The sequence below is a fragment of the Bacteroides sp. 1_1_30 genome (assembly GCF_020982715.1).
In the GTDB taxonomy this organism is placed as follows: Bacteria; Bacteroidota; Bacteroidia; order Bacteroidales; family Bacteroidaceae; genus Bacteroides; species Bacteroides xylanisolvens.
The window spans coordinates 1-42364 of record NZ_JAJKHN010000058.1 but is presented as its reverse complement, the minus strand read 5'-3'; the positions used below and the strand labels follow the sequence as shown (position 1 = coordinate 42364).

Sequence of the window (42364 nt, the reverse complement as noted above, 5' to 3'; positions counted from 1 at the left end):
ACAAGCCCTGAAAGGGCGGAACTGTATACAATTATGCCCTTTCAGGGCGCAAATTCAGATTGTCGTTTTTACGTAGGACGTTGCCCTACGCTATATAATTAAGCCCTTTCAGGGCACTCTGCAAAATTATCATTTAGTGATTATGTACTATTTAAATATTAAACGATTAGAAAAAGTATCATGAAGAAGTTATTGCTGGCAGTTTTTAGTATAACCGCCACTTTCTCTCTGTATGCGCAACGGGAAGTTCCGCAGGAACGAATGGAGCAGATTTACGAGGAAGTAAAGACACCATACAAGTACGGGCTCGCAGTTGCCCCGGCAGACAATTATCATAAGATTGATTGTCCTACCGTTTTTCGCCAGGGAGACAAGTGGCTGATGACTTATGTGGTTTACAACGGCAAAGGTGGAACCGATGGTCGTGGTTACGAAACGTGGATAGCAGAAAGTGATAATTTGCTCGAATGGCGCACTTTGGGACGGGTTCTTTCTTATCGGGATGGAAAATGGGACTGCAATCAGCGTGGCGGATTTCCTGCATTGCCGGATATGGAATGGGGTGGAAGCTATGAGCTTCAGACTTATAAAGGTCGTCATTGGATGACTTATATCGGTGGTGAAGGAACGGGCTACGAAGCTGTAAAAGCCCCGCTTTATGTCGGACTGGCATGGACGAAAGGAGATATTTCCACGTCACATGAATGGGAATCTCTGAACAAACCGATTTTGAGCATCCATGATAAAGATGCCCAATGGTGGGAGAAACTGACTCAATATAAGAGTACCGTTTATTGGGATAAAGATAAAACACTGGGAGCTCCGTTTGTGATGTATTACAACGCGGGCGGGCGTCATCCGGAAACGGATTTAAAAGGCGAACGTGTCGGCATTGCGCTTTCTAAAGATATGAAGACATGGAAACGCTACTCCGGAAATCCGGTCTTCGCGCACGAAGCAGATGGAACCATTACAGGAGATGCGCATATCCAAAAGATGGGAGATGTGTATGTGATGTTTTATTTCTCTGCTTTTGAACCTTCGCGTAAATATAAAGCATTCAATACATTTGCCGCAAGTTATGATTTGGTGAACTGGACCGACTGGAAAGGGGCCGACCTGATTATCCCCTCCAAGAACTACGATGAACTGTTTGCTCATAAGAGCTATGTGGTGAAACATGACGGAGTGGTTTATCATTTCTATTGTGCGGTAAACAACGCAGAGCAACGTGGCATTGCCATTGCTACCAGTAAGCCGATGGGACGTTCAGCTGTCCGTTTCCCGAAACCGGAAATCAAGAACCGCCGGCAAATTATTGAATTAAATGAAGGCTGGAAAACTTGGAGAGTTGAGAATGGAAAGTTGAGAGTTGAGAGTGAAAAGACTGTGAATATACCTCATAACTGGGATGATTATTATGGGTATCGTCAATTGACTCATGGCAATCTTCACGGAACCGTTCTTTACAAAAAGGACTTCACCCTCAACAACTCTCAATTCTCAACTCTCAACTCTCAACTTAAAAAATATTTCCTTCGTTTTGAAGGAGTGGGTACATACGCCACCATTACAGTGAACGGAAAGGACTTCGGACGTCACCCCATAGGACGCACTACGTTGACTTTGGATGTCACAGATGAATTGAAACAGGGAGTAAATAGCCTGGAAGTGAAAGCCGAGCATCCTGAAATGATTGCCGATATGCCTTGGGTATGTGGGGGATGTTCGTCGGAATGGGGATTCAGTGAGGGTTCCCAGCCGTTAGGTATCTTCCGTCCTGTGGTATTGGAAGTAACGGATGAGATTCGCATAGAACCTTTCGGTGTACATATTTGGAATGACGAAAAGGCTGCTAACGTATCTGTAGAAACAGAGGTTAAGAATTATAGTAAAACAACAGAAACGGTAGAGTTAGTCAATAAACTAAGCAATGCCGATGGAAAACAAGTTTTCCGTTTGGTTGAGAAAGTTACTTTAGCTCCGGGAGAAATGAAAGTGATCCGCCAGCAGGCTCCTGTTGAGAATCCTGTCTTGTGGAATACGGAAAATCCATATCTCTATAAATTGGCTAGCATGATTAAGCGTGATACGAAAACAACGGATGAAATTTCGACACCCTTCGGTATTCGTACCATTAGCTGGCCGGTAAAACGAAACGATGGAGACGGACGTTTTTACCTGAATGGGAAGCCCGTGTTTATCAATGGAGTATGCGAGTATGAGCATCAGTTCGGACAAAGTCATGCGTTCAGCAATGAACAGGTCGCTGCAAGGGTAAAACAGATACGTGCAGCCGGTTTCAATGCGTTCCGCGATGCTCATCAGCCCCATCATCTCGATTATCAAAAATACTGGGATGAAGAGGGAATCTTGTTTTGGACACAATTTTCCGCCCATGTGTGGTATGACACTCCGGAGTTTCGTGAGAACTTTAAAAAGTTGCTTCGTCAATGGGTGAAAGAACGTCGTAATTCTCCGTCAGTGGTGATGTGGGGATTGCAGAATGAAAGCACTTTGCCTCGTGAGTTTGCACAGGAGTGTAGTGACCTTATCCGGGAGATGGACCCGACTGCCAAGACGATGCGTGTCATAACAACCTGCAATGGCGGTGAGGGTACAGACTGGAATGTGATTCAAAATTGGAGTGGGACGTATGGAGGAGATGTGACGAAATACGGTCGTGAGCTTTCTCAAGCGAACCAATTATTGAACGGGGAATATGGAGCGTGGAGAAGCATCGACCTGCATACGGAACCGGGAGATTTCCAGGTGAACGGAGTGTGGAGTGAAGACCGTATGTGTCAGCTGATGGAAACTAAAATCCGTTTGGCAGAACAGGCTAAAGATAGTGTTTGCGGACAATTCCAGTGGATATATAGCAGTCATGACAATCCCGGACGTCGCCAGCCGGATGAAGCGTATCGCAAGATAGATAAAGTAGGTCCGTTCAATTATAAAGGATTGGTTACTCCGTGGGAAGAACCGTTGGACGTATATTATATGTATCGCGCTAACTATGTTCCGGCTGCAAAAGACCCGATGGTTTACCTGGTATCACATACATGGGCCAACCGCTTTGAAAAAGGACGTCGCCGTGCCACTATCGAGGCTTATAGCAATTGTGATTCTGTATTGCTATACAACGATCTGACAAATGAAAAGGCAACCTTCCTCGGACGTAAAAAGAACAACGGAACAGGCACTCATTTTATGTGGGAAAACCGGGATATTCGTTATAACGTGCTTCGTGCAGTAGGCTATTACAAAGGTAAACCGGTGGCAGAAGACCTGATCCTATTGAATGGCTTGGAGCAAGCCCCTAACTTCGAACTTCTTTATCAGGATGATAAAAAGATATTGAAAGGAGAGGCAGGATATAATTATCTGTATCGTCTCAACTGTGGAGGGGATGATTATACAGATAGCTTCGGACAGTTATGGTTGCAGGACAATACGAATTATTCCCGTTCATGGGCGGAGAATTTCAAGGATCTGAATCCTTATCTTGCCAGTCAACGTACCACCAATGATCCGATTCGTGGCACCCGCGACTGGACGTTATTCCAACATTTCCGCTTCGGACGTCATCAGCTGGAATATCGTTTCCCTGTGGCAGACGGAACATATCGTATTGAACTGTATTTCACAGAGCCGTGGCATGGTACGGGCGGAAGCGCTTCTACCGACTGTGAAGGACTGCGTATATTCGATGTTGCCGTAAATGATTCTGTTGTATTAGACGACTTGGATATTTGGGCTGAAAGCGGTCACGACGGAGTTTGTAGGAAGATAGTATATGCCACAGTGAAAGGTGGAATGTTGAAAATTCATTTCCCGGAAGTGAAAGCAGGACAAGCCTTGATTTCGGGCATTGCTATTGCCAGCACAGATCAGGAACTGAAACCGACGGTATTCCCTGCGTCCGGCTGGAGTTGGGAAAAGGCGGATAAAGAAGTGATGGAAAAGACTCCGAAAGAGCTACTTCCAGAAGACAAGAATGCTCGTGTCAGTATATCATACGAAGCGGAAACCGCTGTACTGAAAGGCAAATTCCAAAAGAAAGAACATCGCAAACAGATGGGAGTGTTTTTTGGTAAAGGAAAAGGCAACAGCATTGAATGGAATGTTTCTACCGGATTGGCGCAAGTGTACGCCCTTCGCTTTAAATATATGAACACTACCGGAAAGCCAATACCTGTCTTGATGAAATTCATTGATTCAAAAGGAGTAGTATTGAAAGAGGACGTATTGAACTTCCCGGAGACACCGGATAAATGGAAGATGATGAGCACTACTACGGGAACCTTTATCAATGCCGGACATTACAAAGTATTACTTTCGGCAGAAAATATGGACGGAATTGCTTTTGACGCATTGGATATTCAATAAATCTTTCTATCAATTGATTTCAATAGAAACGGGATACGGAGAAGGTAAACTTTCCGCATCCCGTTTCTTTATATTCGGATCATTTTCTTAGAAATAGAATAAAGATGTTATTTTTTTATGATTCAATGTTCCGATTTTAATTATTTAAAAGATAGGAATTAAATAATCTCTATCTTTGAGGATAAACAAAAAGAACACTAATGGAAAGTGATATATCAAAGTATGATTTGCCGGTTGATTATATTGTAGGAGAGGGGTTCGCAAAAGATTTACTGAAGAGCTATAAGAATTTTCCATGTAAGATTGAATCCGGCTTATTTATTCTTTGTATAAAAGGCACTATGCAGGTAACGATCAATAGCAATGCCCATCATATCAGTGAAAATGATTTAATTACTTTGCCGCCTAATTGCATATTAGAGGTGCACACATTCTCATCCGATATCCAGATTTATTATGCCGGCTTTTCATCTCATTTTATAGAAAGTATAAATCTGATGAAAGCTACCCAGCACCTTCTTCCGGTAATTATGGAGAATCCGATAGTTGCTTTATCTCCACTTCAGGCATGTAGTTATAAGATGTTTTATGAATCATCTATTCTCTCATACGCTTCGTTTAGGACACGGGAAAATAAAGAGATAGTGAAAGCAGTTCTTACCATGTTCATTCAAGGAGCAACCGAAATTTATAAGTTACAGAATAATTGGTATTTATCTTCTCAATCAAGAAAGTATGAGATTTATCAGGAGTTTTTGCAATTGGCCATGAAGCATTATACAGTTCATCATGGCGCCTCTTTCTATGCCAATGAGTTGGGACTAAGTTTACCCCATTTTTGTTCAACGATTAAAAAGGCGGCAGGAAATACTCCGTTAGAGGTGATTGCTTCCATTATTTTGATGGAAGCTAAATCCCGTTTAAAATCGGCCGATGAGCCTGTGAAAAATATTGCTTTATCTTTAGGATTTAATAATATCTCGTTCTTCAATAAGTTTTTCAAGCAACACACTGGTATTACTCCTCAAGAATACAGAGGGCGTTAGACCTCTGCTTTTCTTTCGAATGGTAATGTAACCGTAAAACGACTGCCTTTTCCGATTTTAGACTCAACGAAAATTTCTCCTTGCAGATGTTCTACGATCGTTTTACAAATAGACAGTCCCAAGCCGGTTCCCTGTTTGAAAGTATCTACTTTATAAAAGCGGTCAAATATTTCATTCAAGCATTCTTGTGGAATTCCGGAACCTGTATCTTCTACATATATTTGTACTGAATCAGTATTTGTTTGATCTATCGCATAACCAAAGTGAATATGTCCTTTCTCTGTAAATTTCCGGGCATTATTAATGAAATTACATATTACTTGTTTCAGACGCGTAATATCTGTGTTAATATAAACATCTTCATTCGGTAATGATGCTTTTATTTCGATTTCGGATATAGGTTTCATCGTTTGTTCTTTCTCAATATCCATCAACAGAGCTTTAAGAGAACAATTAGAAAAAGTAAATTGAATAGTATTTGATTCAATCTTGGACAAATCAAGTATGTCGTCAATCAGCCTTACTAAGTGTTCACTGTTGATGCTGATTAATCGCACGAAATCTGCACGCTCTTCTTCACTTAATTCGTCATAAGTAGTACTTATAACATCGGAGAAACCGACTATTGCATTCAGCGGTGTACGGATTTCATGGCTCATATTGGCTAGAAATGCCATTTTAAGTCGGTCGCTTTCTTCTGCTTTCTTACGCGCTTCGATTAACGTATTTTCTATGTCTTTATATTCTTGAATACTCAAACAGATGCCCACTAATCGATAGGGATGTCCGGATATATTTGCGATATAAGTTGATTGCCCTTCAAACCATTCCCAAGTACCATCCCCACGGTGCAAACGAAATGATACTGCTTTGTCAAAGGTTGTATTACCACTAAGCTGCACAACAAAGGCGTCGGCCATAGCTTGTCGGTCATCCGGATGAATCATGTTCACATATTCCTCCATTGTCAAAGTGTTATCTTCTCCAGCCGGAATACCTAAATGTTCAAAATAACGATCATCAAGAGTGAATTCACTCCGGCTTATATCATAATACCATGGATAGATTCTGGTTCTTTGCAAAGCAGTATTCAAAATATATTCTTGTGTAAGTTCTACCGTTATATTACGGAAAAAGAATAAGACTTTGTATAAGTTATTTTCATCTCTGATTGTCGCAAATTCCCCTCTTATAGGAAATTGTGTATAATCAACCTGTTCTTGTATGAAGGTATGTTCAGGTAATGAATACGTATTTTCTCCCTGATGAATTTTCTCCAAAATAATCGGGAGTATATCTTCCCCTTTGTTTATTAGTTTAAATAAATGATCTGTAGGAAAGGGAAGCATCTCATTGACTGACGGATGAACATGAAGTTCTGCAAGAGCCTGCTGATTGAGTTGTATAACCTCTCCATTTGTATCAAATATAATCACTCCGTCAGGTAAAATGTTTAATAATTCATCATTATAGAGTGTCTGTTTGTAATCTTCCATTTCTTTTATTTTTATGCGGAATATAAGATAGATGAGACATATCTATAACAAAGAAAGCTATTTCTATGAAGATTACACCATATTTCTAGCTCTTTTTGAGCGACTTATACGGTTATTTTAAATTGCAACACATTTAATGTTAATACAATATTCTTATTTTAATATTCAGTATTCAAATATTAATAGAGCGAAACTCCCATATCAAACAATATGAAAGTTTCGCTTTTTCTATTTAGTAAGTTTTATCCCATTTATTTGCCAATCGTTTTTGGCTGTTCCTTCTGTGAAATTGAATGATTTAGTTTTGAGAGGTAATGGTTTGAAAGTTAGGGAAAATTCGGCTTCTCCGCTTTCAGGCAGAAAGAAATGCTTACCGGGAGTAATGCCGTCAGCTTTTTGTAATGTGTATGATGTACCTTGCTCGTCTACTAGTTTGGCATTTACACTTACTTGTATCCAGTATTTGGGTATGTAATATGCATAAAAATGAACGATAGTGGCTGTATCAGTCAATTCTACCTGCTTTACTTCAAGAATATCAGTATTGGTTGATTCAAAACTTGGATAGTTAACTACTTTTCTATTGGTGTCCCCGGTGATACTCATCTCACGCTTTGGCGCATCCAAATATCTACGCATCTTTAATTTCAAGCTGCCTTTACCATAGCCCGACCACATTTTCACGATTTTGCCTTTGGGAGAGATAAGAACATAATTCGGAATACCGTTGACGTCATACACAGCATATAGTCCTGCAGTTTGTTTCAAATCACTTAAGTTTTGCCAAGTCATTTCATGTTGCGTAGAAGCAGCTTTCCATCTAGTTTGCGTATCCGAACTCAAACTGATGATGGTGAGTCGGTCTTTATATTGCTCTTGAATCTCTTTCATTTCGGGCAAAGCCATGATGCAAGGACCACAACCACTGCTCCAGAAATCAAGTAACATATATTTTCCTTTGAAGTCAGCCAAATGATGAACTTTTCCATCTAAATCAAAAAGATCGGCGTCTGCCATGTCATCTCCTTCTTTCACTGTTTTAGGAGGGAAGAGATTAACCCTAATTTCTTGTCCTTCAATGGAAGCTTTCTGCTCTTCGTTTAATCTGTCATACAAAGCCAGTATTTCTTCCTTATTGGTAAACCTTGAATTGTATTTCAAAGACATACTCAAACGGAGTAATTTTTCCATCCAGACATTGGAAATAGGGAGCTCCTTCATCAACTTTAATTCCCGTTGATTAATAATAGAAGATATACTATCACTCTTTGTTCGAAGTGCTTTTCGTTCGGCTTCTGAAGCTGAACGCATACTTCTTTCTTTGATAGCCAAACGTTGAAATTCGTCCCATAAATCACGGGAATCCTCAATGAATCTATTATGTTCTTGTTGTTCTTTTACCGGACTGTCTACCCTCCATGTATAAATCAGAGGGTTTGTGCCCGTTACTTTTATTTTTGCGCCTGGAGTTGCATAAATATCTAACGACATTGGAGGGAAATCTGTATCGCGACACATGAGAGACAGTTGATCCATACCGCTTTCTCCTACATTTCGCTTGAAAAAGAAAGTTCCATTACGTATCGTATCCGTACCAACTATGCTTCCTACGCGTCCATCCGTCAAAAATAAGGAAACATGAGTTCCGTCTTTCACTCCTTTTACCTCACCTTTAATTGTGTACTCGTGTTGTGCTTGTGAAACGAGACTGCCTAATAAAAAGAGGCTGCTAAATAGTAGTTTTTTCATCATCATAATATTAGAAGTAATTATACGCCACAAGGTAAAGCTTTTCTTTATAGAGTGTTACTCCTTTTATTGTTCTTTAATATTTCTGTAAAAGAAAGGGGTACAAAATGCCCTTTCGTTCGTCTACTTGATATGAAGAAAAAAGAACGAATGAAAATATATACTTTACTGCTTGGCGCATTGTTTGTAAGTCCTACACAGGCACAAACAATGCATGATTGGGAGAATCATCATGTTCTCCAGATCAATCGTGAACCGGCAAGAGCCGCTTTTACCCCTTTCTCTGTACAGAAAGGAGACGGTTCAATCTCTTTAGACGGAACCTGGAAATTCCGTTGGACTCCCGTTCCCAATGAAAGAGTCGTGAATTTCTATCAAACAAATTTTAATGATAAAGATTGGACGGATTTTCCTGTTCCCGCCAATTGGGAAGTGAACGGATATGGCACGCCTATCTATGTTTCAGCAGGCTATCCGTTTAAAATAGATCCTCCACGGGTGATGGGAGAACCGAAAACTGACTATACCACGTATAAAGAACGAAACCCGGTAGGGCAATATCGGCGTACCTTTGTCTTGCCGGCCGGATGGGAAGCGAATGGACAGACTTTTCTACGGTTTGAGGGCGTAATGAGCGCCTTTTATGTTTGGATCAATGGCGAACGGGTAGGGTATAGCCAAGGCAGTATGGAACCAAGTGAATTTAATGTCACGAAGTATCTGAAATCCGGAGAAAATCAGATTTCACTGGAAGTCTACCGATATAGTGACGGTTCTTATCTGGAAGATCAGGATTTCTGGCGTTTTGGTGGTATTCATCGTAGTATTCATCTGATACATACGCCGGATATTCATGTCCGTGATTATGCGGTACGCACTCTTCCCGCATCTGTTGGTGATTATGAAGATTTTATTTTGCAGATTGATCCGCAATTCAGTGTATATCGAGGGATGACTGGAAAAGGGTATGTCTTACAGGGAGTATTAAAGGATGCTTCAGGCAAAGAAGTTGCCACATTGAAAGGCGATGTGGAAAATATGCTTGATTTGGAGCATAAAGCAAGCCGGATGAATGAATGGTATCCGCAGCGTGGCCCGCGTAAGATGGGACGTTTGTCAGCCATTATAAAATCGCCGGAAAGATGGACGGCAGAAACACCCTATCTTTATAAATTACACTTAACTCTCCAAAATGGAGAAGGAAAAGTCGTAGAACAGATAGAACAGGCCGTAGGTTTCCGCTCTGTAGAAATCAAAAAAGGACAACTGTTAGTGAACGGTAATCCGGTTCGTTTTCGTGGAGTGAACCGCCACGAACATGATCCACGGACGGCACGTGTCATGAGCGAAGAACGGATGCTTCAGGATATTCTTTTAATGAAGCAGGCAAATATAAATGCTGTGCGCACCAGTCATTACCCGAATGTAAGCCGTTGGTACGAGCTATGCGACAGCTTGGGATTGTACGTGATGGACGAAGCGGATATAGAAGAACACGGATTGCGTGGAACACTCGCAAGTACCCCTGACTGGCATGCAGCATTTATGGACCGTGCGGTCCGTATGGCGGAACGTGATAAGAATTATCCATGTATTGTAATGTGGAGCATGGGAAACGAAAGCGGTTACGGACCGAACTTCGCTGCTATTTCGGCATGGCTGCATGATTTCGATCCCACTCGTCCTGTACATTATGAGGGGGCGCAGGGAGTGGACGGAAATCCTGACCCGAAGACGGTCGATGTTATCAGTCGCTTTTATACCCGGGTGAAACAAGAATACTTAAATCCCGGCATTGCAGAGGGAGAAGATAAGGAACGCGCTGAAAATGCACGTTGGGAGCGGTTGCTGGAGATTGCGGAGCGTACCAATGACGACCGTCCGGTGATGACGAGTGAATATGCACATTCCATGGGGAATGCATTAGGAAATTTCAAAGAATATTGGGATGAGATATATAGTAATCCCCGTATGCTGGGTGGTTTTATATGGGATTGGGTAGATCAGGGAATCTACAAGACATTACCCGATGGCCGTACCATGGTGGCTTACGGCGGTGACTTTGGCGATAAGCCGAATTTAAAAGCTTTCTGCTTTAATGGATTACTGATGAGTGACCGTGAAACTACGCCTAAATATTGGGAGGTAAAAAAAGTATATGCACCGGTTGAGTTGAGAGTTGAGAATGGAGAGTTGAGAGTAACCAACCGGAATCATCATATTGATTTATCACTTTATCGTTGTCTGTGGACATTATCAGTGGATGGTAAGGAGAAAGAACGGGGAGAAATAACATTGCCGGAAATAGCTCCAGGGGAAAGTAAAACAATTGATTTGCCGGCTTTCCGATCATTAAAAGATATTTATTCTTTGAGTAATAAAAATGAGAAAGTTAGTAAGACCAATAAAAAAACGGAGAAAACTCTTTCCGATTACCAGCTGAAAGTAAGCATTGTTTTGAAATCGGATGCTCTTTGGGCAAAGGCAGGACATGAAGTGGCCTGGGAACAATTCTGCTTGCAGAAAGGAGATTTAGCCTCTGCCGATCTGATAAATAAAGGAGCGCTTCAGGTGAAAGAGGATGATAAATCTTTATTGATTAGTGGGCGCAGTTTTTCTGTTCAGTGGGAAAAGAAAGTGAACGGAAGTATGACCTCCCTTATATATAAGAACAAAGAAATGCTGGCTCACTCCGATGATTTTCCGGTTCAGCCTGTCACTCAAGTTTTCCGTGCTCCGACAGATAATGACAAGAGCTTCGGAAACTGGTTGGCTAAAGACTGGAAATTGCATGGAATGGATCATCCGCAGATAAATCTGGAATCTTTCCGCCATGAAAAACGTGCAGACGGGGCGGTCATTGTCCGGATTCAAACAAGTAATTTATATAAAGAGGGAAAAGTGGTGACGACTTCTGTCTATACGGTCTTTTCAGACGGAACGATTGATCTGAAAACTACTTTCTTGCCACAAGAAGCTCTTCCTGAAATTCCCCGTTTAGGAATCGCATTCTGTCTGGCGCCTGCTTATGATACATTTACCTGGTATGGCAGAGGACCACAGGATAACTATCCTGACCGCAAAACATCTGCTATGATAGGGCTTTGGAAAGGAAGCGTTGCAGACCAATACGTACATTATCCACGTCCGCAGGACAGTGGAAACAAAGAGGAAGTGCATTATCTTACCTTGACCGACAAACAGAATAAAGGCATTCGTGTTGACGCGGTAGAAAACGCATTTTCTGCATCTGCCCTGCATTACACCGTACAAGACATCTATGAAGAAACTCACGATTGCGATTTAAAACCACGTGCAGAAGTTATTCTTAGTATGGATGCTGCCGTACTTGGATTAGGAAACAGTAGTTGCGGACCGGGTGTATTGAAGAAATATGCCATAGAGAAAAAAGAACATACGTTGCATCTCCGTATCAGTAGTAAACAATAATAGCAATAAATAACTAACACAATAATAAAAGTAACAATGAAAAAAGTAACCACTTTATTATCGACCTTAGCGTTGGCAACTACCCTGGCTGCTCAAAACCTTCCACAAACGGAAAGGCAATATCTCTCCGGTCACGGATGCGACGATATGGTTGAATGGGACTTCTTTTGTACCAACGGACGCAATTCCGGCAAATGGACGAAAATCGGCGTACCTTCCTGTTGGGAATTGCAAGGCTTCGGCACTTATCAGTATGGGATCACTTTCTATGGAAAGCCATTTCCTGAAGGCGTTGCCGATGAAAAAGGTATGTATAAGTACGAGTTTGAAGTTCCGGAAAAGTTTCGCGGTAAACAGGTCAATCTTGTATTCGAAGCTTCAATGACAGATACGGAAGTAAAAGTGAACGGACGCAAAGTGGGTTCCAAACATCAGGGAGCCTTCTATCGTTTTTCATACAACGTCACGGATTTCCTGAAATATGGCAAAAAGAATTTATTGGAAGTCACTGTTGCCAAAGAGAGTGAAAATGCCAGTGTGAACCTTGCCGAACGTCGTGCTGATTATTGGAATTTCGGCGGTATCTTCCGTCCGGTATTCCTGGAGGTGAAACCAGCCGTAAACCTGCGGCACATTGCCATTGACGCAAAGATGGATGGAACTTTCCGAGCCAACTGTTACACAAATATCTCTAATGACGGAATGAGCATCCGTACACAGATTTTAGATAAAAAAGGGAAAAAGATAACGGAAACCACCGTACCCGTAAAAGCAGGAGGCGACTGGACTTCCCTGCAACTGAATGTATCTAACCCCGCATTATGGACAGCGGAAACTCCGAATCTTTATAAAGCGCAATTCTCTCTATTGGATAAGACCGGTAAGGTTTTGCATAGTGAAACAGAAAATTTTGGTTTCCGCACAATTGAAGTACGCGAAAGCGACGGACTTTATATAAACGGAGTACGTATCAATGTACGTGGTGTCAATCGCCATAGTTTCCGTCCTGAAAGTGGCCGTACGTTGAGTAAAGAGAAGAATATCGAAGATGTTCTTTTGATGAAAGGCATGAATATGAATTCTGTCCGTTTGAGCCACTATCCGGCTGACCCGGAATTTTTGGAAGCCTGTGATTCTCTCGGACTTTATGTGATGGATGAATTGGGAGGCTGGCATGGCAAGTATGATACCCCCACCGGAGTACGTCTGATTGAAGGCATGATAGAACGTGACGTGAATCATCCGTCTATTATTTGGTGGAGTAATGGTAATGAAAAAGGATGGAATACCGAACTGGATGGAGAGTTTCATAAATACGATCCCCAGAAACGTCCGGTTATTCACCCGCAAGGTAATTTCTCCGGTTTTGAAACTATGCATTACCGTTCTTACGGAGAAAGCCAGAACTACATGCGCTTACCGGAAATCTTTATGCCTACGGAATTCTTGCATGGTTTGTACGATGGCGGCCATGGTGCCGGATTATACGATTATTGGGAAATGATGCGCAAGCATCCCCGTTGTATCGGTGGCTTCCTTTGGGTATTGGCAGACGAAGGTGTGAAGCGTGTAGATATGGACGGATTCATTGATAACCAGGGAAACTTTGGAGCAGACGGTATTGTAGGGCCACATCACGAAAAGGAGGGTAGCTACTACACTATCAAGCAGTTATGGAGTCCGGTACAAATCATGAATACTTCTATCGACAAGCAATTTGATGGCAAATTCTCCGTAGAAAACCGTTACGATTATCTGAATCTGAATACTTGCCGTTTCCTTTGGAAGCAAGTAAAATTCCCGCTGGCAACAGATGCGTCCAATGCTACTATTCAAGTGTTGAAAGAAGGTGAAGTGCAAGGCAGTGACGTGGTTGCTCACTCGGCAGGCATTTTGGATATAAAAACAAATATCCTCCCCAATGCAGACGCCCTCTTCCTGACAGCAATCGATCCATACGGCCATGAACTTTGGCGCTGGACTTTCCCGGTCAACAAACTGAATCAGCAGACAGAACAGCTTTCTCCCTTGTCCAGTCGTCCTATTTATACAGAGACAGAAAATGATCTTACTGTGAAAGCGAATAAGCGTACATTCATCTTCTCAAAGAAAGACGGACAACTGAAAGGGGTATCTGTAGATAACCGTAAGATTAGTTTCGCCAATGGCCCCCGTTTCATTGGAGCCCGTCGTGCAGACCGCTCATTGGATCAGTTCTATAACCATGATGATGAGAAAGCAAAAGAAAAAGACCGCACATACAGCGAATTCCCTGATGCTGCCGTATTTACGAAACTGGATGTGAAAGAAGACGGAGGTAATCTGGTTGTTACCGCCAATTATAAACTAGGCAATCTGGATAAAGCCCAATGGACAATTAACCCGAGTGGAGAACTGGCTTTGGATTATACCTACAATTTCTCCGGTGTCGTAGACTTGATGGGTATTCGTTTCGACTATCCTGAAGATCAGGTAATCAGCAAACGCTGGCTGGGTGCCGGACCTTACCGTGTATGGCAAAACCGTATTCACGGAACACAATACGATGTTTGGGAAAACGACTATAACGATCCTATTCCGGGTGAGACCTTCACATATCCCGAATTCAAAGGATACTTTGGTGATGTTTCCTGGATGAATATCCAAACGAAAGAAGGCACTATCAGTCTGACAAACGAAGCTCCCGACGCGTATATCGGAGTATATCAGCCTCGTGATGGCCGCGACCGTTTACTTTATACTCTTCCCGAAAGCGGAATCTCTGTCCTGAACGTGATTCCTCCGGTACGTAATAAAGTAAACTCCACCGATTTGTGTGGTCCCTCTTCACAACCGAAATGGGTAAATGGTCCACAAACCGGACGAGTCATTTTCCGGTTTATGTAAATGAATCATATAAAGGTATCCACATTGCGTTGGGTACCTTTTTTATTTAATCTTCTGAAGTTCGAGAATGGCATTCAGTGCTTGTTCCGCCTTCTCTTTAGGCACAAAAATATGGTCGTGGTAATATGCTGCTATTACATTTGCGCTAATGTTTTTCTCTGTAAGTTTAGCCGAGAAAGCAGCTGTCAAGCCCACTGCATCTAAACTGGAATGTATATTGAGAGTAATAAGCCTGTAAACAGACTGGCAATCTATATCTTTGCCTATGGCATCTTTCAGGTCAAGAATGAAGGTCATACCTTCTTTCTCCTGAAAAAAACCGACCGGGTTTAATTCACGCATTTTATCCCAATCAAATGTCGGGAAAGAGCAAAAAACAAAGTCACGTTTATCCAATACAGGTTCCATATTGGATAATAATATATCTAAATCTTTAATACCTGACATGAGTTCAAATAGTGATGATTGCGCAAATATAACAAATATAAACAGTTACAAAACTCTTTCCCATGAAATTAATTTTCTATATTTGGAGGCAAGAATCTTATTTATTTAAGTTTATGAACTTTCTAATATTCAGGTACAATGAAACACGATAATTCTTTTCTGTTAATAATATTTTTGTTATTAGCCGGATGCGGGCAAAAAGACCGGGCAAAATCTCAATTCGAATCATCTGTACAGACAGAAGAAAGTTATCCGTTAGCAAAAGAATATATTAAAGAAGCTGTTATCACAGGAAAAGTGTTGAACCGGGACTTTTATCCTCAAGAAAGGGAATTAACTCTCATCATTCCATTTTTTTGGAAAATGGAAAATCAATATCGTACCCCATACAAGAAGATGGCTCATTTTCATTCCGCTTTCCGGTTTATGCAAAATTAAGAGAAGTTTCCATTCGCAATTATGCAGAACATTTGTATATCCACCCGGGAGATAGCATACATGTGGAAATAGACTTCAAAGATCTTTTTCATCCCAAAGTAACAGGTGATGCAGAAAAACTGAATCAAGAAATACTGGCATTTACAGAAAGCGCCTACTATTACATACAGAATTATAGTATAAACCCGAATTTGAATATTAAGGATTTTGAGGCTGAATTAAAGAAGGAATATGACTTTCGTTTGGAGCGAAGAAACGAGTATCTGACGAAGTATAAGCCAATGGAAGATGTTACGTTATTTACTGAAGAGTTACTGAAACAGGATTATTATTACGCTTTGTTATCCTATGGTAACCAATGCCAGTTTAAAACGAGAAAAGAAATGGATCGGTATCATAAACTTCTGCCTGCAATCAATAAACTTTATAATAAAGGGATTCTTTCGGCACGTTTATATGATATTGCCGATGAAGTAGAACGCTATATAGCTTATGGGATAACTTACAAAGATAAAAAAAATCCATCTGTAGAAGAGATTATGTCGGCAGTAGGAGAGAATGAACTGAACCAGTATATATATACCAAAATGGCAGTTGGCTCTTTGAATGCAAATGATACACTTGCTTTAACAACGAGGCATACACAGTTTGATTCGATTGTAAAAATGCCGCATTTGCGTGCACAAGTGATGCAGATATATAATCAGACTAAATCTTACCTGGAAAATCCGCAACCAGTTTCCAACAATTTATTATATGGTGAGTTTCACGAAAACTCAAAGCTAAAAACATCTATGCCTTACATGGAACCCATCTATAATATACTTGAGAAGAATCACGGAAAAGTAATCTATTTCGATTTTTGGGCTAGGTGGTGTCCACCATGCCTGGCAGAAATGGAACCTTTGAAACAATTGCGGAGTAAGTATTCCACCAAAGACCTGGTCATATATTCCATATGTGTAAGTGAACCCAAGGAAGAATGGGAAGAGTGCCTGAATGAGTATTCATTGAAAAACCGGGGAATTGAATGTATTTATGCATCTGATTATTTGGGAAAAGAGAACTTACAGAAAATTCGCAAACAATGGAAAATAGATAGAATGCCCTATTATTTGTTGATTAATAGAAAAGGGCAAATTGTAGATTTCGGAACTACAGCACGCCCCAGCAATCCGCAATTAGTATCTCGAATTGAAGAGGCTGTGAAGGACAGCAAGTAACAAAAAAGACAAGGCTAATATCAACCTTGTCTTTTTTGTAGCTCCCTCATCAATTCATCTACAATATATGCATCGCTCATGAGATATAGATCTCCAAGTCGGTGGACAATGCGCTGGTAGCTTTCGCTATTATAAAATATATCAAGTGCCTGTAGACTGGAAATATGCAGACGGGTAGCAAGAAGTTCTACAATGCTGTAATACTTGCCTTGCATTACAATATCAGCATTGGGGATTTCTTTTGAGAGAGATGGGATAGGCAAAAGTATAGCATCCACAAAATGTAAGTGTTCGTCAATTACTTTTTGGTTCGTAATACAAATTTGATTGTTAGGCTCTTGATGAATCAAACGTGACAATGCTTCTTCACGAGTGTAATCACCACGCATATAAAGGTCAATAGTACGTATCACACGGTCATCTGCTATACCGCCTTCTATTATGTCATAATCCTGCCATATAACATTCCCTTGTCGACATGCTACAACAAAATCCAGCCAATGTGCATCGTAAGTGGTAAAGTGCAAATAATGAAAAGAAGAGTTGCGGCAGGCATCTATATCCAATGAATAAATATTGAGCCACACACTTTTTTCATGGCGAATATCAGCTGTGCGAAGAGCCCAACGAATAGCCTGATCCTTTAAATCAGTAAGATAAAAGCCCACTCCGAAATCAAGATTTGGTCGGCATACTCCAGCTAATGGTTGTTCTACACGGTAAGTAGAACCATGATAAACAGTTAACATGACTTATCTCCTTTTTGCTGTGTCGAAATTTGAAAAGGACGATAATCTTTCGGTAACCATTGTGGATCACGATGATAGATATATTCTAATAAAGAATCTACTATGTAGGCTTTGCCTTGGGTATGCAAAGTATCATAAAAAGCATTTATATAGCCGTCTATAGCACCTAATTCTTTTAGTTTATTATATACATCCGCACTATAACGTCCTAACCGTTCGGCTGTATTCTCTATACAATAGATAATAAACTCTAATTGTTTTTCTTTAAGGGTCATATTATTTTCTCCTTTCTTATCTTAATCCATTAGCGAAAAAGATTAATATTAGCAAAGATAGAAAAGTTCCTTCTTTCTTCCAATTAATTAGTATAGTATATCACGTTTCCTTATGGAATATTAAAGTCGCATTCCACATTTTTATTTTTCTGTCTAACAGATTTTATAGAGCCACAAAGGTTTATATGTAAAATACTGATTTTAATTCGATAACAATGAAAAGTTTTATATTATAGGAACTTATTCAACTCTTTTACCAACAAATGAACAGTAGTAGAAGATTCTTGTTGTGCCGGATTATTCCCATTAAATTGTCTCATGATAGTTTTAGCGTGATTAATGGCTTGTTCTTGTTTAGAAAACAAAGTATTAAACATTTTAGAACTTACACCCGATTTCTTTGTATAAGCAAATCCGAGCAAAGCGCTCAACATTTTTTCATATCTGGAACGATGCAACGCCCCTTGGTATAGATTAAAATGCAGTAAAAACCAAAATTCAAAAGCTTGGTTACTATAAGCCACTTCAAAACCATTTTGTTGCGCCAATAGGATTGCAGAGTTAAAATCATTTTCAGGAAAATCATCTTTATCAAAGACCACCCAATTCTGATTATATGTTCGTCCCTTTAGCTTTTCCTGCTCTTTTATATGGATAGCCTTGTGTACTAATGCCAATGTTCCCATACCTTGACCAAGTGCCTTCACATTGGCAGAAGTCAAACGAAAAGCGTTGAAATAATCAGGTTCGGTATTAACTCCTTCGCAAATAATCAGAAATGTTTGTTTCACCTCACGTACACTACTGATACGGGTTATCTTTCTTTCGATACGCGGATTTATATTTTTCCTTTTTGTAGCCGTCATGGTTTAATTTTCTTGGGTATTAAACAAGCGGGTTAAATCTCCAACAATTGGAATTGCTCCATACTTTCCTGATAAATAATCTTTTTCAAACGAAGCATCATTACGTACTTTATACTCTGCCAATGAATAAAGTTCGGTTGCACCATAGCGGTCTTTTTGTGTAAACCAAACCTGATCCCGCCGGAATATATTAGCACTCAACAAATTTGTATCATGAGTAGTGAAAATTAATTGAGCATTTTGGGGATTTGTTTCTTTTGAATTAAACAAGGCAATAATTCTACATGTAAGAAGAGGATGCATTTTAGAGTCAAATTCATCTATTATAAGACGCTTTCCATTATCCAAAGCATCAATGATAGGGTATGCCAGAGAAAAATACTTTATTGTACCTTCCGATTCATTTTTCCTGAATGGGAAAGTAATAGTTTTGACTTCATGACCTTCCTCGTCATATTGCGTATGTGTACTCACAATAGCATTATCAATTTTTTCAATATTTTCAATACCTAAATCAGCATAACGGGAAAACTCTACAATTCTCTGTTTCATTTTGATATCATCCAGTTGGATAGTTGCTGTATTCCATATTTTTTCATCGTTAGAACCTGAAATAATAGTGGTATCATTCAACCATTTCATTATCTCTACTGCTGTCGGATCATTGAATTGTGCCGCAACAGAAAGCAATAATGCATTTGCCCTTACCATTCGTTTACCTGCAAGTTCTTTACCAACGACAAACTTAGTATGAATATCAAAATTATCTTTTTCCCGATAGAATAATTCAATTTCCTTAGCTCTCTTTTTATTGGCTTTTTGATAAAGCCATTCCGAATGTACCAATGAATTATCAGCTTCAAATCCATAACGATATTGGTTTTCTTCATCACAGAATATTGCTTCAAAATAACTTGGTTCACTCGCAGTAAGTGAGTTTAACCGGAAACTTTCTATATTAACACGTTCGCCTGCTTGAATATCCTTCGATGAATTTATAACATACCACTTAAAGAACTCCAGTGCCTTTATAAAATTGGATTTACCTGATGCATTAGCACCATAGACTACCGCGCTCTTCATTAATGATAATCCGGAAGTCCCTACATTAAAGATTATATCTTCAGCCGGAACCTGTATTTCTTTCAAAGCTGATGCTACTAATGACAATGTAGACTGTTCTTTGAAAGATAGAAAATTTCCTATTGTGAATTGAATAATCATATCTTAATTGCTTTATTCGAGATTTTATCACAAATATACTGTTTATTTTATGATATAAGCAGATGTATTAGGTGAATTATATTATTTTATGTCTAATAACATACATTCCCGCTTTTAAAGAAAAAAATATCCCATCCTATATCAGCACGATAGTAAGAGATGTAATTGGTATAGTATATCGCATTTCCTTATAGAATATTAAATCAAAATCAATATACTTTCATTATAGCTTTTTCTTCTTTCACCAACTTCCTCCATCTTTGAAATGCCCTCATCAGCGTTTCTTCCTGTACCAGTCCTACCATTTCGTAGTGCTCTACGAATTGTTCTATTGACTTTTTAAACATCACTCCTTTATTAAACTTATTATCCAATAGAAAAGAGTATAATTCCGCTTTCATCTCCGTTTCTATTTCCTTTTCTATAATCAATGCACTATCGTTTCCGATATAGTTATAGACTTCCGGATTCTTCCCATTACGCGGTTTGGGCAGTACAAAGCAAATATTTCCAATTTCTTTCCATGAAGTATTTTGCGGATGAGGGACAGATAGTTGATGAAGGAAGTGATAAACTGGAGTAATGTGGGAGAGATGGATAGGGATAAGTCGTTTGGAAGAAGAAGGAGAGGAGGAATGAGACTGGTTCTCTGGATCGGGTTCTAAACTTTGTCGATATCGGACATACATATATCCAGCCAAATATGGCTTGATATTAATTGTAACTGTAACCATGGGATTTTTTTTAAGTTTGTAATAAAAAAGTATGTATATACAGCCCCTTAGACTGTGAATTCCGTTTGGTTTATTGAGAATATTCCCATGGTTATCGGGACGGAATTCTTCTTTTTATAATAAATTGATATACAGTGTATTATAGATACTGTTTTTTGGTTTAAAACCAAGGAGCCGTTCCTTTTAAAGGAACGACCTGTTTCTCACCGAGGAACGCCTTGTTCCTTTTAAAGAAACGGATGGTTCCTTAAAATCCGGGAACAAAACTAGCTGTAATATTCTGATTTTTCAAAACGCATAATTGAAGTACCACAAGTAATATGTAAATATAAATAACCATCCTTACACATCGTTTGTTTTGCGCGTGTATAAACGTTTAGTATGTCACAAAAGATAATTGAATAAGTTGGATAATAATTTAACAATGTTTATCCGATAAGTCCTTTTTATAGTTATCTAACCCTCATTTTAGTGATTTATAGAACTATTTTGGACGAAACTTCGGAATCAATGTGCAATTTCAGAACGTTTTACTTTAATATATATTTATTTTGTAATTTCGCATCCGATAATCATTTATTAACGCAAGCAAAAGCAAAATATTCAATATACGCATCTGATGAAAATACAATATATAGCAATTCTACTTTTGATATGTTGGGGAAGCATTTTAAAATGTTCGGCCCAAAAGGTAGCAGTAAAAACAAACCTGTTCTACGGTGCATATTCAGGTACTCCTAACTTGGGAGTAGAGTGGGGACTTTCTCCACGCACTACAATAGAACTTGGCGCCGGACTTAACTGGTTTACACCCAATAAAGCATCTTCAAATAAAAAACTGGTGCACTGGCTCGGTACAATGGAATATCGTTATTGGACATGTGAAAGATTTAGCGGACATTTTTGGGGGATACACATAATAGGAACACAATATAACATAGCCGGTCATCACTTGCCACTTTTATTCGGGGATAATTCCAGCCATTACCGATATGAAGGATGGGGAGCAGGAGGAGGCATCTCGTATGGTTATCACTTCCTTCTTAGTAATCGTTGGAGCCTTGAAGCAAATATAGGTGCAGGATATGTGCGGCTACATTATGACAAGTTCCGGTGTAAGACTTGTGGTGAAAAGGTCGGAACAGAAAACCGCAATTATTTTGGACCAACTAAAGCTGCAATCTCACTTATATTTCTTATAAAATAATACAACCATGACAAAATTAAGATCATTCCTATACCTGTTAATCATATTCCTGACCATTTCTTCTTTATCATACGGAGAAGAAAATCCCAAGAAATGGTATACAGGAATTATACAGCCAACAGCTCTTGAACTACAGCAAGCGGGAGATTCATTACATATTCAAATACTTTACAACTTTGATAATATACAAGTCAGCTCCAATCATTCTATAGAACTGATACCAGTATTGATTGCTGCAAACCATCAGATGGAATTGCCGGAAATATCCATTAAAGGTCGTAAGAACTATCAGAATCTGAAACGTAAACTTGCTTTGATGAATACGCAGGAACGTGCTTTTTACCAGTCAGAAGCTCCATACTCCATATTAAAAGGGTATGGAATGACTGGAAAAGAACAGATTCGGTACTCGTTGATAATTCCATTCGAGCCATGGATGAAGGATGCATATTTGAATGTAAGGAAAGAAGTGATGGGCTGTTGCAGGCCAGGCAGGTTACTATCAGCTATTCCTCTTTTTGGTGCTGTTACTTTGGAGAAACTTCCCGTCCCTTATCAAATCACTCCACATATTAGTTACGTACAGCCAAAAGTTGAACCAGTCAAAAGTCGTGAGATGTCATGTGAAGCATTTCTGGACTTTGTCGTATCAAAAACCGATATTAAACCGGACTATATGAATAATCCGACTGAACTAAAAAAGATATCCTCCATGCTTGCCGAAGTGAAAAATGATACAGCCATTACCATTCGTGGAATATCAGTCATTGGTTATGCTTCACCGGAGGGTTCTGTCCTTTTTAACAAACAGCTTTCCGAAGGACGTGCAAAGGCACTTGTTAATTACCTTCTCCCTCGTTTCCCTTTCTCCAAAGAATTATACAAGGTGGAATATGGTGGCGAAAACTGGGAAGGACTACGTAAAATGGTTGCAGAGTCTGACATGGCAGAAAAGGATGGAATTCTTCATATTATAGATCACATACCAGTTGAAATAAACTACCGAACGAATACCAGTCGCAAGAAATCGTTGATGTTATATAAACAGGGCAATCCTTATCGGTTTATGTTGCGTGAGTATTACCCACATCTGCGTAAAGCGATCTGTAAAATAGAGTACGATGTTCAGAATTTTAATATAGAACAGGCAAAAGTGCTGATTCATAGTCGGCCACAAAATTTGAGCCTGAATGAAATTTATTTGGTCGCTCTAACTTACAAAAATGGTTCACCGGAGTTTATCGAATTATTTGAAACAGCCGTTAGCGTCTTTCCTGATGATAAGATTGCCAATCTGAATGCCGCTTCGGCTGCACTTTCACGTAAAGACACTCTTTTGGCAGAAAAATATTTAAAGAAAGCAGAGACTTCCACACCGGAATACGAAAATGCCGTGGGAGTATTACATCTGCTAAGAGGTGACTATGAACAAGCAAAGTTACATCTAAATAAGGCTGCTGAATCCGGATTGAGACAAGCAAATCTCAATCTGGAGGAATTAGCCAAAAAAGAAGAGAATATCGAATTGATGAGTAAACTAGATTATTGATTTTTTATATATTATAATTATCTTTTTATTTACAACATTTAAACATTTAACAATGATGAAAACAAGAAGTTTTCTATTATCTACATTGGCAGTTTTTATATTTGCCGGCTGTAGTAGTGAAGATGCCCGGGAAGGGAATATTCCGGGTGGTGAACTGGATGGCAAAGCGTATCTGTCGCTTTCGCTGCAAAGTCACACAGCTACTTCAAGAGCAGCGAATGTAGAAGAAAAACCGGGAAGTTCTGGGGAAAGTAAAGCAAAAGCCGTCAAAGTTTTATTATTTGACGAGGATGATGTGTGCCTTGATGTGGCTGATTTTGATGGTTTGACCGTTGGGAATAGCGGAGGAGAATCCGGTGGAACAGGGACCCCGGAAGCTGTAGCTAGCGATGCAAAATTAGTACCAGAGAAAACAAAAAAAGTATTTGTGGTTATCAATCCTTATACCGACGGGTGGGATTTAACTTCAGAAACTGTAAAAGGTAAACCTTGGTCTGCAATTAACACTGCTATTGAGGCAGCTATTGCCAACATCGCTGCCAATGAAAATTTCATGATGGCGAGTGCAGGCGAAGGAGCTGGCATAGAAGGGGCATTGACGGGAGTAAAGGTACATAAGCCGACTGCATATACCAGTGAGGCCATCAATCAGGCAAAAACGGACGCACAGAGCGATCCAGCTAAAATCTCTGTGGATCGATTGAGCGCAAAAGTAGAGCTTGCAGTTAAGGAGTCTTTTTCTACAAAACCTGACGGTGCTACATTTGCTTTCAGTGGTTGGGAATTAAGCGTTACCAATAAGAGTGTGAAACTGTATAGTGAACGTATCACTTACGATAATGCCACGATTGGAGCAGTTTATCGTCGGGATAAAAACTACTTGTCTGACGAGCAACCTGATGTATCAAATGAGAGTACTATGGAAGCGAATATGGATGCAGCTTTCAATTATCTAAAAAATATAGACAGCGAAAGTGAGGAGATGCCTGCTGTTGCACAGAGTAAGGGAACAAGTCTGTATTGTCTTGAAAATACAATGGAAGCTAAGGCACAGCAATTAGGATTCACCACCAAGGTGGTAGTAAAGGCTAAGTACACTCCCTATGGTTTGAACGAAAATAGTAGTTATTTCTCTTGGAAAGGAAACTATTATACATTAGACCAGCTTAAAACTGAATATTTAAAACATAGTGATGGTTCCGGGCTAAAAGTAGACCTACCCATATTCTTAAAGAAAGCGGGAATTATGACACAGGAGCAATTCGATGGTGATCAAGATACAAAAAATTCTGTAGTCGCTAGTCTTTCGGAAGGTGCTACAGCTACTCAATTAAATGCAAAAACTGGTATTATCGGACGCTTCTGTGCCGTACGTTATTATCATGAATCCGTATGTTACTATGACGTCCTGATCCGTCACGATCAGAATGTAACTGAAAAGATGGCTTTAGGCCGATACGGAGTAGTGCGTAACAACTGGTATCACCTTGAACTTCAAAGCGTGAGCGGCCCCGGAACACCGTGGATTCCCGATCCGTCTGATCCTGACAATCCTACACCTCCGGGTACCGATGATGATGAAGCAGATGCATATATTTCTGTAAAAATCACTATCAATCCATGGACTTATTGGACACAAGGTGTTGATTTGCATTGATAAATGGGAATTAAAAGACACATAAAGAAATACAAAATAATCCTTGCCGCTTTTATAGTGGCAGGGATTACCGGTTGCGATGTCCTTCATGACGACCTTGATCAATGTGACCTCTTTCTAAAATTCCGATATGACTATAATATGGCAAATGAAGATTGGTTCGCCGAACAGGTGGAAGAAGTAAAGGTTTTCGTGTTCGATACGCAAGGAAAATATATACAGACACTTACTGATAATGGCCATTCGCTAAAAAGTCCGGACTATCGTATGCTGATACCCTATCGTTTGAAAGGCTGTACAGCTGTTGTATGGGCTGGAAAAACGGATAAATTCTATCAGCTTCCGACAATGGATACAGGTGATCCAATAAATAAATTAACGCTGAAATATGAGCCGGAAAACAACATAAGTAACAACCATCTTGATGCATTATGGCATAGCGGTCCTCTATTAATGTTTTCTTCGGAAAATATCAGTAATACAGAAAATGTCAGCTTGGTGCGCAATACTAATGATATAACGATAGGCATTACGCGAGGAAATAATCCGGTGGATGCTTCAAAATATGACATACAACTAATAACTGCAAACAATTTTTATGACTATAAAAATAATGTAGGTGAGAGCAGCAAGAATATAATTTACCATCCTTGTTCAGTTGAAGAGGAAGACAGTAAGACCGCCCTACAAACCCGCCTCCATACTCTTAGATTTATTAAGGATGCTGATACGACTTTTTCTATCACCGAAAAAGCGTCAGGAAAAACAATAGACATCGGAGGAAAAACAACTATAAACCTTATTGACTACCTGTTGATGAGCAAACCGAAAATGATGGGCGATCAAGAATACCTCGACCGCAGATACGAATGGGATATCAACATTCGAATCGGAGATAAGGAAGAGAATGGCTACATTGCATTAAGTATAACCATCAATAATTGGACCTACTGGTTCCAACCAACAGATATGTAAATCGTTTTTTGAAACGGAATTATGGCACGATTAAGGATGAATATAACTATCAACATAAAATTTTCGGCAAATATCCTGCTTTTGACAATGTTTGCCCTGTTTACTTACTCTTGTACAAAAGAGAACGAAGTAACAGGCGCACGTATTTACGAAGGAGAAAAGATACCGATGAGTATTAAAATGGGAACGCGCAATGCTACCACCGACAAAGATGAAGTCATAAATTCCGTACGTGCAATTGTGTTTAATGACAAGAACGAGCTGGTATACAACGACGTTTCTGATGCTTCCATAAATGTCGATAGCACATACACCGCTTCTATAAGAGCGGCACGGGGATATAACAACATTTATATCATCTGCAATGAAACATCGGAGCTTGCCGAAAAGCTCGCTGCTATTACACTGGAAAATGAAATAGAAAAAGTGACATTCTCTGCCGTAGGTATCGTTGCTCCTCCGCCCATGTATGGAAATGTGGCACGTGCCTATGTGGAATCCCGCAGTGACGGAAAAAACGCCACAGTAACAATTAATAATATTAAAATGACGGAATTGCCTGTTAGCGTAACCCGCATGGTATCCCGCATCAGCTTTACAGCTATTAAAAATATAACTAATCCGAATGAGGATTTCAAAGTAACCAAGCTCACTGTTAAAGTATGTCGTATGCCGGCCGCCACTCCTATAGAAGAAGGGCGGGCATATACGGAAGATATTTGGTCGGATGACCTTACGATATCAGGAACAGGCGAGCTTGACAAAAATGGCGATTATATTATAAAAGATAATAACTATACTATTCCTGACACAGTGGATTTTATAACAATTCCTGCCACATATATTCCTGAACACTTGCTATCCCAACCTGAAAATGCTTCTCAGGCAACCTACCTTAAGATTGACGCGCAGTGCGTACTTAAAAACGGAAGTTCTCAGGTGCTGAACTGCGTTTACCTCTTGAATATCGGTCAAGAGCCTCCCAAAAACTATAATCTGACACGAAACAACCATTATCAGATATACGCCACCATTACCGGTATGGGTGCAATGGGGTTATATGCGGAAATAGTGGCAATGGAGGAACATGATATCACCATCAACTGGAAACCTATCGACGGACTGGTCATAGTGAGTGACAAGGCAGCAGATTATGACGCGGTTGCCGATACATCCAGAAATGTGAATATCTGGAATGATGTCAGCGTTTATTCAGGTATACTGAAAGCATATCATTCGGAGACGGGATATAAGGATGTATTGTTCAAATATGGCGGCCTGATAGCCGTGCACAGCGGCACAAGTGCGGGTGAGGGTTTTATAGCTCCTACCAATGCCAGTGCATTGAACGATGTACTCTGGTATCCCGGTTCATACGATCCCTTAAGCATCAGCGGGTGGACAGATATTCCCTACCTAAACACAGACGGAATTCCTGCAAATAACACCGTAGACCAAGTTAAAGCCGGGGTGGGAGATCCCTGCAAGTTGGCCGGACTTTCCGAAACCCAGATCAAGGCTCAAAACATTGTGGATAACGGGCAGTGGCACATGGCTACTCCGAATGAAAACCAAGCCCTGATAGCGGCATCGGATAACGAGAATAATTCATACGGTTATCCTTCTTTCCATTGGCTGCTTTCCCCGCATAACCGGTATAGAGACGCGGGCGGTGTATCTCAGGGGGACCGTTCCAATGGATGGTATTGGAACGACGACGCTTCGGTATTCGAATTCTCCGGTAATTCATCGGGTGCAAGTTTCCAAAGTGGCAAGGACAGGCAAAGTGCCTATATGATTCGCTGCGTGCGCAATGAAATACCGGAAAGCAAGATGGAGGCGGGTGCCATCTCCAGTCCTACTTATCAGGGAACCGAAAAAGGTGTAAAAGCTTATTTCGGTATAAAATCCAATGTGCCTTATTGGACGGCAACGCTTGTCACGGGAGAAGGTGCGGGAACAGCGGAGCCTACTGATTTCTCGTTCGCATCGGATGGCACCATCGTACATACGACCCACGGAAGCAATACGGAAAATATCCCTGTATACGTCAAACGTAAAGAAAGTGCTTCACCGCGTTCATTCAGAGTGAAGGTGGAAGGAGTCGGTTTGGACGGACAGACAAGGAGCATACTGCTCACCGTCTCGCAAAGCGGATATGATTTACGTGCTACTACCGGATTAAGTAGTCTGGGTAATATATCTCAAACGGGAGGTACTTATACGGTGAGTATCCAGCTTACTCCGACGGATATCTCCATACCTGCCGGAAAACTGTTTTTGCAGGTTATTTATGGAGGCGTCCAAAAGTGTCTCAGTACTAAAGTGAATACTGAACCGAATACGTATAGTTATTCTGTCTCGATAGAAATTCCAGAGAACAGCAGTCCGAGTTCTATCAATCTTACTGTTAATATTCTACTGGCGAAAGATACCGGAGTGACAGTTCCTCTCGGCAGTCCGTCAATTACGCAAAACGGCTACTGATGTCCTCTCCTTGGATGAAAATTTGATAATAAACATATACGATATGAACCTAAGAACAAAATATAAAAGATATTTCCGGGCAGCCTGCACCACCTTGCTGTTGCTGGCGTTCGTGGGCTGTGCAAAAGATAAACTGGTAGAGTACGGTCCCGGTGACGCTACCGGTAAGGTGGTTATGGTCAGCCTGAAAGTCGGTATTCCCCCCGCTGTAGAGCCTGCATCAACGAGCGGATATTCCGCCGCTAAGTCGCTTTTTAGGGATAGGAACGATTCCGGGTTGTCGTTTACAGTGGCTTTGGAACAAGGACAAGAACCACATGAGGTAACTACCCGGGTATCTGACGGCACGACCAAGTTACACAACCTTTGGCTTTTCCAATTCGATGAGCACGGTTCCATTAAGGGAAATCCTCATAAACTGAGTGATGCAGTAACAGCCATAAATGATTTGATGACGATAGACGTCCCCCTCGTAGTATCAGAGAATCAAACCTTGTACCTGTTGGTATTAGGCCCTAAACTTAACTATGATATGAGCGGAGTGAGCACTCTTGATGAACTCAAGAATTGGAGTTTTGACTATCTTATTAATGTAGAAGGGCATACCCAATCGCTTATCACCGCAGATGATGAAGTACCGCTGGCCGGAGAAGTGTCAGGTGTCACTGTGGTGGACATCGACGGTGGTAAGCGTGGTCTGGTAGAATACAACAAACCGGCCGGGTTTGTAGGAGGCATCGAAATCGAGAGGTTGATGGCACGCGTTACCTTACGTTACAAGTTCGAGGTGGAAAATTACCGGTTACAAGGTTTGAAATTGCTGAATGTGAACAATACTATCCGGCTCACCAATCTTAAAAAAAATACCGATGCGGATACATACGCCACATTTGAAATGGATCAGTTGGGTGAGCCCGATTCCAATGGCTATTACTCGGCAACATGGTATGTAGCGCAGAATCGGCAAGGGACGGTTACAACTATTCTAAGTGAAAGCCAGCGCTACTACAAAGTGGTCAATAAGGTGCCTTCAGGTGCTGCGCCGCCACTGGGCACGCAGATAGAGGCATGGGCATACCCTACTACCGGAACAAATGAATACGCGATCTACCAGATATATGTTGGGAATAATAACACCAATAACTTCGATGTGGAACCCAACCATTTTTATAATTTGCGTACTGCCATAAACGCAGAGATAAACTCGGCGAAGAACGATGAACGGATCAGGGCATATACCATCAGCCAGTATGTGGAATTTTTTTCCAGCCTTAACGTAAAGGCTTCTGGGGCGTCATTCAGCACCCTGTACAACAAAACGGGTGCCACTTATGACCTGGATGCAGCTTATAGTGTCCGCCCGATAGTTATACAGACTCAAGGAAGGAAAGTGGAAGTGGAAATATATACTGACGAAGATTGTACGCAGAGAGCCGATAAGGGAAGCAGTTGGCTCCTCCTGTCTTCCTCTTCCAACTATACGGATGCATTCAATAATGTTAAAGAGCCATTGGATACCCGTGTTACGGCAAGTTCCATACTTCCCACTCAGGTGAAGTTTTATCTCTATAATAAGGAATACATTTATGATGATGACGGCAAACTGGTTGACCCGGGTGAATCCGATAAATTAGGAAAGCGTTCTTTATACATTAAAGTAACTACTATGCCAGAGGGTGAAGGAGAAACATTGCAAACTTTCCATATATTCAGACTGGACCAGCGCCCGGCAGTATATGCCGGGTGTTTTGGAGGAGAAAGAGACACTGACGGAAACTATACAATGGGATTGGTGCATGACAGACCGCAACGTAGTGTATACCAGTATGACGTATCATCGGGTAAAGTGGAATATGGTTACGATGGGATTGTGACAGCTGCTCATTCATACGGGACGGATGACGTGTATTATGGAAAAAACGCGACGGTAAACCTGGCCGAGAATATAAAGAACCTTACTTGGAGTGGTAATATACCTGTCCCGCAGAAAGATGCTTCCGGACATATATTGCTATATCAATATCAACACCCGGCTAGTACGTTTAGTGCAAGGGCTTGCTATGATAAGAACCGGGATGAAGATGGAAACGGACGAATAGAAGGGGAGGAGTTAAAATGGTATTTACCGGCATCCAATCAACTGATTGGCCTCTATATCGGCAGTCTATTAGATGCCAGCAGCGGGCAAACAATTACAGAAGATGGAGGTACTTCTGCCAAAAGGTGGTATTACGGGCTTAACTCTTACTATAAGACTGAGGGTGGTGCAAGGTGTGTAAGAGACATCCCTCTCCCTTCCGTTACTTATTAATGATAAAATGAAAATATAAAGAATAAAATGAAAAGAATAACTGTCATAATCTTCGCATCCCTTTTTATCTTGCTAAAGGGATATTCCCAGACAATAGAAGTCTATGAAGATTTAAGAGGAAACAAGTATGCGGCTATTAATTCGAAAGATTTGCCTAAACAAAGGATCAGAGATAAAAGTGCTGTCTTTTATAACAACATTCAATTATACGAGTACACCTCGACTGGTCAAAATACGAATCCTATTACCGATAGTGAGGGCAACCCTGTTTATACAGACAGGATTATCCGGCATATAGATAGCATGTCTGAGGCAGGCAAAATCAATAAGACTGTATCTGCATTTTTTATAGTCTCTCCGGATATCGTATATAGCGATGGCAATGATAGCGAGGGAAAAGACAGTGGAACGCAAACAATGAATTGGGCTACGGCAAATGGCTATCTTGCTACGGCAAACAGTAATAGTTATAGTACGGAGAAGAATATTGCTGTTCCCAAGGGATGCGCAATGTATCGGGGGAAAGACGGTCAGGACGCTCCGGGAACATGGCGGATACCTACACTGCGTGAAGGAAGCCTGATTATGATTTATTATAAGGAATTAGAGGCCACAGCTACCCAAGGTACCGATTGTAAAGCATTTGCCTTATCTGACATAAAACCAACCACCTATTGGTTAGCGACGGAAAATACAACTTCTTCTCAAGCATGGTCAATGACAATTTATCCTGATGCGACAAGAGTGAAATATAAGTCTGCCAGAGATCTCAAGGCAAGCTCCTATTATCTCCGTTGCATCCGGGATATTCCATAGAATAGAAATATAAGTTTGCTCATTCATTTACAAAAGATACAAAATAACTGATCAATCAAATGAAAACGATAAAAGCCGAAATATTAATGATTGAAGGAGCGCCGTTTCCTGTCATCAAAGAAATATATGATCCTTCAAATGAAAGGCGTAATGGGACCATTACACCGGAAGCTCCCATTATTATCACCGGACAGAACCTGGATATGCTGACATGGGAAAGTACCAATCTATACCTTGTCTCTTCCGTAAATGACAGAATGTTGATAGAATGTGGCGATATCCATAAATATTCGGACGATAAGATTTATATGACAGTTCCTGATATTAATGAAGGTGAATATTTCCTGGCACTGATGATTTTGATGAAAGATAAAGAAAGTTTTTTATACATCTTTCCCATATCTTTGGTGGTACAGTTTGCTCAATCGAAATGGCACGACTGACATCCGTATGATAAAAATAACGGCAAACAACATAATTGATAAATAGCAGTCCATGGAAAAGAACCAGCCATATAAGCAGGATAAAGTATTCGATAATATATTGGAAACAGAAGAGTTTAACGTCTATACTAAAATTGACGATTTACCTCTTGATGAAAATCCTATGTATCTTGAAGAAGGGATAAATGGGATATGCACGGGAGGAAGTGCGTTATTCAATGTTTTTGGTAACAAACGACGGATTGTTTCCAATGATCTGGTAGTCATTTTCCCTTTTCAGCTGGCTTCTGTCACGGAGATTAGCAGTGACTTTTCAATGACGTTTCTAAAAGTACCCAAAAGCCTGTTTATGGATACAATAAGCGGGATATGTATACCTACGCTTGATTTCTTTTTCTATATGCGGAAAAATTTCAGCACTCCGCTATACGATGAAGAATGTCAACGTTTCATTCACTTTTGCAATATTTTGATTTTTCGTATCAACTTGCCCCGCAACTTATTCAGACGGGAGTCTATCATGCAGTTATTACGTGTTTTCTACTGGGATATATATGTGTCTTATAAAAGAAATCCGAAAGCTGCCGAATTAGTAAAATACACCCGTAAGGAAAAACTTTTATTCGACTTTTTTTGTTTGGTGATCGAATTTCATACCGTAAGTCGGGATGTTGCGTTTTATGCGAAAAAGATGTGTGTGTCCGCCAAGCATCTTACAATGGTAATTACAGATATGAGCGGTCGTTCGGCAAAAGACTGGATTATAGATTACTCCCTTCTTGAAATAAAGGCTCTTTTACGGGATTCTGACCTTGAAATAAAAGAAGTGGCCTCACGCACGAACTTCCAGTCGAACTCTGTTATGACAAGATTCTTTCGTGAACATACCGGTATGACTCCGTCTGAATACAGGGAGAGAATTTATGTAAAAAATGAAATTGATTTATAATTAGTTGAGTTATATATGAAATACCGCCTGTGAAGGTCGTCTATTGTTTGTTTTGTTTGTGTGGTGCACCTTCTTCCAAGAGTAGGAAAGGAGGTGCACCTTTTTTTATAGCTAAAAAAGAATAGATTAAAATGTGGAATAAATAGCTTAAAATGCTATATTTGCAAAATAGTCGCATTTTTAATATATTGGAGTATGATTTTAGAGTTTAAATTTAGAAATTTCAGATCAGCTAAGGATTGGCAGATATTAAGTTTTGAAGCCTCTGCAGATAAGATTTCAGAAGAATATTACTGTACCACTATCAACGATACGAAAGTATTAAAACTCGGTATCCTCTATGGAGCTAATGCTTCAGGAAAGACTAACGTATTGCTAGCACTTGATTTCATACGAAAAATAGCCATTTCGCCTAAGATAAACAAGATGCAGCCTATCGGGTTTACTCCGTTTCTCTTGGATGATACGACAAAGAAAGAATGTGGAGTATTTGAATTGACTTTTTTTGTAAACAATATGAAGCATCTCTATTATCTTGAAGTAGATAATAGTGCTGTCCTAAAAGAAACACTTAAATATTATCCTGGTAAGCAACCAGCCGAAATTTTCTCCCGAGAGACCATTAATGGAATCACTCATATCCGATTAGGAAGCAAAGTCAAACTCAATGTGGCCGAGCAGGAAAAGTTGCAGGTAAATACGCTTAGTAATATGAGTGTTGTTTCAGCTTATGCTACAGCTAACTTTATGTTTCCTGAATTAGAACGTGTCTATAACTATTTCTTGAAGCAGTGGTTGCCTATACTCTTGCCCCAAACGGATTTGAAAACATGGACAACAGGAGAAATGGAAGCAGAGAAGGAGAATAAATCCTTTTTATTAGATTTACTGCACCGTGCAGATTTTAATATATCCGGTTTTGATGTTCAACAAAATGAGAAAAATAAAAAAGATACGGATTTGATATTTGAACATACGATTGTAGCCAATGGAACATCTTCTGTTCATTACCTGCCTGATATACTTGAATCAGCAGGAACAATGCGCTATTATGGTTTGGGAACTATTCTGAATATATTGCTTGAAAGAAATGCTATCATACCTGTTGATGAACTTGAGAATTCGCTGCATCCGGATTTATTTGCCCATTTCATCAACTTATTTTTGGTTAATTCGACTTATTCGCAGCTGATTTTCAGTACGCATAATCTCCAATCATTAGACACCGAGGATTTACGTAAAGATGTAGTCTGGTTTACAGAAAAAAAGGATGATGGTTCAACAGACCTGTTTTCACTTGATGACTTCAATATCCGCAATGGCGTTTCGTTTCTCAATGCATATAATGCAGGGAAATTTGGCGCCAAACCAACGCTGGGCGGTATTTTTATTTCTAAAAAACGATAAGTATGGCACGCGAAAAAAGAATAAAAGAAATATCTCCATTGATATAAACAATCCGCACACTTCATATTCAAGGGTATTTGAAGTGTTTGAAGAACTATTACAGAAGAGATAGATAAACTATCGTTTTAATTCTATCTGACAAATTAAATAGCTTAATTTAATTTGAGTCAGGAAAATACAGTGAGTACAAAACAGAATGTTTTTCGTCTTATCTATAAGTAAAAATATAGACTGGAATGAAAAGCCGACTGAAACAACGAATATTTGCACTTTCTCTATTAGCATGGACAGCCGTATGCCCTGCCGATGCACAGCAAACACGCTCGCTTCGCGATCAATTCTTAAGTCCTTCCGATGAAGCAAAACCCTGGACTTTTTGGTATTGGATGTATGGTGCCGTGTCTAAAGAAGGGATTACAGCCGATTTGGAGGCAATGAAACGTGCCGGATTAGGAGGTACTTATCTGATGCCGATTAAAGGTATTCATGAAGGCGCCCAATACGATGGCAAGGCGCAGCAGCTAACTCCCGAATGGTGGGAGATGGTGCGTTTCAGCATGGAAGAAGCAGATCGTTTGGGACTGAAATTGGGAATGCACATCTGTGATGGTTTCGCATTGGCGGGAGGCCCTTGGATTACTCCTGAAGAATCTATGCAAAAAGTGGTTTGGAGCGATACGATTGTAAACGGAGGAAAGTTGATGGCTATTTGCTTGCCACAACCGGAAGCCTATGAAAATTATTATGAAGATATTGCATTATTCGCTTTGCCGGTAGAAGACGCAGCGGATGAGATGCAGGCAAAAATCACCTGTGTCAACCTAGCTACGACAGGAAATATAAAAGCAGCTCAAACAGTGAATATGGATGCGGCGGGAGTGATCCGTTCTTCATATCCTTGTTATATCCAGTATGAATACGAACAACCCTTCACTTGCCGGAACATCGAAATCGTTTTAAATGGTAATAATTATCAGGCACACCGCTTGAAAGTAATGGCCAGTGATGATGGAGTGAATTATCGTTTGGTTAAGCAGTTGGTCCCTGCCCGTCAGGGATGGCAGAATACGGATGAGAATTCAACTCATAGTATTCCTCCAACTACCGCCCGTTTCTTCCGTTTCTACTGGACTCCTGAAGGAAGCGAACCGGGAAGTGAAGATATGGATGCTGCCAAATGGAAGCCCAATCTGAAAATAAAAGAATTACGCCTGCACCGGGAAGCCCGTCTGAACCAATGGGAAGGAAAAGTCGGACTGGTATGGCGTGTTGCTCAAGCGACTAAAGAAGAGGAATTCGGGAAACAGGATTGCTATTCACTTTCACAAGTCATCAATCTAACAAAGCAATATACCGGTCATTCGAATGGAAAAACATTGACCGCCACTCTCCCCAAAGGAAAATGGAAATTACTTCGCATGGGACATACAGCTACCGGGCATACCAATGCGACAGCGGGAGGTGGAAAAGGATTGGAATGTGATAAGTTTAACCCGAAAACGGTACGGAAGCAATTCGATAACTGGTATGCACAGGCATTTACAAAGACTAATCCCGAAATAGCTCGTCGTGTACTGAAATATATGCATGTCGATAGCTGGGAATGTGGCAGCCAAAACTGGAATAAACGTTTCGCTATTGAATTTCAGAAACGTCGTGGCTACGATTTGATGCCTTATCTACCTCTATTGGCAGGTATTCCGATGGAAAGTGTCGAACAAAGTGAAAAGATTCTGCGAGACGTACGTACTACCATATCAGAACTCGTCGTAGATGTGTTCTATCAGGTATTGGCGGACTGTGCGAAAGAATATGATTGCCAATTCTCGGCAGAATGTGTAGCTCCGACGATGGTAAGCGATGGTCTACTACATTATCAAAAAGTAGATCTTCCGATGGGTGAATTTTGGTTGAACAGTCCCACACATGACAAACCGAATGATATGCTCGATGCTATTAGCGGAGCGCATATCTACGGAAAGAATATTATTCAGGCTGAAGGATTCACCGAAGTGCGTGGCACGTGGGATGAATACCCCGGAATGTTGAAAGCCTTGTTGGATCGTAATTACGCATTAGGAATCAACCGCCTTTTCTACCATGTATATGTACACAATCCCTGGCTGGACCGCAAGCCCGGCATGACATTGGATGGCATCGGACTATTCTTCCAAAGGGATCAGACCTGGTGGGATAAAGGGGCAAAAGCCTTTTCCGAATATGCTACCCGTTGCCAGTCGTTGTTGCAATATGGACATCCGGTAACAGACATCGCAGTCTTTACAGGTGAAGAAGTGCCGAGACGTTCGATATTACCGGAACGATTGGTTCCCTCTCTGCCGGGAATCTTCGGTGCGGAACGAGTGGAAAGTGAACGCATCCGTCTGGCCAATGAGGGACAGCCTTTACGTGTACGCCCGGTAGGTGTTACTCATTCAGCTAACATGGCTGATCCGGAGAAATGGGTGAATCCGCTTCGTGGATATGCATACGATAGTTTTAATAAAGATGCAATCCTTCGTTTGGCGAAAGCAGAAAACGGACGAATAACGTTGCCGGGTGGAGCAAGTTATAAAGTGTTGGTACTACCTCTTTCGCGTCCTATGAATCCCGAACCTGTATTGTCATCGGAAGTGCAGAAGAAAATCAATGAACTAAAAGAAGCTGGCATTTTGGTGCCTTCTTTACCTTATACAGAAGAAGATTTTTCCGTGTATGGCTTGGAACGTGACATGATCGTGCCGGAAGATATCGCCTGGACACATCGTCGTGGCGAACTTGGTGAACTCTATTTCGTAGCCAACCAAAAGAACGAAACACGCACGTTTACTGCAAGTATGCGTATTAACGGTAAGAAACCGGAATGTTGGAACCCGGTGACGGGTGAGATGAATATTCATCCTTCCTATCGTATCAATGGAAACCGGACGGAAGTTACTCTCACATTGGCTCCTAACGAGTCCGTATTCATCGTATATCCTGCGGAGGGAGTACATGAAGGCTATGGAGAATCCTCTCTCCAACTGCAAAAGGAGAAAAAAGACACCGCCAAAGCCCCTTTAAACATAGCTTTGGAGGCAAAGGAATATACTATAACTTTTGCAGCTAACAAAAAAACGCTCACACGAAAAGAACTTTTCGACTGGAGCCAAGAATCGGACGAACAGATACGTTATTATTCGGGAACAGCGACCTATAAAACCACTTTTCGCTGGAAAAATAAACCGAATAAAGACCAACAGATTTATCTGAATCTGGGAACAGTTTATAATTTGGCAACTGTTCGTGTGAATGGTGTAGATTGTGGCACAATCTGGACAGCTCCTTATCGTGCAGATATTACAGGTGCCTTGAAAAAAGGAATTAATGAGCTTGAAATAGAGGTTACAAATACATGGGCGAATGCACTGACAGGAGCTGATGAAGGAAAAGCGCCGTTTGATGGCATTTGGACTAATGCAAAATATCGCAGGGCAGAAAAAACGCTGCTTCCGGCAGGATTACTCGGACCTTTGAGTTTTTCTACCACAGAATAAAATAGATTTTTAAGGCACGGATTACGCGGATTACACGGTTTATGAGAATCGTATTACATAAAGTAACAGCGCAATCCATGTAATCCGTGCCCAATTCATTATAATATAGCTAAAGTATGAAAAGTTCAATTATTAAAACAGGTGCAATGTTGGCAGGTTTTCTGCTTGCTGCCTGCCTGTCAACACACGCAGAAGTAAAGCTACCGGCTATTTTTTCTGATGGCATGGTGATGCAGCAACAGACCAATGCAAACCTTTGGGGGACGGCGACTCCTTATAAAAAAGTAACAGTGACCACTAGTTGGAATGGAAAACAATATGCAGCAACAGCAGATAAAAATGGGGCATGGAAACTGACAGTAGCTACTCCCGAAGCGGGAGGTCCTTATACTGTGACCTTTGATGATGGAACCCAAAAGACACTGAATAATATTCTGATAGGCGAACTTTGGCTTTGTTCCGGACAAAGTAATATGGAAATGCCGATGAAAGGATTCAAAAACCAACCGGTAGAAAATGCCAATATGGACATTCTTCACAGCAAGAATCCACAAATCCGTCTGTTTACGGTGAAACGTACTTCTACATTCACTCCGCAGAATGACGTTATCGGTTCCTGGAAAGAAGCCAATCCGGTTAGTGTCCGTGATTTCAGTGCAACAGCCTATTATTTCGGGAGACTGGTAAATGAAATATTAGATGTTCCGGTCGGATTAGTTGTAGCAGCCTGGGGTGGTTCCGCCTGTGAAGCATGGATGACGGCAGACTGGCTGAAAGCCTTTCCGGAAGCGAAGATTCCTCAAACGGAAGCCGACATAAAATCTAAAAACCGTACTCCGACCGTGCTTTATAACGGTATGTTACATCCGTTAATCGGTATGACCATGAAAGGAGTGATTTGGTATCAGGGCGAAGATAACTGGAATCGTGCCCATACGTATGCTGATATGTTTACCCGATTGATTAACGGTTGGCGTGCCGAATGGAAACAGGGGGATTTTCCTTTCTATTATTGCCAGATAGCTCCGTATGATTACGGGATTATTACCGAAAAAGGAAAGGAAGTGATAAATTCGGCATATCTCCGGGAGGCACAGGCAAAAGTAGAACATCGTGTAGCTAACAGCGGTATGGCTGTATTATTGGATGCAGGAATGGAAAAAGGTATCCATCCCGCAAAGAAACAGGTTGCAGGCGAACGCCTGGCACTTTTGGCTTTAACTAAAACGTATGGAGTGGAAGGCGTGAATGGCGAAAGTCCTTATTATAAAAGCATTGAAATAAAGAACGACACCGTAGTTGTCAGCTTCGAACGTGCCAATATGTGGATTAGCGGCAAGAACTGTTTCGAATCGAAAAACTTTCAGGTAGCCGGCGAAGATAAAGTTTTTTACCCGGCCAAAGCATGGATAGAACGTAGTAAGATGCTAGTGAAAAGCGATAAAGTGCCGCACCCGGTAGCTGTTCGATATTGTTTTGAAAACTATGTGGAAGGAGATGTATATTGCGACGGATTGCCTTTAGGGTCTTTTCGTTCAGATGATTGGTAATCGCAAATAAACAAGGTAAAATATGAAAAATATATGAAGAGATTTTATCTGATTATAACCATACTGTTTGTTGGCGTGTCGGCTCTTTGGAGTCAGCATGCCAATGTCATTTGGAATACTCCCAGTCATAATTCTTCTGAATCTATGCCCTGTGGCGGTGGAGATATCGGGATGAATATATGGGTAGAAGACGGTGATGTTATGTTCTATGTGAGCCGTAGCGGCACATTCGACGAAAAAAACTGCCAGTTAAAACAAGGGCGTGTACGTCTCCGCCTGTCGCCCAATCCTTTCAAAGACGCTAAAGATTTTCGTCAGGAGTTGAAGCTGAAAGACGGATATGTAGAAATCGCGGCAGGAAACACACAGATACAATTTTGGGTAGATGTTTTTCATCCGATTATACATGTAGAGGTAACAAATGCACAACCGTTGCAGACTGAAGTCTTTTATGAAAATTGGCGCTATCAGGAACGACCTGTCAGAAAAGGAGAGGGGCAACAGTGTTCCTACAAATGGGCTCCCCCGAAAGGTACTGTGACGGAGGCCGACTGTGTTTCTTTAGACAAAATTACTGATTCAACAGGAAAGGCTGAAACAAATAGGACTTCAATAAAAAGGAACCAACTTCTGTTTTATCATCGCAATCCCGAACAGACCGTTTTTGATGTAGTTGTAGCTCAACAAGGAATGAACGAAGTAAAATCTCAAATGATGAATCCTTTGAAAAACTTGACTTTTGGAGGAACTCTTTTGGGTGAAAACTTAGAATTTGCAGGCACTGCGGATGATGTATATGCCGGAACAGACTATCGTGCTTGGAAATTCCGTTCTTCCAAAGCAGCCCGGAAAGAACATATCTGTATTGTGTTACATACAGACCAGACAGAAACAATAGAAGAATGGGAGCAGGGACTACAAACTGCTTTACAAAGAATAGCCCCCAAAGGTAAAGTTTCATTGAAAACTATCATACAGGATAAAAAACAGACCCGTTCGTGGTGGAATTCCTTTTGGCAACGCAGTTTTATCGAAGCAGAAGGGGAAGCAAAAGAAATAACCAGAAACTACACCCTTTTCCGCTATATGCTGGGATGCAATGCTTATGGCAGCGTACCGACTAAATTTAATGGCGGACTATTTACCTTTGATCCTTGCCATGTCGATGAAAAACAATCTTTTACTCCCGACTACCGGAAATGGGGAGGTGGTACGATGACTGCACAGAATCAACGTTTAGTATACTGGCCGATGCTGAAAAGCGGAGACTTTGATATGATGCCTTCCCAGTTTGATTTTTATAACCGCATGTTGAAAAATGCAGAACTGCGAAGCCGTATATATTGGCAACATGATGGAGCTTGCTTTAGCGAGCAGATCGAAAATTTCGGTTTGCCGAACCCCGCAGAATATGGTTTCAAACGACCGGACTGGTTCGACAAAGGATTGGAATATAATGCCTGGCTGGAATATGAATGGGATACGGTTCTTGAATTCTGCCAAATGATATTGGAAACAAAGAACTATGCAAATGCTGATATTACCCCTTATTTACCTCTGATCGAAAGTTCGCTGACATTCTTCGACGAACATTACCAGCAACTAGCTTCCCGCCGAGGACGGAAAGCGTTGGATGGCAACGGACATCTGATTCTTTTCCCGGGTTCTGCTTGTGAAACATATAAAATGACCAATAACGCAAGCAGCACCATCGCCGCCCTGAAAGTGGTATTAGAAACATACGGAGAGAAAGAGGAGATGCTAAAAGCAATACCTCCGATTCCATTGCGATACATAGAAATAAAAGATACGTTGAATCCGACTATTGCTCCGGTCTTGAAGCAAACAATTTCGCCCGCCGTAAGTTGGGAACGAATTAATAATGTTGAAACGCCACAACTTTATCCAGTGTTTCCATGGCGTATTTATGGAGTAGGAAAGGAGGATCTGGATATAGCCCGTAATACCTACTTTTATGACCCGGATGCCATCAAGTTCCGTTCGCATACCGGATGGAAACAAGATAATATATGGGCTGCCTGTTTAGGCCTGACCGAAGAAGCAAAGAAACTATCTTTAGCCAAATTATCGAATGGACCGCATCGTTTCCCCGCATTTTGGGGACCGGGATATGATTGGACACCCGATCACAACTGGGGAGGTAGCGGCATGATAGGACTTCAGGAAATGCTATTGCAAACCAATGGAGAACAAATACTCCTTTTCCCGGCATGGCCGAAAGAATGGAACGTACATTTCAAACTTCATGCTCCGGGCGAAACAACAGTAGAAGCCACTCTCAAAAACGGAAAAGTGACGGACTTGAAAGTTTTACCGGAAAGTAGAAAAAAGGATATTGTTATAATGATTGAAAAGGAAAAATGATAATTTTGCGGAGTGCCCTGAAAGGGCTTAATTATATAGCGTAGGGCAACGCCCTACGTAAAAACGACAATCTGAATTTGCGCCCTGAAAGGGCATAATTGTATACGGTTCCGCCCT

Annotated in this window: 25 protein-coding genes and 1 pseudogene; 18 read left to right on the top strand and 8 right to left on the bottom strand. The window is 40.8% G+C overall.

The window, feature by feature from the left end; translation table 11 throughout:
- Positions 1 to 180 precede the first annotated feature (180 nt).
- Both LPH68_RS17025 and LPH68_RS17020 read left to right on the top strand, forming a co-directional pair.
- A complete protein-coding gene (locus LPH68_RS17025) occupies positions 181 to 4392 on the top strand; it encodes a malectin domain-containing carbohydrate-binding protein (RefSeq protein ID WP_151923899.1) in 4212 nt (1403 codons plus the stop codon).
- Between the two features lie 200 nt (positions 4393 to 4592).
- On the top strand, positions 4593 to 5438 hold the full coding sequence (locus LPH68_RS17020) for a helix-turn-helix domain-containing protein (protein WP_128859607.1): 846 nt from the start codon (positions 4593 to 4595) through the stop codon (positions 5436 to 5438).
- On the opposite strand, the gene LPH68_RS17015 is transcribed toward LPH68_RS17020, so the two are convergent.
- Both LPH68_RS17015 and LPH68_RS17010 read right to left on the bottom strand, forming a co-directional pair.
- Positions 5435 to 6934 carry an ATP-binding protein gene (locus LPH68_RS17015; RefSeq protein ID WP_151923898.1) on the bottom strand — a complete coding sequence of 500 codons (1500 nt, stop codon included), beginning with the start codon at positions 6932 to 6934 and terminating at the stop codon, positions 5435 to 5437. The two genes, LPH68_RS17020 and LPH68_RS17015, sit on opposite strands and share 4 nt — an antisense overlap.
- 228 nt (positions 6935 to 7162) lie before the next feature.
- Positions 7163 to 8689: a TlpA disulfide reductase family protein gene (locus LPH68_RS17010; protein ID WP_151923790.1), complete on the bottom strand. Its 1527-nt coding sequence runs from the start codon at positions 8687 to 8689 to the stop codon at positions 7163 to 7165.
- 126 nt (positions 8690 to 8815) lie between these two features.
- Here LPH68_RS17010 and LPH68_RS17005 point away from each other — a divergent pair, with 126 nt between their 5' ends.
- Positions 8816 to 12133, top strand: coding sequence for a glycoside hydrolase family 2 TIM barrel-domain containing protein (locus LPH68_RS17005; RefSeq protein ID WP_151923791.1), 3318 nt, complete (start codon positions 8816 to 8818; stop codon positions 12131 to 12133).
- Positions 12134 to 12169: 36 nt separating this feature from the next.
- Positions 12170 to 15019, top strand: coding sequence for a glycoside hydrolase family 2 TIM barrel-domain containing protein (locus LPH68_RS17000; RefSeq protein WP_055235024.1), 2850 nt, complete (start codon positions 12170 to 12172; stop codon positions 15017 to 15019).
- Between the two features lie 42 nt (positions 15020 to 15061).
- Here LPH68_RS17000 and LPH68_RS16995 read toward each other — a convergent pair whose 3' ends face one another.
- Entirely contained in the window at positions 15062 to 15466 is a 405-nt protein-coding gene (locus LPH68_RS16995; protein ID WP_015531078.1) for an ACT domain-containing protein, read from the bottom strand.
- Positions 15467 to 15604: 138 nt separating this feature from the next.
- Between LPH68_RS16995 and LPH68_RS16990 the strand changes: the two are divergent.
- A pseudogene (locus LPH68_RS16990) lies at positions 15605 to 17127 on the top strand (TlpA family protein disulfide reductase).
- Positions 17128 to 17147: 20 nt separating this feature from the next.
- Here LPH68_RS16990 and LPH68_RS16985 read toward each other — a convergent pair.
- The 5 genes from LPH68_RS16985 to LPH68_RS16965 form a co-directional block, all read right to left on the bottom strand.
- Positions 17148 to 17876, bottom strand: a complete 729-nt coding sequence (locus LPH68_RS16985) for a DUF3990 domain-containing protein (protein ID WP_151923793.1) — start codon at positions 17874 to 17876, stop codon at positions 17148 to 17150.
- Complete coding sequence (locus LPH68_RS16980) at positions 17870 to 18151, bottom strand: DUF3791 domain-containing protein (RefSeq protein ID WP_004314799.1); 282 nt, start codon at positions 18149 to 18151, stop codon at positions 17870 to 17872. The genes LPH68_RS16985 and LPH68_RS16980 overlap by 7 nt, the downstream gene beginning before the upstream one ends.
- 230 nt (positions 18152 to 18381) lie before the next feature.
- Positions 18382 to 19017, bottom strand: a complete 636-nt coding sequence (locus LPH68_RS16975) for an RloB family protein (protein ID WP_055235022.1) — start codon at positions 19015 to 19017, stop codon at positions 18382 to 18384.
- A gap of 3 nt (positions 19018 to 19020) precedes the next feature.
- Positions 19021 to 20241 (bottom strand): ATP/GTP-binding protein, encoded by a 1221-nt coding sequence (locus LPH68_RS16970; RefSeq protein WP_151921940.1) that lies wholly within the window; start codon positions 20239 to 20241, stop codon positions 19021 to 19023.
- A 209-nt stretch (positions 20242 to 20450) separates the two neighbouring features.
- Entirely contained in the window at positions 20451 to 20975 is a 525-nt protein-coding gene (locus tag LPH68_RS16965; protein WP_055235018.1) for a hypothetical protein, read from the bottom strand.
- Between the two features lie 619 nt (positions 20976 to 21594).
- Here LPH68_RS16965 and LPH68_RS16960 point away from each other — a divergent pair.
- The 13 genes from LPH68_RS16960 (at position 21595) to LPH68_RS16900 (ending at position 42247) form a co-directional block, all read left to right on the top strand.
- Positions 21595 to 22182: a DUF3575 domain-containing protein gene (locus LPH68_RS16960; RefSeq protein ID WP_004314797.1), complete on the top strand. Its 588-nt coding sequence runs from the start codon at positions 21595 to 21597 to the stop codon at positions 22180 to 22182.
- A 7-nt stretch (positions 22183 to 22189) separates the two neighbouring features.
- Entirely contained in the window at positions 22190 to 23731 is a 1542-nt protein-coding gene (locus LPH68_RS16955) for a DUF3868 domain-containing protein (RefSeq protein WP_055235016.1), read from the top strand.
- Between the two features lie 55 nt (positions 23732 to 23786).
- Positions 23787 to 25388, top strand: coding sequence for an Mfa1 family fimbria major subunit (locus tag LPH68_RS16950; protein ID WP_008022257.1), 1602 nt, complete (start codon positions 23787 to 23789; stop codon positions 25386 to 25388).
- Positions 25389 to 25391: 3 nt separating this feature from the next.
- Complete coding sequence (locus tag LPH68_RS16945; RefSeq protein WP_004314794.1) at positions 25392 to 26363, top strand: FimB/Mfa2 family fimbrial subunit; 972 nt, start codon at positions 25392 to 25394, stop codon at positions 26361 to 26363.
- Between the two features lie 21 nt (positions 26364 to 26384).
- Positions 26385 to 28850, top strand: coding sequence for a fimbrial protein (locus tag LPH68_RS16940; RefSeq protein WP_055235014.1), 2466 nt, complete (start codon positions 26385 to 26387; stop codon positions 28848 to 28850).
- Between the two features lie 43 nt (positions 28851 to 28893).
- A complete protein-coding gene (locus LPH68_RS16935; protein WP_008022261.1) occupies positions 28894 to 31161 on the top strand; it encodes a DUF4906 domain-containing protein in 2268 nt (755 codons plus the stop codon).
- Between the two features lie 27 nt (positions 31162 to 31188).
- Positions 31189 to 31977, top strand: coding sequence for a hypothetical protein (locus tag LPH68_RS16930; RefSeq protein ID WP_008022262.1), 789 nt, complete (start codon positions 31189 to 31191; stop codon positions 31975 to 31977).
- Between the two features lie 59 nt (positions 31978 to 32036).
- The gene (locus tag LPH68_RS16925; RefSeq protein WP_008022263.1) at positions 32037 to 32420 is read left to right on the top strand and encodes a DUF4469 domain-containing protein; all 384 of its coding nucleotides are present in this window, start codon (positions 32037 to 32039) and stop codon (positions 32418 to 32420) included.
- A 52-nt stretch (positions 32421 to 32472) separates the two neighbouring features.
- Positions 32473 to 33369, top strand: coding sequence for a helix-turn-helix domain-containing protein (locus LPH68_RS16920; protein WP_008022264.1), 897 nt, complete (start codon positions 32473 to 32475; stop codon positions 33367 to 33369).
- A gap of 195 nt (positions 33370 to 33564) precedes the next feature.
- Entirely contained in the window at positions 33565 to 34776 is a 1212-nt protein-coding gene (locus LPH68_RS16915) for an ATP/GTP-binding protein (RefSeq protein ID WP_008022265.1), read from the top strand.
- A 236-nt stretch (positions 34777 to 35012) separates the two neighbouring features.
- On the top strand, positions 35013 to 38312 hold the full coding sequence (locus LPH68_RS16910) for a glycosyl hydrolase (protein ID WP_151923794.1): 3300 nt from the start codon (positions 35013 to 35015) through the stop codon (positions 38310 to 38312).
- A gap of 116 nt (positions 38313 to 38428) precedes the next feature.
- Entirely contained in the window at positions 38429 to 39862 is a 1434-nt protein-coding gene (locus tag LPH68_RS16905) for a sialate O-acetylesterase (RefSeq protein WP_008640309.1), read from the top strand.
- 33 nt (positions 39863 to 39895) lie between these two features.
- Positions 39896 to 42247, top strand: coding sequence for a DUF5703 domain-containing protein (locus LPH68_RS16900; RefSeq protein ID WP_151923891.1), 2352 nt, complete (start codon positions 39896 to 39898; stop codon positions 42245 to 42247).
- Positions 42248 to 42364: the final 117 nt, after the last annotated feature.

What these genes read in the sequence shown, in the direction of transcription:
- LPH68_RS16935 (WP_008022261.1), top strand. Translation starts at nt 28,894, where the DNA reads ATGAACCTAAGAACAAAATATAAAAGATATTTCCGGGCAGCCTGCACC.
- LPH68_RS17000 (WP_055235024.1), top strand. Translation starts at nt 12,170, where the DNA reads ATGAAAAAAGTAACCACTTTATTATCGACCTTAGCGTTGGCAACTACC.
- LPH68_RS16950 (WP_008022257.1), top strand. Translation starts at nt 23,787, where the DNA reads ATGAAAACAAGAAGTTTTCTATTATCTACATTGGCAGTTTTTATATTT.
- LPH68_RS16970 (WP_151921940.1), bottom strand. Translation starts at nt 20,241, where the DNA reads ATGATTATTCAATTCACAATAGGAAATTTTCTATCTTTCAAAGAACAG.
- LPH68_RS16925 (WP_008022263.1), top strand. Translation starts at nt 32,037, where the DNA reads ATGAAAACGATAAAAGCCGAAATATTAATGATTGAAGGAGCGCCGTTT.
- LPH68_RS17010 (WP_151923790.1), bottom strand. Translation starts at nt 8,689, where the DNA reads ATGATGATGAAAAAACTACTATTTAGCAGCCTCTTTTTATTAGGCAGT.
- LPH68_RS16945 (WP_004314794.1), top strand. Translation starts at nt 25,392, where the DNA reads ATGGGAATTAAAAGACACATAAAGAAATACAAAATAATCCTTGCCGCT.
- LPH68_RS16920 (WP_008022264.1), top strand. Translation starts at nt 32,473, where the DNA reads ATGGAAAAGAACCAGCCATATAAGCAGGATAAAGTATTCGATAATATA.
- LPH68_RS16980 (WP_004314799.1), bottom strand. Translation starts at nt 18,151, where the DNA reads ATGACCCTTAAAGAAAAACAATTAGAGTTTATTATCTATTGTATAGAG.
- LPH68_RS16955 (WP_055235016.1), top strand. Translation starts at nt 22,190, where the DNA reads ATGACAAAATTAAGATCATTCCTATACCTGTTAATCATATTCCTGACC.
- LPH68_RS16995 (WP_015531078.1), bottom strand. Translation starts at nt 15,466, where the DNA reads ATGTCAGGTATTAAAGATTTAGATATATTATTATCCAATATGGAACCT.
- LPH68_RS17015 (WP_151923898.1), bottom strand. Translation starts at nt 6,934, where the DNA reads ATGGAAGATTACAAACAGACACTCTATAATGATGAATTATTAAACATT.
- LPH68_RS16910 (WP_151923794.1), top strand. Translation starts at nt 35,013, where the DNA reads ATGAAAAGCCGACTGAAACAACGAATATTTGCACTTTCTCTATTAGCA.
- LPH68_RS16905 (WP_008640309.1), top strand. Translation starts at nt 38,429, where the DNA reads ATGAAAAGTTCAATTATTAAAACAGGTGCAATGTTGGCAGGTTTTCTG.
- LPH68_RS17005 (WP_151923791.1), top strand. Translation starts at nt 8,816, where the DNA reads ATGAAGAAAAAAGAACGAATGAAAATATATACTTTACTGCTTGGCGCA.
- LPH68_RS16975 (WP_055235022.1), bottom strand. Translation starts at nt 19,017, where the DNA reads ATGACGGCTACAAAAAGGAAAAATATAAATCCGCGTATCGAAAGAAAG.
- LPH68_RS16985 (WP_151923793.1), bottom strand. Translation starts at nt 17,876, where the DNA reads ATGTTAACTGTTTATCATGGTTCTACTTACCGTGTAGAACAACCATTA.
- LPH68_RS16965 (WP_055235018.1), bottom strand. Translation starts at nt 20,975, where the DNA reads ATGGTTACAGTTACAATTAATATCAAGCCATATTTGGCTGGATATATG.
- LPH68_RS17020 (WP_128859607.1), top strand. Translation starts at nt 4,593, where the DNA reads ATGGAAAGTGATATATCAAAGTATGATTTGCCGGTTGATTATATTGTA.
- LPH68_RS16940 (WP_055235014.1), top strand. Translation starts at nt 26,385, where the DNA reads ATGGCACGATTAAGGATGAATATAACTATCAACATAAAATTTTCGGCA.
- LPH68_RS16930 (WP_008022262.1), top strand. Translation starts at nt 31,189, where the DNA reads ATGAAAAGAATAACTGTCATAATCTTCGCATCCCTTTTTATCTTGCTA.
- LPH68_RS16915 (WP_008022265.1), top strand. Translation starts at nt 33,565, where the DNA reads ATGATTTTAGAGTTTAAATTTAGAAATTTCAGATCAGCTAAGGATTGG.
- LPH68_RS16960 (WP_004314797.1), top strand. Translation starts at nt 21,595, where the DNA reads ATGAAAATACAATATATAGCAATTCTACTTTTGATATGTTGGGGAAGC.
- LPH68_RS16900 (WP_151923891.1), top strand. Translation starts at nt 39,896, where the DNA reads ATGAAGAGATTTTATCTGATTATAACCATACTGTTTGTTGGCGTGTCG.
- LPH68_RS17025 (WP_151923899.1), top strand. Translation starts at nt 181, where the DNA reads ATGAAGAAGTTATTGCTGGCAGTTTTTAGTATAACCGCCACTTTCTCT.